We start from the raw sequence: 57671 nt of genomic DNA on the forward strand, positions 1-57671 counted from the left end.
CTATCACCCTCTATAGCCAAGCTTCCCAACTTGTTCTGCTATAAAACACTTTTGTAACTCTTATATATCAGTCCTACAACCCCAACATGCAAGCACGTTGGTTTGGGCTCTTCCCCGTTCGCTCGCCGCTACTTAGGGAATCGATTTTTCTTTCTGCTCCTGCTGCTAATGAGATGTTTCAGTTCACAGCGTATTCCGTCAAATATCCTATGTATTCAGATACAGACAACTCTTACGAGTTAGGTTTCCCCATTCGGAAATCTCTGGGTCATAGCGTACTTACCGCTCACCAAAGCTTATCGTAGTTAGTCACGTCCTTCATCGGCTCCTAGTGCCAAGGCATTCACCACGCGCCCTTATTAACTTAACCTATACAACCGAAGTTGTGGTTTAAGTTTATGAGTTGGTCATTTTTCAGACCTGCGATTAAACCGTTCTTTTTAAAGAACTTTTTGTGTTGTTTCTCGGTTCATTTTAGTGCAATCTTTCGATTGCTTTTAAAAGAATTTGTTACTATTCAGTTTTCAATGTACAACATGCTAGCCTTTCGACTAGCTATGGAGAATAGCGGGATCGAACCGCTGACCCCCTGCTTGCAAAGCAGGTGCTCTCCCAGCTGAGCTAATTCCCCATAGGATCACTTTGAGACAATGATACCTATTAAAGTATCACACTCAAAACTAAACAAAACTTTGAAACAAACAAATTGACACTTAAGTCGCTGTCGCTTTCCGATTATCCTTAGAAAGGAGGTGATCCAGCCGCAGGTTCTCCTACGGCTACCTTGTTACGACTTCACCCCAGTCATCTGTCCTGCCTTAGACGGCTCCTTCCCGAAGGTTAGGCCACCGGCTTTGGGCATTACAAACTCCCATGGTGTGACGGGCGGTGTGTACAAGACCCGGGAACGTATTCACCGCGGCGTGCTGATCCGCGATTACTAGCGATTCCGACTTCATGTAGTCGAGTTGCAGACTACAATCCGAACTGAGACGTACTTTAAGAGATTAGCTCACCCTCGCGGGCTGGCAACTCGTTGTATACGCCATTGTAGCACGTGTGTAGCCCAGGTCATAAGGGGCATGATGATCTGACGTCGTCCCCGCCTTCCTCCGGTTTGTCACCGGCAGTCTCGCTAGAGTGCCCATCTGAATGCTGGCAACTAACAATAAGGGTTGCGCTCGTTGCGGGACTTAACCCAACATCTCACGACACGAGCTGACGACGACCATGCACCACCTGTCACTTTGTCTCCGAAGAGAACACTTTTATCTCTAAAAGCTTCAAAGGATGTCAAGACCTGGTAAGGTTCTTCGCGTTGCTTCGAATTAAACCACATGCTCCACCGCTTGTGCGGGTCCCCGTCAATTCCTTTGAGTTTCAACCTTGCGGTCGTACTCCCCAGGCGGAACACTTAATGCGTTAGCTTCGGCACTAAGAGGCGGAAACCTCCTAACACCTAGTGTTCATCGTTTACGGTGTGGACTACCAGGGTATCTAATCCTGTTTGCTACCCACACTTTCGAGCCTCAACGTCAGTTGCAGTCCAGTAAGCCGCCTTCGCCACTGGTGTTCTTCCATATATCTACGCATTCCACCGCTACACATGGAGTTCCACTTACCTCTACTGCACTCAAGTTAACCAGTTTCCAATGCAATTCCGGAGTTGAGCTCCGGGCTTTCACATCAGACTTAATAAACCGTCTGCGCTCGCTTTACGCCCAATAAATCCGGATAACGCTCGGGACATACGTATTACCGCGGCTGCTGGCACGTATTTAGCCGTCCCTTTCTGGTATGGTACCGTCAAACTAAAATCATTTCCTATTCTAGCTGTTCTTCCCATACAACAGTGCTTTACGACCCGAAAGCCTTCATCACACACGCGGCGTTGCTCCATCAGGCTTTCGCCCATTGTGGAAGATTCCCTACTGCAGCCTCCCGTAGGAGTTTGGGCCGTGTCTCAGTCCCAATGTGGCCGATCAGTCTCTCAACTCGGCTATGCATCATCGTCTTGGTAGGCCTTTACCCCACCAACTAACTAATGCACCGCGGATCCATCTCTAGGTGACGCCGAAGCGCCTTTTAACTTTGTATCATGCGACACTAAGTTTTATTCGGTATTAGCATCTGTTTCCAAATGTTATCCCCAGCCTTGAGGCAGGTTGTCCACGTGTTACTCACCCGTTCGCCACTCACTTGAAAGGTGCAAGCACCTTTCGCTGTGCGTTCGACTTGCATGTATTAGGCACGCCGCCAGCGTTCATCCTGAGCCAGGATCAAACTCTCAATTTGAAAATTTGAAGATTGCTCTTCGATTAAACTGACTATTTTTCGCTATATCTCTATAACGTAATCCGTTTATTGTTTGTTACGAATTGACTTCGCAAATTTGTTTTTGTTACTTTACGTAACAGCTACAGATTCGTTTGTTCAAAGTTTTGTTCAGTTTTCAATGTGCTACTTGTTGTCGCTGAGACAACTATATTATCTTATCACGCTCTTTTCGATTTGTCAACTACTTCTTTTCGTTGCTTCCTCTCTCTTTTCGCGCTCGTTCCTTCGTAAGAAAGAACTATTATAAATATACTCTCTTTATTAAAAAAGTCAACCCTTCTATCAGTTTTCTTCAAAACTAACAAACAATGTCGTTTTTAAGGTTTTTAAGAGATCATGAATTTTATTGGCAGGCATAAATTCCAGTTTAGAATTTAATTCTTGTTCAATCTTCTCGGTATCTCTCACTTCAAACGAATAGATTGATAACAACTCACCGTCAATTTCCACACTAGTCAATTCACCAAGACGCCAATCATTAAAATTCACCGGACCTAATTCTTTTAAACCACGTAGTGCTGCTCCTAAAGACGTATCATTATTATGTTTATGCATTTTTGTTGTGAAGAACTGGTAGCCATTTTCTTTTTTTTGTACTAAAAAATAAGGTAGATTATCTTCCACCGCAATTGCTGTTACTGCTATCAACGACATATTCACTCACTTCCCGAGACGCCTAAGCGCCTCTTCAATCCATTCACCCTGTTTATCAGCAATAGATGCAAAACCATATTCTAAATGATAGTTTGTCCAAAAACGTTTTTTTAAAGTATAATTTTTACCAATCATTTTTTGGTTAGCACTTATCATTTCATCTTGACGCAAGGATAAACTTATTTTGCCATTATACTGTTCGATATCCATAACTACGACGCTAACTTCTTTACCTACTTTTAATTCACCGTTCAAATCACGAACAATACCTGATTTGCATTCCGAAATATGGATAAGACCTTGTGTATGATCGTCTAATGATACGAATGCTCCATATGGTTGAATCCCCGTTATACGTCCTTTTAATTTTTGACCTACAGAATACTTCATTTTTTTGCCTCTGCATTTTATTATATCATGGTCTGTTAGTTGTTCGTCCGTTTGAACAATAAAAAAGCAGGTTATACACCTGCTATCTCAATCGTATGGATAATTACATCTTCACGTGGCTTATCCGACATATCAACTTTTACTTTTGCTATTTCATCGACAATATTGAATCCTTCAATCACTTGGCCAAACACAGTGTGTTTACCATCCAACCATGGTGTACCGCCTTTTTGTCGATAAAAATCGGCTACTTCTGCCGGCAAACTACGTAATGCCGAAACCATTTGTGTTGGAAAATTAGATGCCTGTACAATGAAAAACTGTGATCCATTCGTATTAGGTCCAGCGTTAGCCATCGAAAGAGCGCCATAAGTATTAAACAAATGATCGCTAAACTCATCTTCAAAGCTACCGCCCCAAATGCTTTCACCACCCATACCAGTTCCTTCAGGATCGCCACCTTGAATCATAAAATCACTGATAACACGGTGAAAAATACCATCGTTGTAATAACCATTTTTTGCATGTGTAATAAAATTTTCGACAGTTTTCGGCGCAATATCAGAAAACAATTTAACTCTAATATCACCTTTATTTGTTTTAAAAGTTGCAACAGGGCCACTATAATTAGCAGCATCTAATTGTGGATACTCTACCATGAATTTTCTCCTAAAATTATAAAAAACGCCTGTTGGCGTTTATACTTCGTCTTCAAATTTGGGGTCAATAATGACAGCACCATTTTCAATTTCTTCTAACGCTTGCCCAACAGACTTATTCGATTCGAATGTTTCTTGAGTTGCTGGCAAACCAGCATCTAACTCACGAGCACGCTTTGCGCCTAAAGCAATTAGCTTATAACGTGAATCAACCTTTTCTAATAGCTTATCAACTGATGGATATAGTAACATGTCTTTCTCCTTATTGTATCTTATCAAATACACGAGTTACGCGTAAGCGTTCTGCTGTAATGATTGATTTGATTCGTTCAACTGCATTTGAAACTACATCGTTTTCAACAGCATAATCGTAATTAATCATCATTTTAAGTTCATCACGTGCCGCTGCAACTCTTTTTTCAATCACATCAGCAGAATCTGTACCACGACCGACCAAACGATCGCGTAGATTTGTTAAATCTGGCGGTGTTAAAAATATGTAAATACCTTCTGGCATTTTTGATTTAACTTGCAAAGCACCTTGAACGTCTATTTCCAAAAAAACATCACGCCCGCTTGCTAGCGTCTCATCTATAAAGCTTTTAGGTGTTCCGTAATAGTTACTGACATATTTTGCATACTCTAACATGTCACCATTATTAATTTTTTCTTCAAACTGTTCACGGGTTACAAAAAAATAATCTTCACCGTCTACTTCTCCAGCACGGGGCTGACGTGTTGTAGCGGAAATCGAATATTGAAAATCAATGCTTTCTTCTTCAAAAATTGCTTTACGTACAGTGCCTTTTCCGACACCTGAGGGCCCTGAAAGTACGATTAATAAACCACGCTGAGTCATAATATTCCTCTTTATAAACTAATAAGAACATTATAGCAATTTACCTTTACAATATCAATATTAACATAAACACAGCCATTATAGTGAATATTTGTTCCCATAGACAAATATAGACTTTATAAACAAAAAATGCCTATTTATCAGCATAATAGTATTCAAGAAACGTTTAAGAAACTTTCCTTCAATTTGCTTATTTGAACGTTTGTTCGTATAATGAATTTATATAACAACGAGTGGAGAAGACTGGTATGCAAAATTATATTATCCAACATCAATTTCAAGCACCATTACATCATTTACTTCAAAAACTTATTCAATACGTTGCCTCAAAAAAATCAGTATCTTTGAAGCGCCAATTAAATGCACAGGAAATTATAATACGCTTAGAACTAGCGCTCAATACCACTGATCCTGTAACCATTCAACTTAATGACTCTTTGTTCAGTGAGCATGTTACGCAGTTGTATGGATACATGTACCAAAATAACCATGGTCAGCTTTTCATACAGTCACATAAGACTCATAAGTTTTCTAATATAGCACCTGGAATGATTCGGCACATATCATTTAGTTGACTGCAAGCCATATGTGTACATAAAAAAGCACAATCATAGTTGTGCTTTAACTAAGTTTTTCTATTTCTGTCATGTCTAGCTTTTCAAGTAAAGAATTAATCGCAACTATATCAATATACCGATCAATATCAAGAGTCCCTGCTACAAGGTCACCTAGCCCTGTGAGGGCTTTTTTACTACTCAAAAAGGTTAAATAGGATTTAACCTCACCACCGATACCATCTAAATCAAGCCACTGTGGTGTCCAATAATCTAACAGGTATTTTTCAGCAAATGCATTTAATAAATTCGCTCGCCATAATTTGTGTGTTGCGTTAAACTCATGTGCCATGCCTTCATGAAAAGCATAAAGCATATTAATGACATTATCACTGACAACATCTTTAACAGAAGCTTCTTGGAACTTTTTTAGGCTTTTTTCAGCAAATTCAAGCTCTGTTTGCACTTCATCAGGTGACAACGATGGTTGTAATTTTTGCACATCATTAGTATTCTTTAAAGGCTTCATTTTAGGTGATAATCCGCGGAATGTCTCGTTGATGATTTCCAAGTTAAAATCATCATCTTCTTCATTTTCCGACAAAAACTTAAATTGTAGTTCATCAATAGCATTTGACGTCTTCATCATTTCCGCAACATCTTTACCTTGCCACTTGAAAAAATTAATTGCGATTACTGTGCGCATAATCATTCGCCAAAAATTAACATCAAACTTCGGTGCGTGGGCAATAAATCTTTGATTAACGCTGCTTTCTTTGACCAAAAATTGTTGCATATCGTACAAGACAGGTACTAAGAGTACAAAATAACGCCAATCACGATCATCGCTATTTACTAATGCTGCTTGCATAACTTCATTCAAATTGACTGTAGCACGTTCATTGCTAGTAAATTTCGTAAAATTTTGCTGCACAATGGTCGCAATCACGTCATCTAGGAAAAAAGAAGCTACTTCAAATGTTTCTGTAGAATATTTGGTATTGTACGTCAAATAATACCGTGCACGTAAAAAGCCCGCAAAATCATTATAATTAAATTCTGGTAGTATATTTTTTGAAGTGAATTTCTGCTTTGACTTTGTATGACGCATTTTTTTTAGTTGCGCTGATTTTCCTTGTTTCATATCATAAAAGTATCAAATTAGACCACCTATATTTCGTGATCCACACTCAACACATCCTCCTTTTAAATACTTAAATCTAGATTGTATTTTCCATTACCAAACTCGCGTAATTTGAACTGAAATACTTGCTCGTTACGTTCTAAATTAGGTGTGATAACGGTTGCCTGTTGGCTGCCTTCTAATTCAGCAATTTCAATTGCACTATTAATGGCTGACATTACTGGGGCAAATTCTTTAGGATCCGCAGACACATAAAACATTTCTGCATTACCATATGTTGCTGACCTGCGCATCAAACTAACTGAGACCCTATATCTGTTGGCATCAAAAATAATATGATTAAAGTTAAATCCGTGCGCATAATGAAATAATGATGATAAAAATTCTTGAGAATTAAATTTTTCTTTTGCCATGTGTTTTCCTTAAAATAGTTTCAATATAAGTATACTATAAAAAAACAATCAATTTCTGCCACATCAACCCCACTTTATTATCCACCCTAACAAAATAAGAAGGCTTTCTCGTCGAAAGTCTTCTTATTGATCAATCGTTAAGTTACTTTAATTCCACAATTGTTGCACCATCGCCACCTGCATTTGCACTAGCAAAATGATACGACTTCACGCGTCGATCAGATCTCAAAAACTCGGTAACACCTTGACGTAGCGCGCCTGTGCCTTTCCCATGTATAATTTCAACAGGACTAATATTAGCTAGTACTGCTGTATCTAAGTACCGATCTAGTTCAGTTAGAGCAGCTTCATAACGTACACCACGCAAATCCAATGTCGATTTTACAGAAGCTCTCGCTGACCCACTGCTTGTTGTTTTTCGAATAATTTTTTGTTGCTTTTTCTTAGCTTTACTTTTTTGAGCCTTCACAGTTGCTTCAGTTTTAACAATGTCGTCTTCATCAACAAGCATTTTTAAAATGCCCATTTCGACTTCCCATTGACCATTCTTATGTTTTTTGACTAAAGTACCTTGCTGGCTGTAGGAACGGATAGTAATTTCATCCCCAGGAGTTAATTCTTTTACTTTTTTGGCTTTTTGTAAAATTTTATTTTTCTCCAAGGAGTCATTTTGCCGCAACTGATCAAGCTTTCCTTTTCTGGCTTGCAGTTCTTGCTCAGTTAACTCACCACGCTGTCCTGCTCTTAAACGCTCTTTACGAATTTCACTAATTAATTGTTCTGCTTTCTTTTTGGTTGCTGCGACAATATGATTAGCTTCATTTTTAGCGTCTAAAATAACATGCGCACGCTCTTTTTCCAACTTGTTTTGTGCTTCTTTTAGGGCATCTGATTTTTTTTCTGTCGCCTTGATTTGTGATTTAAGTTCTTCATTATTTTTTTTGACTTCATCTCGCTGTGCAACTAAATCAGCAATCATATTATTCAAGTCTTGATCTGATTCGTCAGTTAAAGACATTGCAGCGCCAATGACATCTTCACCAAATCCCAAGCGCTTCGCGATTGCTAAAGCGTTAGATTGTCCTGGAACACCCATCAAAAATTGATAAGTTGGTTGTAACGTTTCCACATCAAACACCATTGAAGCGTTTTTAGTTTCTGGTCGATTATAACCGTATAATTTCAACTCAGGGTAGTGTGTTGTAGCTATCGTATACGCCCCTAGGCTAGCAACTTTATCTAATATAGCAATTGCCAGTGCTGCCCCTTCTGCGGGGTCAGTTCCAGCGCCCAGTTCATCGAAAATAACTAATGTTTTATCATCAATGTGGTCAAGCATTGACACAATGTTGGCCATGTGGGAACTGAAAGTAGATAAGTTTTGCTCAATTGATTGTTCATCACCAATGTCCGCAAACACTTCTTCAAAAATACCTACTGTTGAAGGTTGCCTTGTCGTTATAAATAATCCAGATTGAGCCATTAATTGTAATAGCCCAAGCGTCTTAATCGTGATCGTTTTACCACCAGTATTAGGACCTGTAATAATGATGGTTTTATAGCTATCCCCAAGACTGATATCATTAGCTACTGCTATTTTTTTATCCAACAGTGGATGCCAAGCCTGTCGCAAATTAATATGATTCTCTAAGCTGACAGTTGGTTGCATAGCATCTAAGCGAACTGCTAACCGCGCTTTGGCATTCACAAAATCAAAATGCCCTAAAATTTGAACATTTTGTTGAATTTCAATTGTATGTGGCTCTAATGCTGCTGATAGTTCTCGTAACACTCGCTGCTCTTCTGCATTTTCTTTCACACGAAGTTCGCTTAGTTTGTTACTCAATTCAACAACAGCTTGCGGTTCGACATAAAGTGTCAATCCTGTTTGACTTTGATCATGAACAACACCGCCAAACTGATTTCTATACTCTGCTTTTACTGGTAAAACATACCGATCACCCCGAATAGTAACAATCGGGTCACTCAAGTATTGCGCAGTTTTGCCTTTAGTAAATTCCTGCATCTTATTTTTAATGGCATTTTCGTGACCGACTATTTTTCCTCGAACCGATTTTAATTCATATGATGCTTCATCATTAATACGGCCAGTTAAGTCAATAGCAGTTTGAATTGATTTAGTAACCTCAGGCAACGTTTCAAGTTGTTCAGCTTGTTCAACAAGCACTTCTAGAGATTCACCAATCGACTCATCTTTCATTTGTATGAAAAAATTAGAAATAGCACTTGTATTACGTAGAACATTGCCTATTTCTGCTAATTCAGTAGCACTTAAACTTGCTTGAATATTTAGTCTTTTCAAATGTGGTGTGATATCGGCTAATTTAGCTAGTGGAATGCCACCTTTTAAACGGTCAATCATCATCGCATCTGCTGTTTCTTGCAGCCAATAATTGATTACATCTACATCATTAATGGGTTGCAGCGCGTCTGCCTCTTGTCGTCCAATAGGCGTTGATAGAAAATCACTTAGTTGTAACTTAATTTTGTCATATTCTAATGTTTGTAGTACTTTTTGATTCATTTTATTTTCCCAAATATCTAGAACAAAAAATGTTCCTAGATTCTATTTTATAGCCACCAATTATAGATTTGATTAGCAAAAAATGGCATATTGTCTAATATATCGTTCAAAAGCGGTGTTTTTAAGAATTGATCTTGGATCCAGATGTTCGGCATTACAGACAATAGCTCTAGGGCAAAAAATGCTATGACAGCGCCCATAATACCATACAGAAGGCCACCAAGGACCGCATCAAACCACCCCAATAATGGGATGTGGCGGATAACACTGAAAGATTTTAATATCCAGTGACTAACAATACTACCCAAAATGAATATTATTGTAAATATTACTCCTGATGCTAAAAATTGTGACCCGTCACCAACAACATTCTGTGGTATTGTCGTTCGTACAAATTGTCCTGAGACGAAATCGGTTAATAGTTGCCCAAATGGTTTAGCAAATTTAATCGCAATATACCAAACAATTACCCATAAAATAAAACGAAGTACCGCATTAACTAATCCCATACGGTATCCCATTCTAATAGTAATTAAAATAAAAATGACTGACAATCCTAATAAAATCATTTGTCGGTTTCCTTAAATATTTTGTTTGATGCGCGCGTGCGGCTCTCTTGCTTAGCTGTAGCTATAATACTTGAAACAGCACTTTTTTTAGGTTTCAACCTTTCTTTTTGCGATTGTAACAAATTAATTTCTGCTTGCATTTCAGCTATTTTTTCATGTAATTCATCAATTTCTGCCTGTTTATATAACTGATCTGATATTGAATTAAATGTCAAGAGAATGGCCTGATCCAATTGTGACAATTTTGGAGCAACCACTTTAATTTGCTTAATCTGCTTATTCAGTAATTCTTCGGTTGATTTAAAATGGGGCAGACTCGCTTCCCCAGAAATAATATATGTTTTTCCGGCAATAGTTGCCTTATATTGTCTTCTTTGCTGTTTTGTCATACATCAATTATACAATAAATCCCATTATTGCGCGGAAAAACTAACAATTCTGTTAGTTTAATTAATACGTACTAGGAAACTGAAGCCATTTTTTTATTCCACGACTTATTCAATGTCAGCACTTACAACATAGAAGCTATCACTAATTTTTACACTACGATTAAGTTTTACCGTAACTATATCTCCAATTTTAAATATCCTATCAATATGATTATTATCAACTAAAATACTAACCTTTTTATTATTTTTTTCCGGTAAATTCAAAAGTATTGAATCTCCTTTAATGATTTTATCATTAATTTTAAATTGAAGAATTTTATCAGACACATCATTTTCATGAAGAACTTGATAAAATTTCCTTTCGTCATCTTTATTCACTACCTTATAATCTGCCCCCATCGTAAACTCCCACAACAAAATATTTACCCCACCAAAAACTACTACTATTACGATAGTTACTAATAGTGACTTAGTTTTTAACATACCTTATTTTCTCCCCATGTGACTGTACTTCAACAGCAATAACCCATACTGTGATTATATAATGTTAACATATCTCAAACTGATTTTGAGAATGTTATCACTAACGAACGGAACCTCGATAATTAAGAAGTTTTTTTATTTAAACACGCAGGGATAAAAAACTGATATACTGCTAATATGCAAACAGTTATTCAAGTCAATAAACAAAAATTAAAACAAATAGCCCATTATTATGGTCAATTCACCAGTAAGAAAGTGCCTACTGGTGCTTTGTTTTCAGTTAGTACTGGTTCTGTTACTGTAACAGGTTACTACTCTGGAAAAGTTGTCTTTCAAGGCAAAACTACTAGTGCTGAGGCTGCTAAATGGGAAACGAATTCAATTCATACTCTTGGCTCACCTGAAAAGATAGATAAAGTTCTTCCGGATAATTTTGCTAATTGGTCAGTTCTAGGTTCTGATGAGGTAGGTGCTGGTGCCTATTTTGGTCCACTAACAACAGCCGCTGTTTACGTATCTCAAGAAAACCTAGCGTGGGTAAAAGCACTAGGTATTGCTGATTCGAAAACTTTAACAGATGATAATATGAAAAAAATCGTTCCGCAAATTATTGCCAAGCTACCTCATCATGTTGTTAATTTAATGCCTGAAAAATATAATCAATTACAACCTTTGCATAATGTAAACCAAATGAAAGCAATCTCTCATAATTTTGCCTTAGGTAAAGTATTGGATAAAATTTCCCCAATCACACCACAAGCCATTTTAATTGATCAGTTTGCACAACAAAGCACATACTTTAAGTATCTTAAAAATGCTAAGCAACAACGAATAATTCATGAAAATGTATACTTCACTACTAAAGGCGAACAGTATCATTTAAGTGTCGCTGCTGCTTCTATCTTAGCTCGTGTAGTAGAATTAGATGCTATTTCTAAATTAGGTGCCGAAGTTGGTATCAAGCTGCCCATTGGTGCAGGACGTGAAGTTGACCGTGTTGCTGCAACATTATTGCGACGTAATATTGATTTGAGACACTACGCTAAACTACATTTTGCCAACACTAAAAAAGCAGAACGGCTATTATAGCCGTTCTGCTTTTTATTTATTCTTCTGTTTTTGCTTGTGCATCTGAAGTGTTATCATCTTTAATTGATGGTACTTCATCGTTTTTTACATTTTCATTGTCGGCTAAATCAGCCAAAACTTCTTCCAAATCCACATCATCTTGTGTTAATTCGATATCCTCACTGGCAAACTTTTCTCGTAAATCAGTAAGTGCATCTTGTGTTTTTTCAATATAAGGAGTTACAAAATCCTTAGCTTTATCAACATATGGTGCTGCTTGATCTGTTAAATCCTTAATTTTTTCAGTTGCAGCATCAATTTGGTCGGCATATTTTTCTTGACTATCCGTCTTCAAGGCAACCGTTTTTTCTTTAGCCTTTTCTGTCACATCAGCTGCTACATCTGCTGCATTGTAACTAATATCATAAGCCTTATCACGCAGTAATGCACCCGTTTTGTGTGCTTTGGCTGACAATTCGTCTTGCTTATCTTTAGGCAATGCTTTATAAGCAATATAAGCTGCCGTAGTTGCTAAAACACCTGCAATAAATACTTTTGTCTTTGACATCATTAAACCTCCGTTTTCTTTTTGTTTCTAAACCTACCCATAGCAGCCTTTGTTGCATTTTTAGTCATAGCAGCTGCCACACCAGTTGCTCCGGCCTTGACACCTGAAAACTTGTGAGTAACATTTTGTGCTGAATTATTAAGTTTTGACACCGTAACTGACAAGTCAGCCATTGCCTGTACTGTTGGATCAAGGGTTTTCACTTTGCCATTGATATCATTTAGCAATACATTAGCGTTTCCTAAAATTTCATTACTTGAACGTGCGATTGTATCGACATCCATTGTTATAATACTCAATGAACGTGTTAAACGTAACAAGAATATGCCGATAAACATCACCAAAAGTAGAAAGGCTACGGCAAATATAATTAATGCTAATTGTCCTGGTTCCATAAAATCCTCCGCTAAATATCATAGTTATGATTATACTTCGTTTAACTTTTTATGAAAAATTTAAAACATTCTCACTAACATCAATTATAACAAAAAAAGACGTTCTACGAACGACTTTTTAAAAAACGTATTATTTATCGTAGTTTAATGTGCATAATCAATCGCACGTGTTTCTCGAATAACCGTAACCTTAATATGTCCTGGATATTCCAGTTTTTCTTCAACATCCGACTTAATGTCGTGTGCCAATACCTTAGCTTGCAAGTCTGTAACCTTTGTAGGTTCAACAATCACACGTACTTCTCGACCTGCTTGAATAGCATATGCTGTGTGAACCTCCTCATAATTATTTGCAATCGTCTCAAGCTCCTTTAAACGTTGCACATAATTTTCTAGTGACTCGCTACGAGCCCCTGGACGGGCAGCACTAATAGCATCAGCCGCAACTACTAATTCAGCAATTGGCGAAATTGCTGCAACGTCACCATGATGAGCAGCAATTGCATTGATTACAATTGGCTTTTCATTAAACTTCTCAGCTAACCTGACACCTAATTCCACATGGGAACCTTCGACCTCAGCATCAACTGCTTTTCCAATATCGTGTATTAATCCAGCGCGTTTCGCAAGCGCGACATCCATTTTAAGCTCAGCTGCCATCATTCCCGCAAGTTTTGCGACCTCGATTGAATGTTGGAGCACATTTTGACCGTATGAAGTTCGATAATTCATACGACCTATCATCTTAATTAAGTCTGGGTGCATACCCCGTAATCCTAGTTCAAAGACAGCTTGTTCACCCTTTTCACGAATCGTTTCATCCATTTGACGTCGTGATTTTTCAACCATTTCTTCAATACGAGACGGATTAATTCGACCATCTGCAACTAAGGCCTCTAATGCCATTTTTGCAATTTCACGTCGGACAGGATCAAATCCACTTAAAACGACCGATTCTGGTGTGTCATCAATAATTAAATCAATACCAGTTAGAGATTCTAAAGTACGAATATTACGACCTTCGCGACCGATAATTCTTCCCTTCATATCTTCACTTGGCAAATTCACAACAGAAACTGTCACATCAGCAACAGAATCAGCTGAGGAACGTTGGATAGCTTGCACGATAATATTACGAGCACGCTTCTCAGCTTCGCTGGTTGCTTCTTCTTCAGCTTCTTTAATCAAGGCTACTCGTTGACGAGTCAAACTTGCCTTAGTTTCACTTAAAATTTGTTTCTTAGCATCTTCAGGAGATAGTTGAGCAATTTCTTCCAACTTTTCTTGTTGTGTAGTCAACAACTTCTGTGCTAATACTTCTTTTTTTGCTGCGTCATCAAGGCGTGTCTGTACTTGATTTTCTTTTTGAATCAATGATGCATCGCGTTGATTCAAGGCCGCATCTTTTTTATCGAGGTTATTGATGCGGTCTTCTAGCCTGTGTTCTTGTTGCTGCAAATGCTTTTGACGGTCGTTATACGAATCATTAACTTGATTCCGATAAGTTTGCGCCAAATCTTTAGCATCAACTTCTGCTGCACGTTTCAAGCTCTTAGCTTCATTATTTGCTTGTTCAAGAATGTTAGTTGCCATCTGCTCGGCAGAAATAACTTTACGCGCGTCTTGAGATCTGCGCATATAGTATCCTATACCAAGACCAATCACAATTGCGAAAAACACTGAAATGATTGTAACTACCATGTTAATATATCCTTTCAGCTTGTGAATATTAGATTTCACATATATTAAGTATATATGTTAATTCATGACGGGTCAATAGAGTATTCCATAGACCTGTGCGTTACTTTACAAAAATAAAAAGGAGCATTTGAGCTCCTAATTTTTAAATCGGCGGCTTAATTCTCGCTCTTGATCACGTTTCTTAATATCTTCTCGTTTATCATATTTTTTCTTTCCGCGACCTATACCAATTAAAACTTTCGCAAAGCCGTGTTTTAAATAAACCTTCAAAGGAACAATTGTTACACCTTGTTCCTGCGCTGCTTTTTCAAGAACTCGAATCTCTCGTTTATGCAACAGTAATTGTCTGGTCCGCAATGGATCAACATTAAATTGATTTCCCTGCATATAAGCAGAAATATGCACATTTGTTAGCAAGGCATTGCCATTGTGTATCGTTACAAATCCATCACCTATGGTAATTTGACCGGCCCGAACTGACTTAATTTCCGTTCCTGTTAAAGATATACCAGCTTCAAAAGTTTCCGCAATGGCATAGTTAAATCGCGCTTTACGATTCTGAGCAAGATAATTTTCAGTATTTTGTTTCTTCTTTGCCATGACAAACCACCTTAAAAGTTACGTTTGCTATCCTGTTTATGCCCCTGTTTACTATCTAAGGGCCCTCTCTTTGGACGTGGTCCTTCTGATTTGCCACGACGTTCATTTTTACGCCGCTCATCGCGATTACGACCTTTACCAAACTTACCATGTGCCTTTGAAGCTACACGAATATCCGTTGTTGGTGCATCTTCTGGATTAACCAATACAAAGTCAACCACACGTTCATCTTTATTAACACGTAAAACCTTGACGCGTACTTTTTGCCCAATTTGAAAAATACGGTGCTTCGAACGGCCAATTAATGCCGCATGTGACTCATCATACTCATAATGATCATCAGTCAGGTTAGAAATATGAACCAATCCTTCAACTGTGTTCTCAAGGCTAATGAACAAGCCAAACTTCAATGCTGAATTGACGACCCCATCAAATTCAAGATTAACCTTATCCATCATGTATTCAGCCTTTTTCAAAGCATCCACATCTCGTTCAGTATCAATGGCTCGGCGCTCACGTGAGCTTGTATCTTCACCAATTTTACCAAGATGACTAGCATACTTTTCTTGTGCTTGAATACCATGACCGTGTTTCTCATACCATTTAATCAATCGGTGAACTGTCAAATCAGGATAACGTCGAATTGGTGAAGTAAAGTGAGTATAGTACTCAGCACCCAAACCAAAATGTCCAACTGGATCCGGTGAATATTTTGCTTGCTTCATTGCGCGCAACATCATCGTAGAAATCATTTGTTCAGCAGGGTCACCAGCAACATCTTCCATTAACTTTTGTAGCATGATTGGTGTTACTTTACTTGGATCACCAACAACTGTGTGCCCCAAAGCCTTTGAAAATTCAAAGAACGACTTAGCACGATCAGCATCAGGCGTCTCGTGAATACGATACAAGAACGGCACTTTAAGTTTATCAAAATGCTCGGCAACGGTTTCATTCGCCGCTAACATGAAGGATTCAATCATTCGTTCGGCGGTACCACGTTCTCGCAACTTAATATCAGTAGCTTTCCCATCCTCATCCACAATAATTTGTGCCTCAGGTGCATCAAATTCTATGGCGCCACGCCTTTTACGCATATTGTAAAGAATTTCATGTAGTTCACCCATCACTTTAAACATAGGCACTAATTTTGCGTACTCATCTTGAACGAAAACATCACCCGCCAAAATTTTATTGACAGCATCGTAAGTCATACGAGCATGGGACTTCATAACTGAGGTATGCAATCTATGATTCACTACATTTCCTTGTGGATCAATTTCCATCTCTGCAGACATCGCTAAACGTACAACGTTTGGATTTAACGAAGCAATACCGTTAGAAATATTTCTAGGCAGCATTGGAATAACACGGTCAGTCAGATAGACAGATGTACCGCGATTATAAGCCTCGATATCAATACTAGACCCTTCCGTCACATAGTGTGAAACATCTGCAATATGCACACCCAGATGATAGTTGCCATTATCTAACTTCCAAGCAACTACGGCATCGTCAATATCTTTCGTGTCAGCGCCATCGATTGTAACTAGGGTTTGCTCTGTAATGTCTTCTCGACCATCCCATTCAGATTCAGAAACTTCACTTGGAATGTTAAGTGCGTCATCTAACACCTCTTGTGGGAATTCACTTGGAACCTTCTTACTGTAAACAATTTGTAAAATGTCCATCCCTGGTTCATCTTTGTATCCAAGTGTTTCGGTTACCGTAGCAATTATTTCTCGTGGATGGATTTTATCAGGAAAACGAGTAACTTCCGCTACGACTACTTGACCATCATTAGGTGTTAATCCGTCATCGCTAACTAACACTTTAAAATTCATTGTTTTCTTGTCGCTGAGGTGTAGTTCACCAATCATGTTGCGCGCTTCTGTCCCTAATGAAAAAGTCCCTACTATGCGCTCGTAAGCATGTTCCAGAATTTCTTCCACTTTACCTTCTGGTCCACGGTCTGGTGTGGGTGACGGCTTTAATGTTGAAACACGCACCGTGTCACCTTGCATTGCTTGTAGTGTATTTTCTGGATTAATAAAAAAGTCAGGTAATTCGTCATCGTATTTAACAAACCCAAAGCCCTTATCATTAGCACGATATTCACCAATTGTATAACCGGCATTTTTGTTATATTGATACCCATTTTTAATGTCGATAACATCCCCGTCACGTACACTAGCATTCAACGCATTAACCACCTGCTTGTAACCTCGGCTATCTGTCATTCTTAATCCGTCGGCTAAGTTTTGTGCGGTAAATATTTGCTCACGATTAGCTTTTAAAAAGCCAGTAAGCTGTGATTTTAATTGTTCTAATTCCATATTTTTTCCTTGTTAGCTTAATTTGCTACTATTTAGTATATCTTGTTTACTATAAATTGAGATAAAAAAAACCAGTTTACGAAAAAGCGTAAACTGATTTTTTTAATGTGCTGAAATGTACATTAAAGCAAATCCAATGATAAACCATAATGCTCCAAGCACTGCTGTTGTACGACGCATAACAGCTTCAAATCCACGCGACTTACGCTCTGCGAACAAATCTCCTGCGCCACCTGATAATGCTGATAATGCATCTTGTTGTTTACTTGGTTGCATCATAACTGTCATAATAAGCAAAAATCCTACAACAATTAGAGCAATAATAAGTAGTTTTTCCACAGTTATATCCTCTACTAAATCGTTAACATTTATTATAGCAAATTTTACGCTAAATCGCCAATTTCAGCAAAATGTTATTAGTTTCCCAATGCCAAGCCAAACATTAGAATTCCACCAGCAATAGCTACGTTCAAACTTTCAGCCTGCCCTTGAATAGGGATGTATAAGTTGGCTGTTGTTTTTTCTGCTAATTCAGCTGACATACCTTGTCCCTCATTACCAACAATTAAACCAAATTGTGTGCTTGGTTCAACATCACGATATGATTTTGCTTTTTCATTTAATTGTGAACCATAAACTGGTAGATTATTTGCTGTTAAGGCATCAACCCATTCATTTAAGTCTCCATTCAAGACCTCTAAATGGAACTGAGAACCTTGCATAGCACGTACCACTTTTGGAGCAAATGCATCAGCTGTACCAGCACCTAAAACAACACCCTTAAATCCTGCTGCATCTGCTGTTCGCACTAATGTACCAACATTTCCTGGGTCTTGAATCTTGTCTAATAATAACCATGCCCCATCATGAACATAACTGGGATCAAATGTCTTTTCAGGTAGACTAATCTCTGCAAAAATACCTTGTGGTGTATTCGTACCAGCAATATGCTTGGCAACTTCGTCACTAATTTCAAAAGCCGGAACACCATGAGGGACATTTGGAAGATAATCAGCCATTTGTTTTTCTGTAGCCATTATGGCGTGGAATTTTGCACCAGCTTTAACGGCTTCTTCAACTAAATGCAAACCATCGAGCAAATAAGTATGATTCTCTTGACGGCCTTTCTTTGTTGCAAGTTTTGCCCATGCTTTCACACGTGCATTTTGATTTGAAATAATTCTTTCCATGTGTATTTCTTTCTGTTCTTTCTGAGAACTGACAAAAGTACGTCAAAAAATTGACGTACTTACTTCGACCGCTGTTGCTTTCCAGCATTGCGATTTTTTTTGTTTTGATTTTTTAGAACGCTTGGTTCATCAGTAACTTTTGTATTTCCTGGATTGGCATTTGGTATTTTAATATCCTCTGCCATTAAATCATCAGCTGTTTTTTGAATTTTAAATTCAGCTGTAACGCGTTTTTCTAACCCAGGACGTTGATAGTGTTGAATTAATGTCTGGATTAAAGCGAATACACCACCGATAACAAAGTATAAGCCAATAGCACCACTTGCAATCATAGCAAACACAAAAATCATTACAGGACTAACAAACATCATTGCGGCTGATGTCTTACGTTGTTCCTCAGGCATATGTTGCATCATTAGCCAAGCCTGAATCAGATATACAATACCGGCAACAATGGCAAAAACTAATTGCGGTTTTCCAAGATCAAATCCTAAGAAAGAGGCCCCTTGCAAAGCTGGCGCATGCAGAATAGCAGAATATAGTCCTGAAAAAACAGGTAATTGCATTGCCATTGTTAAAAATGAAATGCCACCAATAACGCTGACATTATTTTCTCGATATAACGACATCATAGCCATGCTGGCTTTTTGCTGTTCTTCTGTCGTCGCTGCCTTACGAGATAAAGTTTGTAGTTTATCAATCTCGGGCTTTAATTTCTGCATTTTAATTTGATTGACAGTCGTATTAACTTGTTGATTCAAGAAAAATGGCAATAAAATTAATCGGAAAATTGCAGTTATAACAATAATTGCCCAGCCAATACCGTTAACACCACCAATAAAATGAGCGATACTAGTCATTAATTCAGCCAATGGCTGACCAATCCAACGATACATCCTACTGTCTTGATTATAACCACCAGTAAGCAAAATAATATCAAAAATAACAAACGCAAACGTCAGAACGCGTTTTAATTGTTTCATAATCAGGGTTTCTCCTTGAAAATCGTGTTAAAAAAGTTGTGCACAATTACAAAATACTATTATAGCAAGAATCACCCACGAATAGCAAAGTCATTTGTCTCAAATAATGGGATATTTGTCGTGATAACCTTATCAACATGACTATAAAAACCAGGGCCTTTCTCAAGTACTGACAAAAAATCTGTTAAATCACTTGGTAATCCTTGAGCTTGTATTTTAACAGAACCGTCTTTTTGGTTACTTACCCAGCCAACAATATTGTGCTGCTGTGCTGTTCGCTGTGCAAACCATCGAAACCCAACACCTTGTACTAAACCAAAAACATCAATTTCAATTGCTTTCATTTTTTTCCTCAACATACAAAGGTAAATAGACTGTGAAAATTGACCCTGATCCTTCTGCACTTTCTAATGCAATTGTACCACCATAAGCCTCTACCAAACGTTGCGCAATGCTTAGTCCCAGACCAGTTCCCCCCTTGGCTCGTGACCTCGCCTTATCAACACGATAAAAGCGGTCGAAGACACGTTTTGCATCTTCCGGTTTTAATCCTTCACCAAAGTCTTGTACGCCGATTTCAACGCGATTTGCCGTTTGTGACAAAGCAAAATGTATTTCATGACGATCTAGAGAATACTTTACAGCATTATCGGCTAAAATGATTAGAATTTGCTCCATATGATCTTGACGAATCTTAACTTTTGCTTTGGTTGATAAATCATCATCCAAGGTAAAAGAAAAGTCAGGATGTATCATTTTAAAATTATCATAAACACGATGCATTGTACCGCCAACGTCAGTAATTTCTTTCACGTTATCAACTGGAATTTGCTCTGCACGTGTTAAATTGAGCATTTCGTTAATTAGTGTTTCCATTCGATGCACTTCTGCCAGCGAGGATTTGATTGAATCTTCCAAAACTTCTGGATCATCTTTACCCCAACGATTCAAAAGTTCCATGTGACCTTTCACGATTGTTACCGGCGTTCGGAGTTCATGGGAAACATCTGAAACAAATTGCTGCTGTGCACCGATTAATGCTTGTAAACGATCAATTGTGCGATTTAGAATACGAGTTAAATCAGAGAATTCATCATTTGCACCAATTTCACTGGCACGTACTTCCGTCATCGGATCATCTTCAAACGCTTCAATGGTAGCTTCAATTAACCGAACCGGCCGCAAAATGACTTTAGTTAAGATTAGTGCAAATATAAATATTGCCAAGCCACCAAAAGCAATAGTAAGCCACAACCAAAAAATAACTTCATTTGGTAACACACCGTAGTGATTCTTTATCAATCCAGAAAGTAATAAGGCAAATACGATAAATATAACAAAAAAGCCGGACGCCATTCCAAGTGCTAACTGCCAGCGCAGTGAGAATCGGCGTACAGCTTTTTTAGTTGTTTCTTTTTCATTATTATCCATAATTAATTAAAATTAGCTGCGCATCACGTAGCCAGTGCCACGTACTGTTTGGATATATGACGCTTTACTTTCAGGATCATCAATCTTATTACGCAAATAACGAATATACACATCAACAACATTCGTTTCTACTTCAGAATCAAAACCCCAAACTTCTTTTAATAGTTGCTCACGAGATTGAACCACATTAATATTTTCTACCAATGTTAATAACAAGTCGTACTCACGCTTTGTCAAATTAATAATTTGATCATCACGACGTGCAATACGATTTTCCTTTTCAATACGAAGGTCTTTGAAGTTAATAATTGAACGATGCTTGTCATTTGTTTCAGTTTCAATTGCAATACGGCGCAAAAGTGAACGAATACGAGCTAACAATTCTTCAATCGCAAATGGCTTTACCAAATAATCATCAGCACCATAATCCAATCCAGAAACACGATCAATCACTGAATCACGGGCAGTCATCATGATGATTGGTGTTTTTTTAACTTCACGCAATCGGCGCGCAACTTCTAAACCGTTTAGTTCAGGCAACATCAAATCAAGCAAAATAACATCATAATCATTTTCTAATGCCAAGTCTAGTCCAGAACGACCATCATTCACCGTTTCGGCTTCATATCCTTCATGTTTAAGTTCAAGACCAACAAACTTTGCCAAGTTTTCTTCATCTTCAACAATCAATACTTTACTCATTTTTTGTCCTCAGTGTTTTAAATCGGCAGAAGCCGAGTCTATTTATATTACTTCCCTTTATTTTAGAGCATTTGTTTAACTCTTGCAAGTGTTTTCTCATTCTTTGAAAAAATCGTCTAATTTTGATAAACGAGGGTCAATTTTCGGCTCGTCTTCTATCATTTTCTCATTTTCATAAGCTTCTTGACTGATAACATGCCAATCTTTTCCAGAGGGTAACCGATCGTCGGTTTCTTCCTCAGGCGTTAAAATTTGTAAAGGCAAAGTTGCTATAATATTATCCAAAATAGCATCGTCCACATTTAAAGAATCATTTTCTAATACAAAAACTGCCTCAGTTTCTTCGAAATCCTTGAGACGATTCTCATCCTCAATATATAATTCAGAAAATGCTAAATGAATTGGCACAACCACAGGGTCTAATGATCGTGAAGATGGTACTGTGATATTCCCTAGAACATTAACGTCTAGCGTGATATCATCATTATCTAAGTAGCTAATGCTTCCGGTAACTTCAAGTGGTGATAACTCTAAGACTACTTCTGAGAAGCGACTTTTAGCTTGTTCCTCTAAATTTAAAGTTTCTTTGATAACTAACGGATTTTGACGATACTTTAATAATTGATTTTTTGCATATTTCATACTATTTCTCCCAATATAATGGCATTCGTGTCACATCTTGTGTTGCCGCATTTTCATTTGCCAGCAATTGCCACACTTTACCAGCTTTATAATCTAAGCGCAGATTGCTTTTAGTCAAACTTGAATCAACTTTACTGATAAGGGGCAGGGTCACTTGTTTTTTAATTTCATTTAGGTATTGCTGCCCAGCTGAAGTAAATCCTAGAATACGCAAGTATGGATTCTGCATAGCTGTCTGCATCTGGTCTACCTTAATATTCATCAAAGTATACAATAACGTGCGCTGTATTCGTGTGAACGTATACCGCTTAGATTTGGTTGATTTAATAAAACTTTGATAACTTTGTGGACCAGAATCATTTAGAGCTGTTTTAGCAAAACGGTGCTCTAATCCCTCGGCCATTTGATAAATTTGGCCTAGTTGACCAACTGTATCTGTTGTTAGCCGATACTTCAACATTGACCAGAATTTACTTTCGAAATCCATTGTATTGGCAGCGCTAGCTAGCGCTACTTTGGTCGCCTTAGGAATAACATTTTGGATCTTTTCAGTTTTCCCTTTACGTAAAGCTAAACGAATAGATGACGCTGAGGCAATCGATTGTTCATCCGTAAAGTTGGTGTCATGATAATTTGCTTCAGCGCGTTGAATAGGTATAATGCCAATGTTAGCCTGTTGATTTAGAATAGCACTAGCGTAACCAAGCGCCAGAATATCATTAGGCTCTTCCAGTTTAAAGCTAGTTTCCGCCTCTAATTGTTTAGCATAGGCACTGGCAAAGGTTTGCGTATGATTCTTAAATTCTTGTCCTTCTGCGATAGTTGGTGCTTGTTTCGCTAAAGATAGGAAATCAACCTCTGGATGCTCACTACCAAATACAATATTATCAACACCAAGAGCGGATAATAATTGAATCGCCCCGTCAGCAAAAATATGACTTGGTTGTACTGCAAAAAAAGTAGGTAGTTCAATGACTAAATCCACACCATTTTCCAGAGCCATTTGCGTCCTTTGCCATTTATCAAATAAGGCTGGTTCACCACGTTGCACAAAGTTACCAGACATAACGGCTACAACCACATCCGCACCTGTTAATTTTTTGGCCTGTTGAATATGATAAATATGCCCATTATGAAATGGATTATATTCCGTTATTATTCCGACTGCTTGCATTATTTCACCGCCCTAAAAAACCAACGTTCTGTTTTTTCATCAATATCATTTTGTCCAAAGTTCGAAAAAACTTCAATATCATGAAAACCAGCACTTCTTAAAGTTTCTTGATATGTCTTTAAATCATAGGTTTGCTCATGATGAATTTCGCGCATGATCTTAAAAGCGTCAATTGCCTCATCATACACAAAAAACTTTAAGTCATGGTCAACACTATTCTCTTGCTCACCAGGATAGCTAGTCCACATAAAAATATTTTCATCATCGTCATCATTATTATAGTAATAATTATCGTAAAGCACGTTAACCTGGTAAGGTGTGATCACATCAAATAAAAATTGTCCGCCAAGTGCTAAATGATCATACACTTGTTGAATAGCTAATCTAAAATCAGATAAATTTGGTAAATAATTTAAAGCATCTGCGAAACTAACGATGATGGGGTATTCTTTTTTCCAATCTGAAAAGTCACGCATATCAGCTTGTAACAAAGCTAAGTCGACGTTTGCATTATTGGCATGCCTTTGTGCCAGTGATAACATTTCTGGTGACAAATCTAGTACATCAACAGTGTAATCAAGCTGTGCTAATAAAACTGCTAATCGTCCAGCTCCTCCACCTAAATCCATAATGTCTGTCGGCTTACTATTTTTTCTCACAAAATTAACCCACTCTTGATATAATTCTGAATCAAATAGTTGGTCATATTTTGCCGCAAATGTAGAGTAATTGTTATTTATTTCATTATTCATAATTTTAATTTTAACATGGTGACGGTCTTAACGGTTATATTATTGTTCTTACAAACTAAAAAACCGAGACAGTAGTCTCGATTCCGCTTAATTCTCTGTTAATAAATTATCAAGATTAACATAAGGAGCATCATTCCACAAACGTTCTAGGTTGTAAAAATCACGGCCTTCTGTTGAGAATATGTGGACGATAACATCCCCTAAATCCATAAGGACCCATTCACCTGCTTGAAATCCTTCCATAAAGCGAACCGATCCACCCGCTTCTTGTATTTTATCTTTAACTTCCGTAGCAATAGCTTGTACCTGTCGTGTAGACGTAGCGTCTGCAATAACGAAATAATCGGCCATCAAGCTCACTTCGCGCATATCAAGTGCAACAATATTATTTGCTTTCTTGTTATCAACTGCCTGCACGGCAGTATTTAAAGTATCTTGTACATTTAATGCTGTTATTGTCATATTTTATTTTTCTTTCTTAATCCAATAATTATATGTTTCAAGTGATTTAGGATAAATTGGTGTTTCTTTATGAATTAAACGTGCTAAGGTATGAACAATTTGATATTTAATACCTTGCGCTAAACTTTGGTCAGTAATCGTACGAGCTTCTTCGACTCCTGGAAAATCACGACCTAGTTCTAAATAATCTGCCATAAATATAACTTGTGACAATTTATCCATACTAGCACCGGCGCCTGTTGTATGCTGACGAACAGCATTTAGTATATCTGTATCAACAATTCCTAGCTCGTTACGAATCATCTCCGCGCCAACAATACCATGCCAAACATAATTTCCCCAATGAATCAAATCTGGATCCATATGTTTAGCCTGAATAACTTTTATAAAATCATTATCTGATCGCTCTTTGGCATAATCATGTACCAAAGCAGCAACTTCTGCTTTGTTAACATCAACATCATTGGCTTTAGCCAACTTCACTGCATAGTCACGCACACGCAAAACATGCTGGTAACGGTAATCAGATAATTTTTCGGAAATTTTTGCTTCCAAATCAGTAATTGTACCATCAAAATACTTAGTCATATAAGCCTCTGTACAAATCATACTCTCGAATAAACAGTGCTTCTCGTTCTGGCACCAAGTAATTAATACTTTGATTCATACGAATTCTTGTCCGTACCTCTGAAGCGCTGACGCTAATGTTTGGCACATCAAACCATAACACGGGATAATCGGACGTTGTCTCTTGTCCAGAATGGACACCAGCAGCAAACGTAACAATTTGACTTAACTCGTCAATGTGATCCCAAGTGGGTAACTTTCTAACTGTATTTGCACCCATAATAAAATAATATTCGTTTTCTGGATGCTTATCTACAAGTTCTCTCATTGATTGGTAAGTATGAGATTCGCCGCCATTACGGATTTCCAATAACTCAAGTTCAAAAAAAGGATTATCCAAAATCGCCATATGAACCAATTGCATGCGATAAGACGGTTCAATTGCGCTAGCATGAGTAGCATCAACAGGTTGCGCATTAGGCATCCAATAAACTTTTTCAAGTCCAAGTTGTTTCCCAACACATTCTGCTAAAACCAACTGCCCAATGTGCGGTGGATTAAAGGTACCACCAAAAATTCCAATACGATGTTTGGTCTCACTTGGTTCCAGTTCTAGCTGATGTTGTAGTGCAGTTGTTGATGTTCCAATCATAGCTATCTCCTCAGATTTTTGCTAGATTTAATGAAATCTTCTTATATTTGTCTTCTTTTGCTGGTAAATACAAGACAACCGTACGACCGATTGTCTGTGCAACCGTGATATCTGAATGTGCTTCAATAAAATCAGCAACTTCTTTTGCTGTTTCATCAGCACTTTGCTGCAAACTAATTTTGACCAATTCTCTTTTGGCCAAGGCCAAAACAATTTCATCAACCCAATTCTGAGTCAAACCATTTTTTCCGACTGAAAAAATTGGTGATAATGTGTTTGCTTGTGAACGTAAATAACGTTTTTGTTTTCCTGTTAATTGCATTAAATCATTGCCTTTCGAATGAGGACACTGACGTCCTTTGGTGCCCAACCGGCTACTTTTATGCCAGCCGGTACGCTAATCCAACCTAAACCTGAAAAAACAATGTCACTGTCTTCAGTAATACTGAACTCATGTCTGATTAGATTTTGATGCTGGATTGGTGCTGGTGCTAGTAGTTCACCTGCATGTTGTTCATAAAAATCATCCGCACCAATAAGCTTCGTGCGGTGTAAATTCAAGTTATTTTCAAAATAAGCCGTTATGGCACTACGCGCACCACTGATAAAATCAAATCGCGCCAGACCGCCGATAAAAATTGTTTGTTCTGGGTTTAATTGATACGTTCGTGGTTTAATTTCATTTTTGGGTAGTGCAAACTTTAAGTCTTTATCGGTTAGCACATGAGCCATCTGATCACGCTTAATAATTCCTGGCGTGTCGATTAGTTGCTGACCATCTTCCAATGGAATTTCAATTCGATCAAGTGTGGTTCCTGGAAATCTCGATGTCGTAATCAAATTTTGAATACCCGTACGAGACTTGATAATTTGATTGATTAACGTTGATTTACCCACGTTGGTAACCCCAACGACAAAGACATCACGTCCATCACGCAAATTATCGATGGTATCTAATAGCTCATCTAAATTTTTAGGACGGGTTGCGGACGTTAAAAAGACATCCACGGGTTGAATACCTTGTGTTTTCAATTCAGCGCGCAACCAGTTCTTCAGGCGATTCTTGTTTAATAGCTTAGGCAATAAGTCAACCTTATTAGCTACTACTAGAATTGGATTATCTTTTCCTACGAAGCGAGGTAATCCAGAAATTGCAGAACCAGTTACATCAAACACATCAATAACATAAACAATCAATGCCTTGGTATCTGATATTTGATGAAGCAGGTTGGCAAAGTCATCATCCGTAAGTTCTACCGGCTGAATTTCGTTGTAGTGACGTAGACGAAAACAACGTTGACAAAATAATTTTTCACTGCTAATGGATTTTTTGAGGGCGCTCATTGGCAAATAACCTATTTTGTCTTTATCTTCAACTTGCATCAAAGCACCACAGCCAATGCAGCGTAATCCTTCATTTAATTGTTCTTGAACATATTCATCAGTAATTTCAGTTGTCACGTAACGTTTTCTCCCATTTTAAGTGCGGATGTGCTTGAAACACAATTTTTTTGACATATTTCTCAATGCGACGATTTAACCATGTTTGCCACATATCTGACTCAATTAAGCGTTGTACAAGTACACTACGTACACCAGCACTATGCGCTGCCCAGACATCAGTTAACAGTTGATCTCCCACCATAATGACTTCTTGTCGTTTCAAATGATGCGTGCGTAATACATGCAAGATACCTCGTGGCAGCGGCTTTAACGACCATGAAACAAATTTGACATCAAGCGGTTTAACTGCTTTTTCGACGCGTTTCGTAGTATTATTAGAAACCACAATTAGTTCAATACCACCATCTCGTAAATCTTGTAACCACTTCTTTAGTTCAGGCGTTCCATCTGGGTTGTTCCACGCTAACAATGTATTGTCTAAATCCGCGAGTACAGTTTTGATACCACGCGCTTTTAAATCTTCAACAGTCAAATCATAAATTCGTTCAACCATATATGTTGGTGTAAAGTGTTCTAAGCGCATTATATCCCATCGTCCGTTTATTTTATTCTTTTCTATTATAACAAAAAAACACGTATGCCGTGTTACGTGTTTGACTAATACCAATTATTAGCTTGCCAATGCGCAATAGCATTAGCCACAGTCCCATAGCGAGCAGAGATATACTTCTGCATTGCTTCTAGTTGGACTGCGTAATTGCCATGGTAATCTTTTCCTGGCACATATTGCGCATAATAATTTTCAGATAACTGACCAATGCCGTAGTATGCACCGTTTTGAGCGTTGACATTTCCACCACTTTCATGTTGGATTAACCATTGTATGTCTGATGATGCAACCGGCATTTCTGGTGCAGTTGAACTCTGTGTTGACTGATTACTTGCTGTAACAGCCTGCATTGATTGCGTCTCATTTACAGTAGCGATTGCCTTTGGCGTGTCGGTTGTCACCACTTCAGAAGATACACCAGTTACTTGCGGCGCATCTACAACTTTTTCTTGTGATTCACTTGATTGTGAATTCGCTTTAACTTCATTGTTCTCACTTGGAGCTACTACTTTTTTAGGTGTCGCTTTACTCGTAGTAAGTTGAACATCCGTAAATGATGAAATGGCAGAACTAACTGCCTTGACATTTACGGTTTTATTCATGCTGGCAGCTTCAGCAGGCTGATTTTCTGTTTCAAGTTGTGTTCCCAAAACAACTAAAGACAAACCAGTTAATAGGGCACTTATTATCATTATTCTCTTCATCATGTAATCCATTGTGCCGTCAAAATATTACATTAATATTACAAACGATGATAAAAATGTGGTCTAAAAATACTTAATATACAAAAAAATGATAAACGTTTAACTAAATGTGTGATATTTAGTAATTTGGTAACCAATTAGTTACCACAAGTAGTGCAATCATGATTAAGTACATTGACCACCCCCATACAATATGACCCAAAAACTCAGATAAATGTTCTGAAAATGGTTGCTTTAAAGCAGACGGAATAGTTTTCGTAGCTGGTAAAATAATAATATGGAAAGCAATCCAAATCACAATACCATACACACTACCTTGTCCAAGCATAGCCATGGGGAAAAATTGATCAAACAAAACCAATAATATACCGAAAGCAATCGAGAAAGAAAAATGCATGATTAACGCTACATAGTGTACTTTTTGATCAGTAGCATAATAAAAATAGGCGTGTGTCCATTTTCGTGGTACACCCATTTGTTGCAGCAACCGCTGTGGCGGATTCGTTTCATCACGTGCTTGTGTTCTTGGCGGCAAAATAGCTTCCCAGCCAATCTTAACCATTCCGGAAATAATCCCTGCTACCGTCCCAATTACAACGACAGCCAACATAAATTCCAACATAAATTTCTCCCTTAATAACTAAAATATTTCACTTTCTATACTACACATTATTTTTATATTACAAAAGAGCAACGCTCATTAAGAATGTTGCTCTTTTTCCAAACTATTAAGCATTAACTACCGTGAAGCGCTTTTTTTCTGCACTTGGTTTATTAATTTCTGACATAATTGCTTTAGCCATTGTACCACTATTTGTAATAGATTCGTTATTCTCACCAAAGAGCAAATGGTCTGTTCCTAACTTATATTGAGTTGCTTCACCTGCTTGGAAAGTACTACCCGGTGATACACCAGTCCAATTGACATTATCAATATTCCGTAAAAAGTCTAGTTCTTTTTTCTGATTATCCGGTATTGATACCCAAGAAGCAGCATCTGGTAATTTTTTCAAATCTTCCAATAATAGATGATTATCTTCCCCAGTCATCAAACTACCTGCACCTAAAATAAAGATTAAACGTGGCGCAGTTGTTTCTCGAAGCAGTCCAATCAGATGGGCTGCTAAATCAATATGTTGATATGCCAGCGTTGGGGCTGTAGCAAATGCATTGATAACCACATCAAACTGCAACAAATCTGCTTTAGTCAATGCAAACGCATCTTTTTCCAAGACTTTTGCATTCTGACCAAGCGTTTGATGTGCTTTGTCAGTCGATCTTACAATCGCAGTAACATCAAATTCTTGATTGAAAGCTTCTTGATAGACTGCAGAACCGGCCATACCTGTTGCACCAATAATACCAATTTTAATTGTCATACTGTCCTTCTTTCTTAATACTACTTACTTGAAAATCTTAAAACGTACATCATCTGTCATATATTCTTTAGTACTTGCTGGTGCTTCAATTGATCCAAATGGCATCTGACTACGTAAGTTCCATGATTCAGGTATATCAAATATCGTGTGTACGTCAGCATCTATCAAAGGATTATAGTGCTGCAAGCTTGCACCAATGCCATTTGTTGCCAAGGCTTGCCAAACATTAATTTGTGCCATACCATTGGCCTGATCAGCCCAAATTGGAAAGTTTTCCGCATATAAAGGAAGTTGTTCTTGATATTGCTCAACGATACTATCGTCCGTGAAGAATAAAATTGTTCCAACGCCAGCCTTGAAACTATCAATTTTTTGACGAGTTGCTTTGTAACTTTCTTCATCAGGAACTTCCGACTTTAATCTTTCAGCAACTATTTCCCATAATTTATCAGATGATTCACCAAATAAAATAGCAGCCCTAACCGTTTGGTTATTGAAAGAACTTGGTGATTCCTTAATTGCTGACTGAATTAACGCAGCAATGTCCTCATTATGATCAGTTACATTCTTACCTAATGCATAAATTGATCGCCTTTTCTTAATCGTTTCGATATAATCTTGATTAACCATGTGTGACACCTTTTTCGTTTTGTAGTACACTTTTAATGATATACTGTAACAGTATTTGTTACAGGTAAATCATACTACGATTAATGAAAATTTGTCAAGAAAAAGATATCGAAAAGATACTAGAAAGTGAACATGCTTATGAAATACTCTACTAAGTTAAGCGATGCTATACATATTCTAACCTATATCGTCGTTAATCAAGGAACCGACCTATCAAGCACACAAATTGCTAAAAGTGTTAACTCTAACCCTGTGGTTATTAGACGAATTATGTCACAACTCAAAAACAACGGTTGTTTATTATCAAGTAATGGACGTGCAAATCCAAAACTAGCTCGTCCAGCCGACACAATTAGTTTATTAGATATTTATCACGCTGTGGAAGAAGACACTTCATTTCTCAAGATTGACACCAAAACAAATCAAAATTGTAATGTTGGTAGTCAAATTCAAATAACTTTAAATAAATACTATAACCAAGTACAAGAAGCCGCTGAAAAAGAAATGAATAAAATTAAATTAGCAGATATTATCAATGAATTTCAAACAGACCATTAAATCAAAAAACCAAAAGTCACAATGACCTTTGGTTTTTCACTATATGCACAGAAGACTTATACTGACACAGCATTTCCATTATTATCAAATTGGTAAACTTTACCTTGATCACTTACGAAAGCACTGTCTTTTGTTTGTACACCAGTAACTTCATCAAAATGTTGCAAACTGTCATCAACTACCTTAAAACCTTTAATACGTTGATAATTAGCGTCTGTTAAATACCAATTATCTTGATACCTGAAATAATCATTTTTTACAGCCACACCTTGTGTAGCATTAAAATAGTAACTCAAGTTGGTGTCTGGATCCACCACGATAGCATCTTTCACTTGCTCACCATTTTGGTCGAAGTACCTTAATGCATCATCTTGCAATACAAATCCTGTTTTTGCACGACCATTATCATCTAACAACATATATTTCCCATTTGTTAACTGATAATATCGGTTTTTGACCAAATTTCCCGTATTGTCAAAAACATAGGTACTCCCGTTAATTTTTTGAACACCTGTCACTAAGCGACCATCAGTGGCACTCGTGTAGAAAGTATCCCCGTCTGCATCAATGAATTCACCCTTACTTTGATGACCATCATTATAGAAATATTGTTTTTTACCATTAATTGTTTGGATACCAGTGACCGCATGACCACTACCATCAAAATAGAACCATTGACCTTTATTATTTTGCACATAACGTAGAATAGCTAAGTTACCACTACCTGGTTCAAAGTAGTACTTATAACCATCATTGCCAACCACAAACTTATCCTTAACTTGCACACCATTTTGATCAAAATACTGTTGGTGTCCATCAATTGCTGTAAATCCTGATTTAAGCATTACACCAGTATTATCAAAATAATAAGCATTTCCATTTTGATCCGTTATATATTGATCAAAGACTTGATGGCCTTTCTTATCAAAATAAACAATTGTGCCATCTTCATTTTGTAAGAAGCTCTTAACTAATTCAATACCATTAGGTAAGAAGAAATAAGTATGATTATTAATCTTTTGCAAGCCTGTTACTAGATGACCTGTCTTATCAAAATAGTAATAATTATCATCATCATCTTGAATAAATGCATTTTGAGCACGATAACCACTTAATGTATAATAGATGATTCCTTTGTCATCGTGTGTAAAGCCAGTTTCTGACAGATCGTTAGTTAACTGTTTTGGTAAGTAGTCACCATCCTCAGTGTTTGAAACGACCTTAAAGTACTTATTAGAACCCATATCTTTCAATACATAGCCAGCACCCTTACCTTGGATGTTAGACCCGTTGAAGTACTTAGCAGCCCATTCAGTAATCTTCACGCTACCATCAATTGGAACACCCGTTGAGATTTGGTTTACTTTAAACAAAGATGGATAGAGTGCCTGCAACTTTTCTAGGAAAGCACCGCCGTACATCTCTTGATATTGACCACCACCACGACTTTGTACAACATATAAGGCGTTGTCAATATCAGAATCTGGATCATCATCTCCATATGAATTTGTTCTTGTGACTGTAGCTAATTCTTGTTCTGGCAAATTATAAATTTGATCCGGAACCCAATCGGCAATTGCTTGGATGCCACTAGCATGTAAGGCTTTGATAGCATCACGCAATTGATCAGCAGTTCCATATTTTGTCGGTGTGCCATAACCTAAGTCATATCGATCAGTGAATGCATACCCATTTTGAATAATTGAATCCAAGAAACTTGTATCTGTACTTGAACGATATTGTGGTGCCAATTGGAAGCTTGTAACACCCCATTGCTTGAATTGGTCCGCATTCTGAGCAATGACTACGTTTGTATATTCACTGTTGTCCGTAGCAAATGCTTGGAAGTTTGAGAAACCTTCGTATATAACCTGAGAATCAAGGGCAGCGTTTGAACGGAATACTTTACCACTTGTGTTCGTTGTTGTGTCAGATGCCGTTCGTGCATCTTGATCTTGTTGCGCACCTACCGGAACCCAAACCGCCAAATAACCAGAAACTTGTGGATTTTGCACACCATAAATTGATTGGTTCGTAAAGACCAAATCACCATTTTCATCTGTATACGACACAGGAGCATTATCATCAGTATCATAATAAGCTAAGCCATCCGCGGTTGTTGATAACAAAGCACGATAAGCTTGATTCTTATGAGCCGCTCCCATGTGCAATGTGACTGTATTTCCATCCTCTAATTGTAGTTTGGCGTTATTGCTGACAATCACGCCAATACCTTCCGTACGCGTCTCAGCTGTTCCAGCATCAGAAGCTGTCATAGCATCTTTACCATAGCGAACGCTTGTTAATATATCATTATTATCAACGGACATCGATTGACCGCCAGCAACATATTGAATTCTAGCCTTCAGCAAAGTATTAATTGCATCATAATATGGAGACTTCGTTGCCATATATTGACCATCATCCGTATATAAATCACCGTAGTAAACACGAGGAACGGTATCTTTATTAGTTAGCAACATTGCATAGGCACTAGCCATATTATATTGTGTATATTTTTTATCTGCTAACTTTTCATCTTCATTATATACTTTGAAAGCTGCTGCCAATTGTTCGGTTGTTGGTGCCAAACTATTTTCAACATCAGGATACAAGTCGGAAACGATTTGGGCAATAACCGTTTGCACCTCACTGTCATGTGCACGCACAAAACTATAGTTAGGAATTGCTTCGTTTTCCGTACTATCATTAGATCTATCAACCAAATAATAATCCATGAAACGTTGCATTGTACCGCGGATGTCAGATGATTTTGTTAACGACCAGATTAATTGTGTATGCGCATAATCATCCATGGTTAATTGATTGCTGCCTTGATCGGTTACATACAAAGGATCATTGTGGCTCCAATCTTCCAAAATGGACAGATGCTTATTAGCAGTATCATCATTTTGGTCAACGCCATAAGCCAACTTAAAATAATCGGCCGCAATTTGTAATAAGTCAGCATCCACATTATCAACTGCATCTACACGAATACCGTCAAAGTTAGCATCCGCATCGTTGGCCGTAATTGTGCCAAAATTCATTAAATAATATAGCCAATTTAATTGTTCAGCCTGGACTACAGGATTTGAATTATCAACGTCATTGGCTAACAATAATTCAAAACCTCCTTTTGAATTATCTAAATTATACGCCTGTTCACCAGTCTGGTTTGTTGGTGTCCGATTTAGTAGTCTAAAGTTGGAATTAGCATCAGGTGTCAGTGGGCTGTTGACATAAGTTAAGGCACCATTTTGCAAATGATCATTGCTCATATCTTCACTATTTTCATTCCACTGTGGTTGCGTAACGATGAAAGCCGCCATAGCGTCCTTTAGCCACTCTGTACTTTGTTGCGCACTAATCTTCATTTCAATTGATTTCTGAACATAGTTACTTGCTTCATTTAATAAGCTTTGGCTATCATCGGTTTTAAAACTATCATCATTACTGATGAACCCTAAATCAGCCATATAGTTTAAATAATTGACCTGTGTTTTCTTATCAGGCCACCACACTGACAATATTGGCCTGAAATCTTTATCTGTAGAAGGCTCCCAATCTGTGCCGTTACGTAAAATATCTGTTGGGCGATACCATGAACTAGCTGTTAAATAGCCATTGATATTTTTAAAATCCTCAGAATCTGTACCATGGGCTGCATTATGTTCGCTGTAATCCGTATTTTGTGTCGTCAAACCTTCTTTTATTTCAGAAGTGGTATTCGAAATTTCTTGCCCTGTATCCTGATCAAATGTCATTATTTGACCATCAATTACACCAGAGAAACCTTTTTTTAATTGTCCAAGATTATCAAAATAGTAATTTTTTCCCGCAATATTTTTAATACCGGTAGCAGCTTGTCCTTTATCATCAAAGTAATATGTTGTACCATTTTCAGATTGGTAGTATTGATTAAAAATTTGTTGACCTGCATCATTAAAAGCAACTATATTCCCATCGATACTTTGCAGTCCCGTTAACTCATCACCTGAATCTTTATCAAAATAATATATCTGATTGTCGATTGTGACGTACTGGCCTTTGACTTGTTTACCACTCTCGTCAAAATATTGAATATTGTTATCTATTGTTGATAAACCTTTAGCATTTTTGCCATCATCAAAATAATAGTACCAACTGCCATCTTTTTCAACGTATTTTCCGCTTACTTGTTGTGTCTCATCCGTCGTTTTCTTATCGGAATAATGGTCAGTTGCAGAAGCTTTTGATTCCTTATTTTCATTAACTTGAGCCACTTCTTCCTTGTTACCGACTTTTTCATGATCAAGTGCATGAGTATCTGCCTGTTTTTCTGTCACATTACTATCAGCAGATTGTGTCGTGTCGTTTACAACAGCCGTTGTTACATTGTCATCAGCAGTTGCTGGCTGAACTTGAGAATCTTTTTCAGTACCTGTAGTGTTGTGCTGTGTGTCTGTCGTTTGATCTGAAAAAGATTGAACGTTATTTCCACTCACATCAGGTACACTATTGTCTCCCAAAACACTTGGTGTTGCTAAAGCAAATGAAGCGGTTAATGCAAAGGCACAAACTCCACCAACTACCCAACTTTTCCCAACTTTATAAAGCTTTTTTCGCATTACTTTTTCTGTAAACGGCATAAATTTTCTCCTCATAATATTCTCTTCTATTACATTGAAAAATTATAGCTTAATTTATTTGTAAAAACAGTAAAAATTTCAATACATTATCGACATATTTTTAAAAACATTGTAAAAACAGTCAATTGGAGAATTATATTAATATCACAAAAATTAATTTTTTTATAAAAAAAGCATTGTCAACTTATCTATTGATTAGTCACTAATTTTATTGATTATAAAGTAACAAAAAGTAACATACAATCTCATAATATAAATGAGATATACAAAGGTATTTAATGCGTCCAATAAATTTAGTAATATATATAAACTAATTATTCCAGTTGTTTATTTCATCATATTCGAACTCTTTTGTGTAACTTAACAAATATAAGCAACATTCCTAGTGTAATTACTTCTAATACGGATACAGGATATTGCTTTGTAGCCGTTTTAGGCAATTGCAAACTATTTTGGGATTGTTTCATTTTTTGTTTTTCAATATCTTTGTAAGTTTTTAAAGTATCGCCTGTTTGGTTAATGTTAGAAGTATCATTAAAGTGAGTTTTTGTTACTAAAGCATCCGTCTGCTGATTTTTTTCTGTATTCTGCTTTGGCTCATTTTTATGGTAGCTAATCCTTTCTTCAACGGCAGCAGTTAGATTATTTTCCTTCAACTGACTGGATGAAAAAGTACTTTCACCAGAATTATGATAATAATTCTCCAACTTTTGATTAATTACACTAGATACATCTTTAGCTAAAACTTGTTTTTCTTGGGCTTGATTGTCGTTTCCAATAGGAGCGTACTCATCTTTAACTGTTACTTGCCCCATAACATTACTGTTTGTTTTTACTGTGCTCAGAATGTTTTTTTCAAAATTTCTCGTACTGTCTCGCATGTTTTCATGATCAACACGATTTGTAATATCTTCACTTTCAATACTATTTGACACAACTTGATTATCTAAGCTGTTTTGGCCAACGAGACCATTTCGGCCGTCACGACCATTCACACTATCTTTACCGTCGATACCGTTCCGGCCATCAACACCATCCTTACCGTTTCGGCCGTCAACACCATTTTTACCGTCTTTACCATCGTTACCGTTCCGGCCATCAACACCATTTTTACCATCTTTGCCATCGTTACCGTTCCGGCCGTTAATACCATTTTTACCGTCTTTACCATCGTTACCGTTCTGGCCATCAACACCATTTTTACCGTCTTTGCCATCGATACCATTTTGGCCGTCAACACCATTTTTACCATCTTTGCCATCGTTACCGTTCCGGCCGTCAACACCATTTTTACCATCTTTGCCATCGTTACCGTTCCGGCCGTTAATACCATTTTTACCGTCTTTGCCATCGTTACCGTTCTGGCCGTCAACACCATTTTTACCGTCTTTGCCATCGATACCATTTTGGCCGTCAACACCATTTTTACCATCTTTGCCATCGTTACCGTTCCGGCCGTCAACACCATTTTTACCATCTTTGCCATCGTTACCGTTCTGGCCATCAACACCATCCTTACCATCTCTGCCATCGTTACCGTTCCGGCCGTCAACACCATTTTTACCGTCTTTGCCATCGTTACCATTTTGGCCGTCAATACCATTTTCACCGTCTTTGCCATCGTTACCGTTCCGGCCATCAACACCATTTTTACCGTCTTTACCATCGTTACCGTTCCGGCCATCAACACCATTTTTACCGTCTTTACCATCGTTACCGTTTCGGCCGTTAATACCATTTATACCGTCTTTGCCATCGTTACCGTTCTGGCCATCAACACCATTTTTACCACCTTTGCCATCGTTACCGTTCTGGCCGTCAACACCATTTTTACCGTCTTTACCATCGTTACCGTTCTGGCCATCAACACCATTTTTACCGTCTTTGCCATCGTTACCGTTCCGGCCGTCAACACCATTTTTACCATCTTTGCCATCGTTACCGTTCCGGCCGTTAATACCATTTATACCGTCTTTACCATCGTTACCGTTCTGGCCATCAACACCATTTTTACCGTCTTTGCCATCGTTACCGTTCCGGCCGTCAATACCATTTTCACCGTCTTTGCCATCGTTACCGTTCTGGCCATCACGACCATCCTTACCATCAGTACCGTTGTGGCCATCACGACCATCCTTACCATCAGTACCGTTGTGGCCATCAACACCATCCTTACCATCTCTGCCATCGTTACCATTTTGGCCATCACGACCATCCTTACCATCAGTACCATTGTGGCCATCAACACCATCCTTACCATCTCTGCCATCGATACCGTTCTGGCCATCAACACCTTTTTCACCATCTTTGCCGTCCAGGCCATTCTTACCATCGACTGAATAAGTATAAATCACCCAGACATTAGTTTTTGGATTAGCAATATCTTTTTTTTCACCAAATACACCACCATTGCCATCTGCAATATAAGTATAATGTAATAATCCATCATTAGAATCGGTGATGCCTGCTAATTCTTGATGTAATGTTTCTGGAACCTCATATGTGGTTACATCCCCGTCTGGATTATTGCTAATGAAATTACCCACTTTGTCGTAATAAGATTCGCCACTAGTTCCTTTAATGGTTTGTGTTGCCTGCAATTCTTTACCATTTATCTGCTTAAGGACATAGTGAACTATGACTTCAGATTGATTTTTTACGCTTGCGTCCTTAGTAGTTGGAGATGTCGCTGCCCCATACCCCTTCTGCTCATTTTCAGGGGCTATTGTTTCATTTGATTCTTCATTTTCCTGATGGCCTTCGTCAACTAAATCAGGAATTTCTGCTACTGTTGGTTGAATACTATTATTTTTTTCGTACATTATAGTATTCAAATGATAAGCAGCCGTAACTGGATCCAACTTTGTTGGCTTTTTTAAAAATGCTAGTTCATGAGAATTCATATTATGATTTTCATGCCACCAGCGAGCATTTTTATTCATCGGAACCGCACCAATATATAATGTCGGTTTATCTGTTGTAAAATCTGTAAAAGATACGCCTTCTTCAATAGCATAGTGTTGAGGGTTGGTATCCTCATCATAATTCGGGGATTGAAAATCAGCACTTGTATTTACATAAGCAAACCCACCAGGGGCATTGTCTACAATACCTTCAGCACTGATATAATCTAAGCCAATTGTTGATTCCTCATTGATGATCGCTGTTTTGGCATCATTTGTTTGAACATACTCTTTGCGATTACCATTCCAGTTATCCCACTCTGGGCCTGCAAAATTTGTCGAGCTTAAGGATCCAGACAAAAAATATACTTTGGCTTCTTCATTTGAACCAGGAACTTTAGAAATTGGTACGACTTCATGATTATCACTATAAGTAAACCAGAAAGTTGTTTGCCAATTTAAGTTTGTTGCCCATACGTTATCAACAGCGTTACTACTGATAGCTATATGCGGAATGCCGGATTCCTTGTAATTGTTACTGTCATTCCAATTACCATTTTGTAATTGGAAATCATGGAAAATTTCGTGAAAATCGACGCTTCGTTTATTGCCATCAGAATCTTCGATACTTCCTGAACCAGACCATGTTTTTTCGATTGTGGCATTCAATACCTGTGGTCCTTCATATTCCCATACTTTTGTACTATCGCTCAGATTGGCATGTGAACCAATACCTGTGTATATTTTACTAGGTTCTATATTCGATGTTGGGCTACTCTCATCTGCCGGTTTTGAGGTATCAAACGTCAATGCTTGTTTGGCAGCTGATGTCGCAACCTGTGTCTTGCCATCCTTATTTTGTTGTGCCCCTTTGTATAAAGCGGTTTCGTAGTCTTCAGTACATTGATCAAATATTTGATTATTTTGCTGTTGCGTTTTTGTAGCATGCTGTAGTTCAGCAATTTGTTGTGCATAATCACTTTCAATGTCATTTTTGACCTTAGTAATATCCTCAGAGTCACTCACTATTTTACTTTGAGAAGGTTCTTGTGTAACAGTAACTCCCACACTTTCAGCCGATTTAACGGCATTAAGAATTTCCGTGTCATCTACTAGAGGTGTCTGATTGTCTGATACGTCAACGACATCTCTACTATTTTGGACTAAACTGCTCTGCTCAATATTCTTCCCATCATCAGCACTGACAATATTTATAGATGCATTAAACAATGCGACAGCAACAGTTGCTGTTATCCATAATTTTCCTGACCTATATACTTTATATTGATCTTTTCTATTTTCCATATGCTCCCCCCAAGTAATTATTGTAAGTGTTTATTATATCATTTTGATAAACGTTAAACAATATTTGTATAGTTTTAGCAAACAGTTAAATAAAAAAAATATCCTTGATTTCTTTATCAAGTCCTTTAGCAATTTTTTTAGCCGTTGGTGGTGATGGATGTTTCTTATTATTTAAATATTCTGTCATTAATGAATAATTGACCCCGATTCTTTTGGAAAAAATCGCAATACTTTCCCCACGTATTGCGATTTCCTTTCTAACCGAAGTAGCATCTCGAAACTGTAATGTTAGTGACATTTATCTTCCCCATTCTTTATCATAGTGTCATTATATAGACGTTGTATCACATTGTCAAACGTTGTATATGCTGTTTTGCAACTTATCATGTTTGTGTTTGTTTTTCATTTGTATATAATAAAAAGTAAACATCTAACAAGAGGTTTACATATATGGTAACAAAAGAACAGTTTGGTCAAAGAATTAAACATATTAGAGAAAAAAAGCATTATACTGTTCGTCAAACTGCCTTACAAGGTAATTTTTCATCTGCCTATTTATCTCAGATTGAAAATGGTAATAAAAACATTCCTAAAGTTGACACACTTTATCGCATTGCCAAAGGATTGAGAATATCAAAAGATGAAATATTACATATTGCCGGAATTACTGCTCACACGTCACCTAAACATTCAAATAGTGTGGATCTTGGCAAACAATTTACCGATGATGAGTTACTCTTGTCTTTTGAAGGGAAACCCTTATCACCAGAATATCGCGAAGCAATTTTATCTATTCTGCGCACCTTACCAGATGCCGATACGAAGACGAAAAAGGATTAATTTTTAGTGTACATAGATGACAGCATTTCAAACTATCTTGACCAAATCGTGCAAAAAAATGGTTTGATATTAATACATATTGATGGTAAAGAACTTGACCCAGATGTGGCCAATGGTCGTAAAAGAGCTATCATCATCAACAATAATTACAAAACAAACTTCAGTCGCTATTTTAGAATTGCGCATGAAATAGCTCATTTAATTTATACAAGAAGTAATAATACTTACACATTTTCTCCGCTTTCAAAATTATCAGATGAAACCGAAGCTAATTTACATGCTATCCAAATTTTAATAGATTTTTACTTCTCAGAAATCCCTTTAAAGCAAGACCGTTGGGAACGGCGATTTCACTTTATTGAAGCCTTTGGCCTTGGTCAAATAACACATCTGGTTGAAAAAAAATTAGCATAAAAAAGTGCCACCAATAAATTGATGACACTTTTTTTATGTTATGATTTCAATTCAGTTAGCTTTGGATCAGCTCTCCAGAATCTGCATCGTAATATTTTTGGCTACCGTCAGCTTGTGTTACTGCGGCACCTTTAATTTGACGACCACTGGCATCAAAATAAAGTTGTTGACCATTAATCTTTTGTTCACCAGTTACGGCAACACCATTAGTACTAAAGTATGCCCATGCTCCATCTGATATTCGTTCAAAGCGGTCCGTAATCATTTCGCCAGAATCTGCATCGTAATAACGCATCTTACCATCAGGAGTCGTATATTCACGACCCTTAACTTGGCTACCATTGCTTTCAAAGAACAAATGTTGACCTTTTATGACTTGCGAACCAGTTACGACGTTACCCTTCTTATTAAAGTACACCCATGATCCATCTGATAACTTTTCAAAACGATTTGTAATCATTGCACCAGAATTCGCATCATAATAATGTACGTTTCCTTTTTTATCAGTTGCTTCCTTCCCCTTAACCTGTTGTCCGTTAGCATCAAAGAACAATTTTTGTCCATTGATTGTCTGTCCACCAGTTACAGCGATACCATCAGCATTAAAGTATGACCATGTACCATCTGTGTTTTCACCAAAGCGGTTTGTCACCATATCACCAGAATCAGTGTCAAAATAACGTAGCTTTCCGTCTGCACCCTTCACGGAAGTACCTTTCACCTGAATACCATTCTTATCAAAATATTGAATATGGTCTTGCCCGTCAACAGTTACAGTTGTTAATCCACCATTAGCCATAGCACCGTTTTTGTCAAAGTAACGCCAAGTTTTATTAGCTAACATGTAATATCCATCAATAGCTTGTTTACCATGTTGATTGAAATAATACACATTTCCTTTACTATCTTCTAAGATTGCATCTTGTAATTCAATCCCATTAGGCAAGAAATAATAATTATTATCACTGACTTTTTGGAAACCATAGGTCATATAACCATTCTCGTCAAAGTAATACCAATTAGATTTATCATCTTGAATGAATGTATTTTTTGCTTGATATCCACTTGTAGAATAATATGTCATCCCACCGTCAGTTGAAATAAATCCAGTATTTGCTTCTTGATTAGTCAGCTGCTTTGGCAAAAATACACTGCTATTACTTGATGTGCTTACCTTGAAATACTCATTTGTAGCCCAGTCTTTCAGGACATAATAAGCACCACGACCTTGAATATTAGTACCGTTAAAGTACTTAGCGGACCATTCTTTTATCTTTTCACTAGGATCCATTGGTACGCCTGTTGAAATTTGATTTTTTTCAAATAGAGAGGGGTATAATTCCTTGATTTCATCAAGGAATTCTCCACCGTAACGTGCCTGATATTCTCCGCCACCAACAGTTTGTGAAGCATACAATGTTTTATTCATGACAGAATCTTGATTGTAAATCCCTGAGTTATTGACACGTTGTACGGCAACAACCTCTTTACCTGTCAAATTATAAATCTGGTCTGGTACCCAATCTGCCATTGCCTGGATACCTGTCGCATGCAAAGCCTTAATAGCTGTGCGGAGTTGATCTACAGTACCATACTTCGTTGGTGTATTGAATCCAAGGTCATAACGATCAGTAAATGCATAACCATTTTGAATAATTGAGTCTAAGAAACTACTATCCGTACTTGAACGATATTGTGGTGGGAACTCAAAATTGGTCACCCCCCAACTCTTGTACAAATCAGTATTGTTTGCAATTTGCACATTAGCATATTCTGCTTCTGTAGTTGGTGTAGATTGAAAATTAGAGAAACTTTCATAAATCACTTGAGAGTCCAGTGCGGCGTTTGAATGCAATGTTTGTCCATCAGTAGTTACTTCTGTACTACTTTCAGTTCTTGCATCTTGCGTATCTGAAGCACCAACAGGTACCCAAACTGCCAAATATCCAGAAACTTGTGGATTGGCTGTACCTTCAATATCTGAACTATTGAAAATCAGTTGGCCATTGCTATCTGTATATCTTATTAAGCTTTGTAAAACATCACTATCAGATACATAAGTAGCTATACCTTCTTTAGTTGTTAACAAAGCAGGACGATACGCTTGGTTTTTGTGCGCTATGCCCATATCTACAACAATTTGATCTGTACTGCTCAACTTCAAGTCTGGGTTATTACTTTCAATTACTGCAATACCTTGTGTACGCGTTTCATCTGTCCCTGCATCGGTAGCAGTCATTGCACCTTTACCGTAGCGTACTGATGTCAAAATACCTCTATAGCTATCTGCAGCCATACTATCGTCACCTTGCATATATTTCATAGACATTGTCTGTCCACCAGAAACATACTTGATACGAGACTTCAGCAATGTATCAATGGCATCGTAATAAAGTGACTTTGTGGACATGTATTGACCATCATCAGTATACATATCACCATAGTAAACACGTGGCACAGTATCTTTATTCGTTAATATTGTAGCGTAGGTACTTGGAATATTGTACTGTGTAAATTCCTTAGTTGTTTTTAGCTGATCAGCATTGTAAATTTTAAATGCTTCTGTTAATTGTTCCATTGTTGGTGACAAACCATCAGCATCAGGATCAATACGTTGCTTAATAATTTCTGCAATGACTGTTTGTACTTCACTATCATGTGCACGAACAAAAGAGTAATTTGGTTGTGCGATATTATATGTTGAATCATTTGTACGATTAACTAAACTATTTGTCAAAAATGGTTCTAATCCACTTCTTTTATTACCATATTGGTCGACTGGTGGCATAGTGAGTGAATACTTTAATGACAACCGTAATTTATTATCCATTGATAATTGGTTATTACCATTATCTTTCACATATTCAGCATCGTTGTCACTCCAGTCTTCAAGAATGGAAACATGTTGATTCGAAATAGCATCACTCTTATCTACGCCATATGCGGCCTTGAAATAGTCTGCTGAAATTTGCAATAGGTCAGCATCAACGTTATCAACTGCATCCACTCGAATGCTATCAAAGTTAGCATCTGCATCGTTATTAGTGATTGATCCAAAGTTTAACAAGTAATACATCCAGTTTAGTTGTTCTGCTTGAACAACTGGGTTTGAATTATCTACATCATTGGCCAAGAGAAAGTCATAACCACCTTGAGTTGGATCTGTCGTATACAAAGGTGTGCCTGTTTGATTGGTTGGTGTGCGATTAAGTATCCGATAATCAGAATTTGCATTTGGCGTTTTATCACTATTTACATACAATAATGCACCACCCTGCAAATGATCAGTTCCTTTTGATTCACTAGCAATATTCCAATTTGGTTGGCTATCAACAAATTTTGAAATATCATTTTTTAGCCATTGTGTTTGACCTTCTTGGCTAATTTTTTCTTCAATCTTCACTTGAATGTTTTGTGCTGCTGCATTCAAATCATCTTGACTGTCATCTACAGTATAAACAGTTTCAGTACTGTCTAAATACTTCATCGCATTCAAATAATTTACTTGTGTTGCCTTATCTGGCCACCAAGTCATTAACAATGGTCGTAAATCGTTATCCTTTGATGATTCCCAGTTCTGACCGTTGACAAGTATATCCTTTGGCCTATACCAACTATCAGCTGTTAGATACCCATCAACGTTTGTATAATTATCAGAAGATGTACCAACTGAGGCATTATGCTCCGTATAATTATTATTTTCACTAGTTAAGCCTTCTAAAAATTGATAGTCATTTGTATCAGCTAATGCGCCAGTATCTTTATCAAAATAAAGTACCTTTCCATCGATTACAGTAGCAAAATTCTTTTTTACTTGACCATCATCATCGTAATAATATGTTTTATCATCAATTGTTTTTAGGTTTTTTGAACGGGCTGTTAATGTTGCAGTAGTATCATTCGTCTTCGAATTATTATCAACCGTTTGACTTTTTTGTGCCGATGAATTCACATTTTCATCACTCACCGAAGTTGAATTATTATCAGATGTGTCAACTTGGGCCTTTGCCGTCTTTTCATCTGTTGTTGCGGCTGTTGTCGCATTTTTTTCATCTGTTGATGGAATTGCTGTTGTCACAGGTTTTTCATCTGTTGGTGTGTTTGCCGCTGTTGCAACCTTTTCATCTGTTGATGTGTCTACTGTTGTTGATTTTTTTTCATCTGTTGATGTAGTTGCTGTTACTACAGCCTTTCCATCTGTTGATGTGTCTACTGCTGTTGCGGCTTTTTCATCTGTCGTGAGCGATTTGTCAACCGTAGTCGCATCTGAATTTGATTGATTGACTGTCGTGGCTACGACTACCCCATTGTGTTGTGAAACATCAGCTTGTGCTTGTTGAATAAAACTGGTAACACCAATTATTGAAACACTTCCTGCAATGACTAGCATTTTTCCAGATTTATACATCTTTTTCCGGAAAACACTTGTTACATTTTTATTTCTCATTTGCCTCTTCCCTTCATTCTTTCCCTTTTTGACACAAATGACTATTTTCTAGATAAAACAGTTATTTGTGTTTGTGAGATTTTGAACATTTGTGGCTAAGAATGTTTTGCCAACAAATATTTTTTTACAAACGTTAATCATTAAAACTAACTATTTTAATATATAATGAAACAAATATTTAAAAAAAAATATGCATAATTGAATAATTAGAAAATATTAACTCTAGTTTAATATATAATTAATCACTTTTTTTAAATAAAATATAAAAATTTATAGGTTACTAAGGACATGAACAATAAAAAAGGATCGGTTATTAAGGAAATTAGAAAGATACGAGGAATATCTCAACAACGATTAGGTGTTTTAATCGGCTCACAATCAATGGTATCTAGAATAGAGAATAACAAGACAGAACCAACTGACCACACAGTACTTTTGCTGTGTAACGCTCTCAATATTTCATTTGAAGAATATTTCTCGGCTATTTTTGGCAAAAAAAAAACAACCTAAAAAAACTGATAACTGTTTTAAATCAACATTATCAAGATAATAATCGTCACAAATTGACGCAGTTAACACAATTATTACAAAATGATGCCGTCAGCAATCCTAGTGATCCATTCAGGCGCCATTATTATTTAATGTCATTGTCTACTTTGTACCACTTAGATTTCCTGGTCGCATCAAACGATGATCAGAATGAATTGATTAATTACTTTTTTAATATTAGTTACTGGCAGTTCTATGATCTTTGTTTACTCGCAAATGTAGTGAATATGATACACGTTGAAAGAAGCGCACCTTACATATCTGACATACTTAAACAGTACGCCACAAATAATATGCCAATGGCATCCGTTGAAACTGTCAGCAAAATACTGGTTAATGCTTTGGAAACAAGTATTATACAAAAAAAAGATGACTTCACTAGATATCTATTAGATAAAATTAAAAAATATAAATTTAACACCGATGACTTTAAGTTTCAAACGTGGCTACTATTTTGGACTGGGGTGTTTGAGAATAATAATAACAAAATTAGGCACGCCTACAATATTGCTACGTACCTACATCAAAATATTACTTTAAAAAATTTTGATAAGTTTTTAACAATTACTCAAACATCAAGTCCTTTTTTTGAAGGCAAAAAAAAAGACGCACCTAAAATTTAAACTTTTAGATGTATCTTTTATCAGCTAATAATTACAAATCTTGTTGGAAATCCATTGGGGTATAAAGTTTCAACAATTTACTAAATACAAATTGTGCAATGAATCCTGCAATGATAGGGATAACCAACCATGCTAGAATTGCAATCGCTGGATTAATAAAATGATTCATAACTGTTGAAGGTACCGTAGGGTCTTTGACCATTGATTGGATTGGTGATACCAGTCCAATATAACCAAATCCAGCTGTTGTTGGTGTTCCCTGGATATTAAACAAGGCAACTGGAATACCAGAAATCGCTGCTGCTAACAAGAATGATAACATTGTCACCGGCTTTGCAAAGACTGATGGCATCATACCTTTCATGGCACCCAATGCAATAGCAACTGTTACACCTGGCTTATTGACTTTCCATGAATTAATCAATAACACAATGGTTGTAGCAACAACACCCATGGCGGCCGCACCAGATCCAATTCCTGATAGACTAATTGCCAAAGCAATTCCGACAGTTGAAACTGGTGTAATAATAATAATAGCAAAAGCCATCGCAATTAGCATCGCCATAGGTATAGGTGCTAATTTAGTAAATGTTTCAACCAATTGACCAATCCAAGTCGTAACATCTCCGACATAAGGCGCAATCATTTTACCAATCAGACCAACACCACCACCAACAAGAATAGGACTTAAAATAATAGCAACTGATCCAAATCCTTTTAGGTAACGAGCAACAAGCCAAGTAACGAAAACAGCAATGGCGGAAACAATCATTGCATTGATCACATCACCAGCGCCAGATGCTATATAAACGTTAGCAGGTGCTACAGAATTGAGACCCGTCACTGGATTGAGCCACCCCTTGGGTGCAACGGCCCACTTGATTGACCCAGAAGCTACGGCTGTCGCTATCGCAACAACGCCGACATCTAAGCTCTTCATTTTGAACTGTAAAGCAACCGCCATACCAATCAAAAATGGAATCAATGACGTGAATAACGTTAAAATAGCGCTTAAATTAGCTCCAAATGCCGTAGTACCCAGACCTGAATACTGAATGATGTACTTCATAACAGCTGATGGTAAAACACCAATTAAAATACCCTGTGCTGAACCAGATAACACCTTAAAAAAGAAATCCTTCAAGTGTAAATCAGTTTGGCCACTAAATTCAACAGGGGCATTTTCTTTCGCTTTACGTGCATACTCTTCATTACGTAAATCTTGTGATTCTTTGGCAGACCACTTTTCGCCTTCTGCTTTGATAGACATACTATCCCTTCCTCTTTTCAATTCATATTTATGACACATCTCTCATTGCGCCACACACACTCTTAAATGTATAATACTATAATCAAAAACGCTTGATTATTTTTTCACAAACATATCGGATAAAAAATTCCCAAACATTGAATCTGGGAATTCCATTATATTAATATTCAACAGCAATAGCTGGCTTCTCACCCTTAGCGAAAGCAACTGCCGCATCAAATGATTGGTGAACCATTTCTAGTACAGCTTTAGTTGTATAGAAAGCTGTGTGTGGTGTAACCAATACATTTTCACGTGCGATCAAATCGGCAATCTTAGCATCTGGGAATTCTTTACCAGACCAATCTTCATTAAACAAGCCCACTTCATTTTCATAAACGTCCATACCGAAGTCTGAAATCTTACCAGAATTCAAACCATCAATAATAGCGTCGATGTCCATCAAATTACCACGAGCTGCGTTCATGATAACCACACCATCCTTCATCTTTGCAATAGCTTCTGCATTGATTAGATGATGATTTTCAGGTACACCAGGAACATACAACGAAATGGCATCAGCTTGTGCATATAATTCGTCTAATGTGTCAACGTACAAACCTTCTGCTTGTAATTCAGCATTTGGGTACTTGTCATAAGCGATAACTTTTGCCCCAAATCCCTTCAAAATGTTAATAGCCACACGGCCAATATGACCTGTACCAATAACACCTACTGTTTGCATGCGCATTTCACGGCCAATTGTTGGTGCCCAACGCAAGTCGTGCTTAGCAATTTTGGTATCTAATGCTTTCGTACGACGTAGCAAACGAGATAATTGAATCATTGAATGTTCTGCAATGGCATTTGGTGAATAAACAGGAACATTTGAGATGTTAAAGTTAAATTCACGTGCTGCATCAAAATCAATGTTATCTGTACCAACGTTACGCAATGACAAGTTAGTAACACCAACGTTAGCTAATGCTGTCAATGTTTCACGTGTGTAATCCAATTGTTGATAAACAACAGCTGAATCTGATCCCTCAGCCAACTTAGCTGTTTCGGGTGTCAACAACTCTTGTGTGTAATCCACTTCAATATCTGGGTTAGCCGCTTTCCATTCTTCAAGTGATGGCTTCTCATCATCACGAATGCCGTAAGCAAAAATCTTCATAAGATCCTCCAAAATTTTATTTCATCTATAATTGTACCCTATTTCACGAGCTAACGCACGTGATTAACCCCATATAATGAATAGATTTCAGAAAAAACTTGATGCCTTACAATGATATTCGTTAAACAAATGTAATCATTTCATTTTCTCTATTTTAACTACTAACTAAAGTACTTTTCATCAACTATAACCATAGGCCAACTAATAAAGTAACAAGCATCCCCATAAAAACGACAACTAAATTTTTAATGGCTAAAATAAATGTCTCTTTTTTGACAGGATGATTTACGAACATCCGAGCGTTATTGATAATAATTGGTAGTAACATTAACAAAGCATAAGAAGTTGCTGGCAGCCAGCCAATTAGTGTCACGAGTAAAATTTCAACAAAAGCTAAAATTGCCCAAAACACGTATATTTTTTTTGCGTTTTTAATACCTATATAGTGAACTAGCGTGTGACGATTATTTACTTGGTCCTCATCATAATCAGCAATATTATTAGCAAACATTATCTCTGCAATAAAAATAGTCAATGGTAAACTGACAATAAACCATTGAAACAGTACATTACCTGTCGGTACCATTCGTGTATTTACATATACTTGAGCTACGAAAATAAAGTAGCCCATTGTTATACCAGACACTATTTCACCAAATGGTGTATTTGTAATTGGTTTTGGTCCAGCAGAATAAAAATAACCAATTAAAAAACTAACAATACCAATAAGCCAAGTGATATAATCCGTTCGCAAAGCCACAATAACGCCTGCAACCATTGCAATCAATGCTAAAACCGCTGCAACATGCAATACTTGTTTATCAGTAATTACTTCAATATCATCAGATTCTCGCAAAAAAGAATTCTCTTTTTGACGTTTATTATCCTCATAACGATTGAAAGTATTGACAGCTAAATGTACCGTAACCGTTGCAATCATTAATAATAATGTATTCAACCAGTTCACACGTCCATATTGCCACTGGCTATATGCTAAGCCAACCAATAGCGGTGCAATACTCGGTACAACAACTCGAATTTCCACTAAGTCTAAAAACTGCTTATATGTCATCATTTTATAAATCCTCTGACACTTATTGTATCAGAAAACAAAAAACGACACTTCACTGTGTCGTTACAATACATGTTAAATTTTGAATGAGTGTGTTCAATCACTTAATTTCATACGGTGTTAAGCGAACTTTACTGTCAATATACTCACCAACGAATATATCATTAATACTTCCATAACCTTGTTTTTTCACAATATCAGTTAACCATGCTTCATCATGATCGATGACATCCAGTACATCCGTGTTGATCTGTCCATCAAAAATAATCGGATATTTCATATTCTCTTCACCAGCTAAAATCACTGTTAGTTGTCCATTGATTTCAAGCACAGCTCTTTTAACTTGAGACAAATCATAAACACTTTGTGATCGTAGTTTAAACATTAAATCACTCGCTGATAGTCCAGAAGACAGGACATTCTTAATGTTTACTTTCCCTTGTTCAATAACAACCTTAGGCTCACCATCAATTAATAGTTTAACGTAACGATTATGCTCTTTCAAAAACTTGAATGTCATGACTAACATTGTCCAAATAATCAATACAATCGTAAATTGAAAAACTGTGATGGTATCTGAGTAAATAACTGCGCCAATAATACCACCCAAAACATAATTTTGAACTTGATCTAATGCGTTTGTCGGTGCTAAATTACCCTTCCCCATAATATTAATTTGAATTATTAACGCCACCAACCCAATTGCCAGCTTAATTAATATGGGTAGATAAATACTCATTTGACCACCTTCACTTTCGAGTTAATTAGGTATGCACGTGTCAGGCTATAAGACTGTTGATCAGCACTAATTGTAAGCCGATAGAATTTTTTGTCCATTTTTACTAACATACCATCACTCACTGTTGTCGAATTAAAATACAGTTTATCTTTAGAAACACCTTGCGTTTGAGCAAACTTATTTACAAAGGCAGCCATTTGCGTCTTCTGATCGTCCTGCGATTTAGCTTGTTGATAATCTGTATATCGCGCACCAGCTAGGAATAAAAAAAGCAACAATGCTATAATGCTCAATTCACGATAACGCGTTTGCAAACGATTTCTAACTGAAGCCACCGCACCGACTGCCATCAAAACAAAAACAACAACCATTAAATATTTACCAATAGTGTCGTTTATATTTGTTTGTTTTATTAAATAATCAACGGAATAAAAGTTCATCTCAAAATACCTCGTTAATTATCATATCATATCTCTAAAAATCATTGAATTATTTTTGCATTGCTTGAAGCAACCATTAAAAAGCGATATATTGTTTATATTATAGTCATATAAATAAAAGGAGCCGCTATCTTGTCAACACAAATTACAAATCAACAAATTAAAGATTTTCGTACAGCAATAAACGATAAACACAACCATATTATTCGTCGCGCTGTTACTAAAAATGGTATTCACCGTGCAAGTTTTGACCAAGAGATTGTAAATAGTAACACACCAATATTCTCAATTGATTTAGACACTGGAAAAGTTGCTAACCAAAAGCAATCGGGACGTTGCTGGATGTTTGCTGCCTTAAACACAATGCGCCACGATATCAAAGATAGGTTTCACATTAGTGACGAATTTCAACTTTCCCAAAGCTACACACTATTCTGGGACAAGTTTGAAAAGGCCAATTATTTTTATGAAAATGTTCTTAAAACGGCGACTGAACCACTTGATTCACGTCGTGTTGCCTTCTTATTGAGCACGCCTCAACAAGATGGCGGACAGTGGGATATGATTGTCTCTATCATTGAAAAATACGGTTTGGTACCACAAAGTGTTTATCCTGAATCAAACGCTTCTTCTGCCACTGCAGAACTCAACAGGACACTCAATACGCTTCTAAGACACGATGCAACTGTACTGCGTGGATTAGTGGCCCAGCAAGCGTCAGAAGACAATATTTTTAATGTACGTAATGAAATGTTAGCTAACGTGTACCGCTTGTTATCACTAACTTTGGGTGAACCTCCTGTTCAATTTGACTTTGAATACCGAGATAAGTCGAATAATTTCCACGTTGAACGTCAATTAACACCTCAAGACTATTACCAAAAATTTGTTAATTGGGACTTAGATGAGTATATTTCTATCATCAACGCACCAACTGATGACAAACCATTTGATGCTACTTATAATGTCGACATGCTGGGTAATGTTATTGGTGGTCGTGACGTCAAGCACCTTAATGTGGATATCAATAAAATGAAGGCATTCGCCATCTCACAACTTAAAAATGGTCAAAGTGTTTGGTTTGGGGTAGATATGAGTCCTCAAGTTGATCGAGAGAATGGCCTTATGGCTAGCGGTATTTTTGCTTCTGATGACTTATTTCACGTTGACTCAACGATGACCAAAGCCCAACGCCTAGACTATGGCGAAAGCCTAATGACACACGCAATGGTCTTAACAGGTGTCGATTTAGATGAAAATGATCAACCAACAAAGTGGAAAGTTGAGAACTCTTGGGGTGAGAAAGTTGGCAAGAAAGGCTACTTTACAATGTCTGACGATTGGATGAGTGAATATGCTTATCAAATCGTTATTAAGAAGGAGTATCTCAGCTCAGAACTAGTTAATATTTATGATCATTCAAAGCCAATATTGTTAGCTCCATGGGATCCAATGGGTGCCTTAGCTTAGAAAAATACGATACTTTAATTTCAATATAATGCTAAAAATAGCCTAAAGTATATAGCCAAATTCTTTAAAAAAATACGAACAAAAAAGACCGATTTTGTAATAAATCGGTCTTTTAATTTTGATTACGATATTACATCATACCTGGCATACCACCTTGTGGCATAGCGGCTGGTGCGTCATCTTTTGGTTCTTCAGCAACGACAGCTTCTGTTGTCAATAGCAATGCTGAAACAGAGGCAGCATTTTGCAATGCTGAACGCGTTACCTTAGTAGGGTCCACAATACCAGCGGCAATCATGTCTACCCACTCATCAGTAGCAGCGTTATAACCAAATCCTTCTTTTTGTTCTTTCAACTTGTTAACAATCACTGATCCTTCTAAGCCAGCATTTTCAACAATTTGACGAACCGGTGCTTCCAATGCCTTAATAACAGTATTGATACCAGTTTGAACATCACCTTCTTCTGACAAAGCTGAAACAGCAGCAATAACATTAACCAAGGCTGTACCACCACCTGCAACGAAGCCTTCTTCGACCGCAGCACGCGTTGCATTCAATGCATCTTCAATGCGATACTTACGTTCTTTCAATTCAGTTTCTGTAGCTGCACCAACGTTAATAACAGCGACACCACCAGCTAACTTTGCAAGACGTTCTTGCAACTTTTCACGATCAAAATCAGAAGTTGTTTCAGCAATTTGTTGCTTAATTGTATCAACACGTGTTGCAACAGCAGCCTTATCACCAGAACCTTCAACAATAGTTGTATTGTCTTTAGTAATATTAACCTTTGAAGCCTGACCTAGTTGTTCAATCGTAACATCCTTCAAGTTCAAACCAAGATCTTCAGTAATTACTGTACCGCCAGTTAAGATAGCGATGTCTTCCAATTGTGCCTTACGACGGTCACCAAATCCAGGTGCTTTAACTGCAACAACGTTGAATGTACCACGCATCTTGTTCAAAACTAATGTTGGCAAAGCCTCGCCGGTAATATCATCAGCAATGATCAACAAGGCACGTCCTTGTTCAACAACACTTTGCAATACTGGCAAAATATCTTGAATATTACCAATTTTCTTATCAGTAATCAAAATATATGGATTATCTAGGTTAGCTTCCATTTTGTCGTTATCAGTCACCATGTATTGTGACATGTAACCACGATCAAATTGCATACCCTCAACAACATCCAGTGTCGTTTCGATACCCTTTGACTCTTCAATGGTAATCACACCATCATTACCAACTTTATCCATTGCTTCAGCAATCAATGCACCAACTTCTTCGTTGGCAGCTGAAATTGATGCGATTTGAGCAATTTCATCTTTCGTATTAACTGTGTGTGACATTTCATGCAGCTTGGCAACAGCTGCTGCAGTGGCCTTTTCAATACCTGTTCGGATGCCAACCGGATTAGCACCAGCCGTCACATTTTTCAAACCTTCACCAACAATAGCTTGCGTTAAAACAGTAGCAGTAGTTGTACCATCACCCGCAATATCATTCGTCTTTGAAGCAACTTCAGCAACAAGCTTGGCACCCATATTTTCAAAGTGGTCTTCTAATTCAATTGCTTTAGCAATTGTTACACCATCATTTGTAATGGTTGGTGCACCGTATGATTGTTCCAAAACAACATTACGACCTTTGGGTCCAATAGTTGTTTTAACTGTATCAGCTAACTTATCAACGCCAGCCTTCATTTTTGCGCGTGCGTCTTCTGAAAACTTTAATTCTTTAGCCATGATTTAAATATCTCCTTTGATTTGATAATTATTCGACAACTGCAACGATGTCTTTTTCGTGCAATGCTAAGTAATCTTGCCCTTCAAATGACACTTCTTGTCCTGCATACTTATCAAACAGGACTTCATCACCGACTTTAACTGTCAAATCACGGATTGCGCCATCATTCAAGACATAACCCGTTCCCGCAGCTACAACTTTACCAGTAACAGGCTTGTCTTTGGCATTACTTGCCAAAACAATCCCACCGACAGTTTCTTCTGCAGCTTCCGTTACTTCAATAATCACACGATCACCCAATGGCTTCAACATGGATTCATACCTCCGAGATTTTCTTTTTAGCACTCTTTAAACTCGAGTGCTAATTACAATTTTAAGTATATCACTATCATCGAAAATGTCAACAAAAAAGACGTGATCTAATCGTCACGTCTTCAAAGAAAAGTACCTCCATGTGCCTCAGAAATATCATAAGCAATAGTAAAGGCCTCTGGATCAACTTGGTGAATACCACGCAAAAAATGATTGTACTCGTGATTATCAAGTACGACCATCAGCATTTCACGACCATCTCCCATATAACCACCACGAACATCCATGATTGTAAAACCTTTTTCGCCATCAAGCAGATACTTTTTCAAATCATCAATGCTATCATTTGTCGTAATATAGACCATCTTACGACGATCTAAACCAGTTTCAATATAATTCATGACAACTGCAGTAATAACTAATGAAAAAAGAGCCAGAATGAGTGCTTCTAATCCTTGCGTTACCAAATTTCCTAATGAAACAACTGTATCTATTGCCAATAGGGATATAGCCGGCGGAATGCGAAAATATTTCTTAAAAATCATCGGTGGTACCGCTGTTCCACCACTAGAAGCATCAATACGATAAAGTAGTGCTACGCCAACAGCAAAAATACTACCACCAACAAGCACTGCAAAGGTTCGATCTTGTAAAATTTGAAAACTGGGAGTCACCTTCAATAAGATTGGCAAAACAATACTACCAAAAGCAATTCGCGCTGTGGTACCGCGATCCAAAAAAACAGCTGCCAAAATAATCATAATCAAATTAACAATCAACACAGTAGCTGCTCGATCAAAACCCACCAATTCGTTAATTAAAATAGCCAATCCAGTTGCGCCACCAGCAGCAACCTTAGCGGGTGCATAAAAAAAGTTAATGCTAACCGCTACGATTTCAAGGGCCATGACAATAACAATATAATGTAGTGCTCGATAATTTTTAAGTATTTTCATCTAATATCCTCATTTTGTGGCATTCATCTATTTATGCTTGAACCGTGATCGAATAGTATCCCATAAGGATGCAGTTCGTAATATCTTTTCGTTTCCTAGATGCCCACGCATCACTTTAAGTAAGGCACCCGACGATTTAGCAGAAAAATCTAAATCAATTTTATCTGTTTTAATTTTAAATCGGCGGCTGACTCGATTCCCTGTAACATGTACATAAACAGCGCTTATGTTTGTCCATGGAATTTGAATATAATCTTCAACGTTATTATCATTAAAGAACTCGAATGCCTGATCACCTACTAAAATCTTACCATATTTCGCCCCAATTCCTAGATAAGAAATACCTTGCGTTGTATATTCTGCTTTCGTGTTTAAAGATTGTACCATAAATATGTTCCCCTGTTTTTTCTATGTACCATTAAAAGTGCTTGCCAAGTTGACAAGCACTTTTAACAAGAATGCTATTACATTATCTTCAAAGCGTGCATTACAATACCAAAGATAAAGATACCAATAATCATAGTGATAGGTGACACCTTCTTTTTCAAAAGCCACATTGCTAAGAACGTTAGCAAGAGTCCCATTAATCCTGGAATCAAGCTATCCAAATTACTTTGCAGTGTATTTGGTGCTACCTTTGTTAATGATAAGCCAGAAGCTTGCTCACTTAAGATTCTTTGTAGTTCTGTACCATTGACGTTACCATTGGGAAACTTAATATAAGCACCCTCAGATAACTTTTTAGCAGGCAACTCAAGAATAAACTTAATAGATACCCAACGTTCAACCAAAACGGCTAAGATAAACATACCCAGAATAGAAGCACCTTTGGTGATATCTTTTAGCAATCCACCCGATAAATCTTGCGTAATTGCACTACCTGCCTTGTATCCGAATTCTTGTGTATACCAGATAAACGCCATACGGATAATGTTCCAAAGAACGAAGAACAAAATAGGTCCAAGAATATTACCACTCATTGCTAACGATGCACCAAGTGCACCAAGGATTGGACGAACAGTGAACCAGAAGACCGGATCACCAATTCCAGCCAACGGCCCCATCATTCCAATTTTAACTCCTTGAATAGCGGTATCATCAATAGCTGCACCATTGGCACGCTCTTCTTCTAAGGCCAAAGTAACACCCAGAATTGGTGAGGCAACATAGGGATGTGTATTAAAGAATTCCAAATGCCTCTGTAGCGCCGCTGAACGATCTTCTTTTGATTTATACAACTTTTTTATCGCTGGAATCATAGCATAAGCCCATCCAACGTTTTGCATACG

General features: G+C 37.3%; 57 protein-coding genes, 1 tRNA gene and 2 rRNA genes (2 of these 60 running past the window's edge). 8 read left to right on the top strand and 52 right to left on the bottom strand.

Translation table 11 applies throughout. The annotated features are described in order from the left end of the window. The 8 genes from GJV51_00985 to GJV51_01020 form a co-directional block, all read right to left on the bottom strand. Positions 1 to 371 (bottom strand): 23S ribosomal RNA (locus tag GJV51_00985) (it extends 2546 nt beyond the left edge of the window). Between the two features lie 187 nt (positions 372 to 558). Next, positions 559 to 631 (bottom strand) — tRNA-Ala (locus GJV51_00990). A gap of 107 nt (positions 632 to 738) precedes the next feature. Continuing rightward, a 16S ribosomal RNA gene (locus GJV51_00995) occupies positions 739 to 2295 on the bottom strand. Together the 16S and 23S rRNA genes with 1 tRNA gene alongside form the textbook arrangement of a ribosomal RNA operon. Positions 2296 to 2619: 324 nt before the next feature. Beyond that, positions 2620 to 2991: a hypothetical protein gene (locus GJV51_01000; GenBank protein ID QGM24647.1), complete on the bottom strand. Its 372-nt coding sequence runs from the start codon at positions 2989 to 2991 to the stop codon at positions 2620 to 2622. Between the two features lie 6 nt (positions 2992 to 2997). Then, positions 2998 to 3381 (bottom strand): S1 RNA-binding domain-containing protein, encoded by a 384-nt coding sequence (locus GJV51_01005; protein ID QGM24648.1) that lies wholly within the window; start codon positions 3379 to 3381, stop codon positions 2998 to 3000. 71 nt (positions 3382 to 3452) lie between these two features. After that, on the bottom strand, positions 3453 to 4040 hold the full coding sequence (locus GJV51_01010; GenBank protein ID QGM24649.1) for a peptidylprolyl isomerase: 588 nt from the start codon (positions 4038 to 4040) through the stop codon (positions 3453 to 3455). A 39-nt stretch (positions 4041 to 4079) separates the two neighbouring features. After that, positions 4080 to 4292 carry a DNA-directed RNA polymerase subunit omega gene (locus GJV51_01015; GenBank protein ID QGM24650.1) on the bottom strand — a complete coding sequence of 71 codons (213 nt, stop codon included), beginning with the start codon at positions 4290 to 4292 and terminating at the stop codon, positions 4080 to 4082. Positions 4293 to 4302: 10 nt separating this feature from the next. Further along, positions 4303 to 4899 carry a guanylate kinase gene (locus GJV51_01020; protein QGM24651.1) on the bottom strand — a complete coding sequence of 199 codons (597 nt, stop codon included), beginning with the start codon at positions 4897 to 4899 and terminating at the stop codon, positions 4303 to 4305. Between the two features lie 248 nt (positions 4900 to 5147). Here GJV51_01020 and GJV51_01025 point away from each other — a divergent pair, with 248 nt between their 5' ends. Beyond that, a complete protein-coding gene (locus tag GJV51_01025; GenBank protein QGM24652.1) occupies positions 5148 to 5474 on the top strand; it encodes a hypothetical protein in 327 nt (108 codons plus the stop codon). A gap of 46 nt (positions 5475 to 5520) precedes the next feature. On the opposite strand, the gene GJV51_01030 is transcribed toward GJV51_01025, so the two are convergent. The 6 genes from GJV51_01030 to GJV51_01055 all read right to left on the bottom strand — a co-directional run bounded on the left by GJV51_01030 (position 5521) and on the right by GJV51_01055 (position 10996). Next, a complete protein-coding gene (locus GJV51_01030) occupies positions 5521 to 6597 on the bottom strand; it encodes a metaphase chromosome protein 1 (GenBank protein QGM24653.1) in 1077 nt (358 codons plus the stop codon). A 62-nt stretch (positions 6598 to 6659) separates the two neighbouring features. After that, positions 6660 to 7010, bottom strand: a complete 351-nt coding sequence (locus GJV51_01035; protein ID QGM24654.1) for a hypothetical protein — start codon at positions 7008 to 7010, stop codon at positions 6660 to 6662. A 142-nt stretch (positions 7011 to 7152) separates the two neighbouring features. Next, positions 7153 to 9555, bottom strand: a complete 2403-nt coding sequence (locus GJV51_01040; protein ID QGM24655.1) for an endonuclease MutS2 — start codon at positions 9553 to 9555, stop codon at positions 7153 to 7155. A 47-nt stretch (positions 9556 to 9602) separates the two neighbouring features. Then, complete coding sequence (locus GJV51_01045; GenBank protein ID QGM24656.1) at positions 9603 to 10124, bottom strand: CvpA family protein; 522 nt, start codon at positions 10122 to 10124, stop codon at positions 9603 to 9605. Beyond that, positions 10121 to 10513, bottom strand: coding sequence for a cell division protein ZapA (gene zapA / locus GJV51_01050; protein ID QGM24657.1), 393 nt, complete (start codon positions 10511 to 10513; stop codon positions 10121 to 10123). Before zapA ends, GJV51_01045 begins: the two co-directional genes overlap by 4 nt. Before the next feature lie 105 nt (positions 10514 to 10618). After that, positions 10619 to 10996 (bottom strand): hypothetical protein, encoded by a 378-nt coding sequence (locus GJV51_01055; GenBank protein ID QGM24658.1) that lies wholly within the window; start codon positions 10994 to 10996, stop codon positions 10619 to 10621. 177 nt (positions 10997 to 11173) lie between these two features. On the opposite strand from GJV51_01055, the gene GJV51_01060 reads away from it, so the two are divergent. After that, a complete protein-coding gene (locus GJV51_01060) occupies positions 11174 to 12085 on the top strand; it encodes a ribonuclease HIII (protein ID QGM24659.1) in 912 nt (303 codons plus the stop codon). A gap of 16 nt (positions 12086 to 12101) precedes the next feature. On the opposite strand, the gene GJV51_01065 is transcribed toward GJV51_01060, so the two are convergent. From GJV51_01065 to GJV51_01180, 24 genes are all read right to left on the bottom strand, one after another. Continuing rightward, positions 12102 to 12632, bottom strand: a complete 531-nt coding sequence (locus tag GJV51_01065; protein ID QGM24660.1) for a hypothetical protein — start codon at positions 12630 to 12632, stop codon at positions 12102 to 12104. Between the two features lie 2 nt (positions 12633 to 12634). Beyond that, positions 12635 to 13027, bottom strand: a complete 393-nt coding sequence (locus GJV51_01070; GenBank protein QGM24661.1) for a DUF948 domain-containing protein — start codon at positions 13025 to 13027, stop codon at positions 12635 to 12637. Positions 13028 to 13171: 144 nt separating this feature from the next. Further along, entirely contained in the window at positions 13172 to 14728 is a 1557-nt protein-coding gene (gene rny / locus GJV51_01075) for a ribonuclease Y (protein ID QGM24662.1), read from the bottom strand. 135 nt (positions 14729 to 14863) lie between these two features. After that, a complete protein-coding gene (gene smpB / locus GJV51_01080) occupies positions 14864 to 15328 on the bottom strand; it encodes an SsrA-binding protein SmpB (protein ID QGM24663.1) in 465 nt (154 codons plus the stop codon). Between the two features lie 11 nt (positions 15329 to 15339). Further along, positions 15340 to 17664 (bottom strand): ribonuclease R, encoded by a 2325-nt coding sequence (rnr, locus tag GJV51_01085; protein QGM24664.1) that lies wholly within the window; start codon positions 17662 to 17664, stop codon positions 15340 to 15342. Between the two features lie 102 nt (positions 17665 to 17766). Further along, complete coding sequence (gene secG / locus GJV51_01090) at positions 17767 to 18009, bottom strand: preprotein translocase subunit SecG (GenBank protein ID QGM24665.1); 243 nt, start codon at positions 18007 to 18009, stop codon at positions 17767 to 17769. 71 nt (positions 18010 to 18080) lie between these two features. Beyond that, positions 18081 to 18854 (bottom strand): RNA methyltransferase, encoded by a 774-nt coding sequence (locus GJV51_01095; GenBank protein ID QGM24666.1) that lies wholly within the window; start codon positions 18852 to 18854, stop codon positions 18081 to 18083. Positions 18855 to 18913: 59 nt separating this feature from the next. After that, positions 18914 to 19837, bottom strand: coding sequence for a membrane protein insertase YidC (gene yidC / locus GJV51_01100; GenBank protein ID QGM24667.1), 924 nt, complete (start codon positions 19835 to 19837; stop codon positions 18914 to 18916). 71 nt (positions 19838 to 19908) lie between these two features. Beyond that, positions 19909 to 20181, bottom strand: coding sequence for an acylphosphatase (locus GJV51_01105; GenBank protein QGM24668.1), 273 nt, complete (start codon positions 20179 to 20181; stop codon positions 19909 to 19911). Then, entirely contained in the window at positions 20168 to 21268 is a 1101-nt protein-coding gene (locus GJV51_01110) for a HAMP domain-containing protein (protein ID QGM24669.1), read from the bottom strand. The genes GJV51_01105 and GJV51_01110 overlap by 14 nt, the downstream gene beginning before the upstream one ends. A gap of 12 nt (positions 21269 to 21280) precedes the next feature. Further along, positions 21281 to 21970 carry a response regulator gene (locus tag GJV51_01115; protein ID QGM24670.1) on the bottom strand — a complete coding sequence of 230 codons (690 nt, stop codon included), beginning with the start codon at positions 21968 to 21970 and terminating at the stop codon, positions 21281 to 21283. A gap of 96 nt (positions 21971 to 22066) precedes the next feature. Continuing rightward, positions 22067 to 22612 carry a DUF177 domain-containing protein gene (locus GJV51_01120; GenBank protein QGM24671.1) on the bottom strand — a complete coding sequence of 182 codons (546 nt, stop codon included), beginning with the start codon at positions 22610 to 22612 and terminating at the stop codon, positions 22067 to 22069. Between the two features lies 1 nt (position 22613). Then, positions 22614 to 23786, bottom strand: a complete 1173-nt coding sequence (locus tag GJV51_01125) for a nucleotidyltransferase (GenBank protein ID QGM24672.1) — start codon at positions 23784 to 23786, stop codon at positions 22614 to 22616. Next, positions 23786 to 24538: a methyltransferase domain-containing protein gene (locus GJV51_01130; GenBank protein ID QGM24673.1), complete on the bottom strand. Its 753-nt coding sequence runs from the start codon at positions 24536 to 24538 to the stop codon at positions 23786 to 23788. Before GJV51_01130 ends, GJV51_01125 begins: the two co-directional genes overlap by 1 nt. Before the next feature lie 87 nt (positions 24539 to 24625). Further along, complete coding sequence (gene rsfS, locus GJV51_01135; GenBank protein ID QGM24674.1) at positions 24626 to 25000, bottom strand: ribosome silencing factor; 375 nt, start codon at positions 24998 to 25000, stop codon at positions 24626 to 24628. 3 nt (positions 25001 to 25003) lie between these two features. Then, on the bottom strand, positions 25004 to 25588 hold the full coding sequence (locus GJV51_01140) for an HD domain-containing protein (GenBank protein QGM24675.1): 585 nt from the start codon (positions 25586 to 25588) through the stop codon (positions 25004 to 25006). After that, positions 25581 to 26219 (bottom strand): nicotinate-nucleotide adenylyltransferase, encoded by a 639-nt coding sequence (locus GJV51_01145; GenBank protein QGM24676.1) that lies wholly within the window; start codon positions 26217 to 26219, stop codon positions 25581 to 25583. The genes GJV51_01140 and GJV51_01145 overlap by 8 nt, the downstream gene beginning before the upstream one ends. A 10-nt stretch (positions 26220 to 26229) precedes the next feature. Continuing rightward, on the bottom strand, positions 26230 to 26541 hold the full coding sequence (yhbY, locus tag GJV51_01150; protein QGM24677.1) for a ribosome assembly RNA-binding protein YhbY: 312 nt from the start codon (positions 26539 to 26541) through the stop codon (positions 26230 to 26232). Next, entirely contained in the window at positions 26541 to 27680 is a 1140-nt protein-coding gene (gene yqeH / locus GJV51_01155; protein ID QGM24678.1) for a ribosome biogenesis GTPase YqeH, read from the bottom strand. The genes yhbY and yqeH overlap by 1 nt, the downstream gene beginning before the upstream one ends. After that, positions 27670 to 28206 (bottom strand): YqeG family HAD IIIA-type phosphatase, encoded by a 537-nt coding sequence (locus GJV51_01160; protein ID QGM24679.1) that lies wholly within the window; start codon positions 28204 to 28206, stop codon positions 27670 to 27672. Before GJV51_01160 ends, yqeH begins: the two co-directional genes overlap by 11 nt. A 74-nt stretch (positions 28207 to 28280) precedes the next feature. After that, positions 28281 to 28949: a peptidoglycan-binding protein gene (locus tag GJV51_01165; protein QGM24680.1), complete on the bottom strand. Its 669-nt coding sequence runs from the start codon at positions 28947 to 28949 to the stop codon at positions 28281 to 28283. A gap of 106 nt (positions 28950 to 29055) precedes the next feature. Beyond that, positions 29056 to 29559 carry a DUF1440 domain-containing protein gene (locus GJV51_01170; GenBank protein QGM24681.1) on the bottom strand — a complete coding sequence of 168 codons (504 nt, stop codon included), beginning with the start codon at positions 29557 to 29559 and terminating at the stop codon, positions 29056 to 29058. Positions 29560 to 29665: 106 nt separating this feature from the next. Next, entirely contained in the window at positions 29666 to 30316 is a 651-nt protein-coding gene (locus GJV51_01175; protein ID QGM24682.1) for an NAD(P)H-binding protein, read from the bottom strand. A gap of 24 nt (positions 30317 to 30340) precedes the next feature. Continuing rightward, positions 30341 to 30946 (bottom strand): nitroreductase, encoded by a 606-nt coding sequence (locus tag GJV51_01180; GenBank protein ID QGM24683.1) that lies wholly within the window; start codon positions 30944 to 30946, stop codon positions 30341 to 30343. Between the two features lie 138 nt (positions 30947 to 31084). Between GJV51_01180 and GJV51_01185 the strand changes: the two genes are divergently transcribed. After that, positions 31085 to 31504 (top strand): transcriptional regulator, encoded by a 420-nt coding sequence (locus GJV51_01185; protein QGM24684.1) that lies wholly within the window; start codon positions 31085 to 31087, stop codon positions 31502 to 31504. A gap of 56 nt (positions 31505 to 31560) precedes the next feature. On the opposite strand, the gene GJV51_01190 is transcribed toward GJV51_01185, so the two are convergent. The 3 genes from GJV51_01190 to GJV51_01200 all read right to left on the bottom strand — a co-directional run bounded on the left by GJV51_01190 (position 31561) and on the right by GJV51_01200 (position 40641). Further along, positions 31561 to 36135 carry a hydrolase gene (locus GJV51_01190; protein QGM24685.1) on the bottom strand — a complete coding sequence of 1525 codons (4575 nt, stop codon included), beginning with the start codon at positions 36133 to 36135 and terminating at the stop codon, positions 31561 to 31563. A gap of 335 nt (positions 36136 to 36470) precedes the next feature. Beyond that, on the bottom strand, positions 36471 to 40343 hold the full coding sequence (locus GJV51_01195) for a hypothetical protein (protein ID QGM24686.1): 3873 nt from the start codon (positions 40341 to 40343) through the stop codon (positions 36471 to 36473). An 85-nt stretch (positions 40344 to 40428) separates the two neighbouring features. Beyond that, positions 40429 to 40641, bottom strand: a complete 213-nt coding sequence (locus GJV51_01200; protein QGM24687.1) for an XRE family transcriptional regulator — start codon at positions 40639 to 40641, stop codon at positions 40429 to 40431. A 152-nt stretch (positions 40642 to 40793) separates the two neighbouring features. Here GJV51_01200 and GJV51_01205 point away from each other — a divergent pair, with 152 nt between their 5' ends. Both GJV51_01205 and GJV51_01210 read left to right on the top strand, forming a co-directional pair. Next, the gene (locus GJV51_01205; GenBank protein QGM24688.1) at positions 40794 to 41183 is read left to right on the top strand and encodes a helix-turn-helix domain-containing protein; all 390 of its coding nucleotides are present in this window, start codon (positions 40794 to 40796) and stop codon (positions 41181 to 41183) included. A 6-nt stretch (positions 41184 to 41189) separates the two neighbouring features. Continuing rightward, positions 41190 to 41597: an ImmA/IrrE family metallo-endopeptidase gene (locus GJV51_01210; protein ID QGM24689.1), complete on the top strand. Its 408-nt coding sequence runs from the start codon at positions 41190 to 41192 to the stop codon at positions 41595 to 41597. Positions 41598 to 41652: 55 nt separating this feature from the next. Here the strand turns inward: GJV51_01210 and GJV51_01215 are convergent, their stop codons facing one another. Then, a complete protein-coding gene (locus GJV51_01215) occupies positions 41653 to 46044 on the bottom strand; it encodes a glucosyltransferase (GenBank protein QGM24690.1) in 4392 nt (1463 codons plus the stop codon). Positions 46045 to 46332: 288 nt separating this feature from the next. Here GJV51_01215 and GJV51_01220 point away from each other — a divergent pair, with 288 nt between their 5' ends. Both GJV51_01220 and GJV51_01225 read left to right on the top strand, forming a co-directional pair. Beyond that, positions 46333 to 46554, top strand: coding sequence for a helix-turn-helix domain-containing protein (locus tag GJV51_01220; protein QGM24691.1), 222 nt, complete (start codon positions 46333 to 46335; stop codon positions 46552 to 46554). Beyond that, positions 46515 to 47216: an XRE family transcriptional regulator gene (locus GJV51_01225; protein QGM24692.1), complete on the top strand. Its 702-nt coding sequence runs from the start codon at positions 46515 to 46517 to the stop codon at positions 47214 to 47216. The genes GJV51_01220 and GJV51_01225 overlap by 40 nt, the downstream gene beginning before the upstream one ends. A gap of 31 nt (positions 47217 to 47247) precedes the next feature. Here GJV51_01225 and GJV51_01230 read toward each other — a convergent pair whose 3' ends face one another. The 5 genes from GJV51_01230 to GJV51_01250 all read right to left on the bottom strand — a co-directional run bounded on the left by GJV51_01230 (position 47248) and on the right by GJV51_01250 (position 51893). Then, positions 47248 to 48486 carry a hypothetical protein gene (locus GJV51_01230; GenBank protein ID QGM24693.1) on the bottom strand — a complete coding sequence of 413 codons (1239 nt, stop codon included), beginning with the start codon at positions 48484 to 48486 and terminating at the stop codon, positions 47248 to 47250. A gap of 160 nt (positions 48487 to 48646) precedes the next feature. After that, a complete protein-coding gene (locus GJV51_01235) occupies positions 48647 to 49642 on the bottom strand; it encodes a lactate dehydrogenase (protein ID QGM24694.1) in 996 nt (331 codons plus the stop codon). 184 nt (positions 49643 to 49826) lie between these two features. Further along, the gene (locus GJV51_01240) at positions 49827 to 50717 is read right to left on the bottom strand and encodes a prenyltransferase (protein QGM24695.1); all 891 of its coding nucleotides are present in this window, start codon (positions 50715 to 50717) and stop codon (positions 49827 to 49829) included. Positions 50718 to 50814: 97 nt separating this feature from the next. After that, entirely contained in the window at positions 50815 to 51453 is a 639-nt protein-coding gene (locus GJV51_01245; protein ID QGM24696.1) for a DUF421 domain-containing protein, read from the bottom strand. After that, positions 51450 to 51893 carry a DUF3290 family protein gene (locus GJV51_01250; GenBank protein QGM24697.1) on the bottom strand — a complete coding sequence of 148 codons (444 nt, stop codon included), beginning with the start codon at positions 51891 to 51893 and terminating at the stop codon, positions 51450 to 51452. Before GJV51_01250 ends, GJV51_01245 begins: the two co-directional genes overlap by 4 nt. Before the next feature lie 132 nt (positions 51894 to 52025). Between GJV51_01250 and GJV51_01255 the strand changes: the two genes are divergently transcribed. Continuing rightward, positions 52026 to 53363 (top strand): aminopeptidase, encoded by a 1338-nt coding sequence (locus tag GJV51_01255; protein ID QGM24698.1) that lies wholly within the window; start codon positions 52026 to 52028, stop codon positions 53361 to 53363. 130 nt (positions 53364 to 53493) lie between these two features. On the opposite strand, the gene groL is transcribed toward GJV51_01255, so the two are convergent. From groL to GJV51_01280, 5 genes are all read right to left on the bottom strand, one after another. Continuing rightward, a complete protein-coding gene (groL, locus tag GJV51_01260) occupies positions 53494 to 55113 on the bottom strand; it encodes a chaperonin GroEL (protein ID QGM24699.1) in 1620 nt (539 codons plus the stop codon). Between the two features lie 28 nt (positions 55114 to 55141). After that, complete coding sequence (locus tag GJV51_01265; GenBank protein ID QGM24700.1) at positions 55142 to 55426, bottom strand: co-chaperone GroES; 285 nt, start codon at positions 55424 to 55426, stop codon at positions 55142 to 55144. A gap of 122 nt (positions 55427 to 55548) precedes the next feature. Further along, complete coding sequence (locus tag GJV51_01270) at positions 55549 to 56382, bottom strand: DUF2179 domain-containing protein (GenBank protein ID QGM24701.1); 834 nt, start codon at positions 56380 to 56382, stop codon at positions 55549 to 55551. A gap of 27 nt (positions 56383 to 56409) precedes the next feature. Continuing rightward, complete coding sequence (locus GJV51_01275; GenBank protein ID QGM24702.1) at positions 56410 to 56769, bottom strand: DUF956 family protein; 360 nt, start codon at positions 56767 to 56769, stop codon at positions 56410 to 56412. 77 nt (positions 56770 to 56846) lie between these two features. Next, positions 56847 to 57671 carry the 3' portion of a PTS mannose family transporter subunit IID gene (locus GJV51_01280; protein QGM24703.1) on the bottom strand. It continues 90 nt past the right edge of the window, so only the last 825 of its 915 coding nucleotides appear in the window; its start codon lies off the right edge, out of view — the gene reads right to left on this strand; the stop codon is at positions 56847 to 56849.

This window comes from Leuconostoc mesenteroides subsp. mesenteroides (assembly GCA_009676745.1).
Classification (GTDB): Bacteria; Bacillota; Bacilli; order Lactobacillales; family Lactobacillaceae; genus Leuconostoc; species Leuconostoc koreense.

What these genes read in the sequence shown, in the direction of transcription:
- GJV51_01000 (QGM24647.1), bottom strand. Translation starts at nt 2,991, where the DNA reads ATGTCGTTGATAGCAGTAACAGCAATTGCGGTGGAAGATAATCTACCT.
- GJV51_01005 (QGM24648.1), bottom strand. Translation starts at nt 3,381, where the DNA reads ATGAAGTATTCTGTAGGTCAAAAATTAAAAGGACGTATAACGGGGATT.
- GJV51_01010 (QGM24649.1), bottom strand. Translation starts at nt 4,040, where the DNA reads ATGGTAGAGTATCCACAATTAGATGCTGCTAATTATAGTGGCCCTGTT.
- GJV51_01015 (QGM24650.1), bottom strand. Translation starts at nt 4,292, where the DNA reads ATGTTACTATATCCATCAGTTGATAAGCTATTAGAAAAGGTTGATTCA.
- GJV51_01020 (QGM24651.1), bottom strand. Translation starts at nt 4,899, where the DNA reads ATGACTCAGCGTGGTTTATTAATCGTACTTTCAGGGCCCTCAGGTGTC.
- GJV51_01025 (QGM24652.1), top strand. Translation starts at nt 5,148, where the DNA reads ATGCAAAATTATATTATCCAACATCAATTTCAAGCACCATTACATCAT.
- GJV51_01030 (QGM24653.1), bottom strand. Translation starts at nt 6,597, where the DNA reads ATGAAACAAGGAAAATCAGCGCAACTAAAAAAAATGCGTCATACAAAG.
- GJV51_01035 (QGM24654.1), bottom strand. Translation starts at nt 7,010, where the DNA reads ATGGCAAAAGAAAAATTTAATTCTCAAGAATTTTTATCATCATTATTT.
- GJV51_01040 (QGM24655.1), bottom strand. Translation starts at nt 9,555, where the DNA reads ATGAATCAAAAAGTACTACAAACATTAGAATATGACAAAATTAAGTTA.
- GJV51_01045 (QGM24656.1), bottom strand. Translation starts at nt 10,124, where the DNA reads ATGATTTTATTAGGATTGTCAGTCATTTTTATTTTAATTACTATTAGA.
- zapA (QGM24657.1), bottom strand. Translation starts at nt 10,513, where the DNA reads ATGACAAAACAGCAAAGAAGACAATATAAGGCAACTATTGCCGGAAAA.
- GJV51_01055 (QGM24658.1), bottom strand. Translation starts at nt 10,996, where the DNA reads ATGTTAAAAACTAAGTCACTATTAGTAACTATCGTAATAGTAGTAGTT.
- GJV51_01060 (QGM24659.1), top strand. Translation starts at nt 11,174, where the DNA reads ATGCAAACAGTTATTCAAGTCAATAAACAAAAATTAAAACAAATAGCC.
- GJV51_01065 (QGM24660.1), bottom strand. Translation starts at nt 12,632, where the DNA reads ATGTCAAAGACAAAAGTATTTATTGCAGGTGTTTTAGCAACTACGGCA.
- GJV51_01070 (QGM24661.1), bottom strand. Translation starts at nt 13,027, where the DNA reads ATGGAACCAGGACAATTAGCATTAATTATATTTGCCGTAGCCTTTCTA.
- rny (QGM24662.1), bottom strand. Translation starts at nt 14,728, where the DNA reads ATGGTAGTTACAATCATTTCAGTGTTTTTCGCAATTGTGATTGGTCTT.
- smpB (QGM24663.1), bottom strand. Translation starts at nt 15,328, where the DNA reads ATGGCAAAGAAGAAACAAAATACTGAAAATTATCTTGCTCAGAATCGT.
- rnr (QGM24664.1), bottom strand. Translation starts at nt 17,664, where the DNA reads ATGGAATTAGAACAATTAAAATCACAGCTTACTGGCTTTTTAAAAGCT.
- GJV51_01095 (QGM24666.1), bottom strand. Translation starts at nt 18,854, where the DNA reads ATGGAAAGAATTATTTCAAATCAAAATGCACGTGTGAAAGCATGGGCA.
- yidC (QGM24667.1), bottom strand. Translation starts at nt 19,837, where the DNA reads ATGAAACAATTAAAACGCGTTCTGACGTTTGCGTTTGTTATTTTTGAT.
- GJV51_01105 (QGM24668.1), bottom strand. Translation starts at nt 20,181, where the DNA reads ATGAAAGCAATTGAAATTGATGTTTTTGGTTTAGTACAAGGTGTTGGG.
- GJV51_01110 (QGM24669.1), bottom strand. Translation starts at nt 21,268, where the DNA reads ATGGATAATAATGAAAAAGAAACAACTAAAAAAGCTGTACGCCGATTC.
- GJV51_01115 (QGM24670.1), bottom strand. Translation starts at nt 21,970, where the DNA reads ATGAGTAAAGTATTGATTGTTGAAGATGAAGAAAACTTGGCAAAGTTT.
- GJV51_01120 (QGM24671.1), bottom strand. Translation starts at nt 22,612, where the DNA reads ATGAAATATGCAAAAAATCAATTATTAAAGTATCGTCAAAATCCGTTA.
- GJV51_01125 (QGM24672.1), bottom strand. Translation starts at nt 23,786, where the DNA reads ATGCAAGCAGTCGGAATAATAACGGAATATAATCCATTTCATAATGGG.
- GJV51_01130 (QGM24673.1), bottom strand. Translation starts at nt 24,538, where the DNA reads ATGAATAATGAAATAAATAACAATTACTCTACATTTGCGGCAAAATAT.
- rsfS (QGM24674.1), bottom strand. Translation starts at nt 25,000, where the DNA reads ATGACAATAACAGCATTAAATGTACAAGATACTTTAAATACTGCCGTG.
- GJV51_01140 (QGM24675.1), bottom strand. Translation starts at nt 25,588, where the DNA reads ATGACTAAGTATTTTGATGGTACAATTACTGATTTGGAAGCAAAAATT.
- GJV51_01145 (QGM24676.1), bottom strand. Translation starts at nt 26,219, where the DNA reads ATGATTGGAACATCAACAACTGCACTACAACATCAGCTAGAACTGGAA.
- yhbY (QGM24677.1), bottom strand. Translation starts at nt 26,541, where the DNA reads ATGCAATTAACAGGAAAACAAAAACGTTATTTACGTTCACAAGCAAAC.
- GJV51_01160 (QGM24679.1), bottom strand. Translation starts at nt 28,206, where the DNA reads ATGCGCTTAGAACACTTTACACCAACATATATGGTTGAACGAATTTAT.
- GJV51_01165 (QGM24680.1), bottom strand. Translation starts at nt 28,949, where the DNA reads ATGGATTACATGATGAAGAGAATAATGATAATAAGTGCCCTATTAACT.
- GJV51_01170 (QGM24681.1), bottom strand. Translation starts at nt 29,559, where the DNA reads ATGTTGGAATTTATGTTGGCTGTCGTTGTAATTGGGACGGTAGCAGGG.
- GJV51_01175 (QGM24682.1), bottom strand. Translation starts at nt 30,316, where the DNA reads ATGACAATTAAAATTGGTATTATTGGTGCAACAGGTATGGCCGGTTCT.
- GJV51_01180 (QGM24683.1), bottom strand. Translation starts at nt 30,946, where the DNA reads ATGGTTAATCAAGATTATATCGAAACGATTAAGAAAAGGCGATCAATT.
- GJV51_01185 (QGM24684.1), top strand. Translation starts at nt 31,085, where the DNA reads ATGAAATACTCTACTAAGTTAAGCGATGCTATACATATTCTAACCTAT.
- GJV51_01190 (QGM24685.1), bottom strand. Translation starts at nt 36,135, where the DNA reads ATGCCGTTTACAGAAAAAGTAATGCGAAAAAAGCTTTATAAAGTTGGG.
- GJV51_01195 (QGM24686.1), bottom strand. Translation starts at nt 40,343, where the DNA reads ATGGAAAATAGAAAAGATCAATATAAAGTATATAGGTCAGGAAAATTA.
- GJV51_01200 (QGM24687.1), bottom strand. Translation starts at nt 40,641, where the DNA reads ATGTCACTAACATTACAGTTTCGAGATGCTACTTCGGTTAGAAAGGAA.
- GJV51_01205 (QGM24688.1), top strand. Translation starts at nt 40,794, where the DNA reads ATGGTAACAAAAGAACAGTTTGGTCAAAGAATTAAACATATTAGAGAA.
- GJV51_01215 (QGM24690.1), bottom strand. Translation starts at nt 46,044, where the DNA reads ATGAGAAATAAAAATGTAACAAGTGTTTTCCGGAAAAAGATGTATAAA.
- GJV51_01220 (QGM24691.1), top strand. Translation starts at nt 46,333, where the DNA reads ATGAACAATAAAAAAGGATCGGTTATTAAGGAAATTAGAAAGATACGA.
- GJV51_01230 (QGM24693.1), bottom strand. Translation starts at nt 48,486, where the DNA reads ATGTCTATCAAAGCAGAAGGCGAAAAGTGGTCTGCCAAAGAATCACAA.
- GJV51_01235 (QGM24694.1), bottom strand. Translation starts at nt 49,642, where the DNA reads ATGAAGATTTTTGCTTACGGCATTCGTGATGATGAGAAGCCATCACTT.
- GJV51_01240 (QGM24695.1), bottom strand. Translation starts at nt 50,717, where the DNA reads ATGATGACATATAAGCAGTTTTTAGACTTAGTGGAAATTCGAGTTGTT.
- GJV51_01245 (QGM24696.1), bottom strand. Translation starts at nt 51,453, where the DNA reads ATGAGTATTTATCTACCCATATTAATTAAGCTGGCAATTGGGTTGGTG.
- GJV51_01250 (QGM24697.1), bottom strand. Translation starts at nt 51,893, where the DNA reads ATGAACTTTTATTCCGTTGATTATTTAATAAAACAAACAAATATAAAC.
- groL (QGM24699.1), bottom strand. Translation starts at nt 55,113, where the DNA reads ATGGCTAAAGAATTAAAGTTTTCAGAAGACGCACGCGCAAAAATGAAG.
- GJV51_01265 (QGM24700.1), bottom strand. Translation starts at nt 55,426, where the DNA reads ATGTTGAAGCCATTGGGTGATCGTGTGATTATTGAAGTAACGGAAGCT.
- GJV51_01270 (QGM24701.1), bottom strand. Translation starts at nt 56,382, where the DNA reads ATGAAAATACTTAAAAATTATCGAGCACTACATTATATTGTTATTGTC.
- GJV51_01275 (QGM24702.1), bottom strand. Translation starts at nt 56,769, where the DNA reads ATGGTACAATCTTTAAACACGAAAGCAGAATATACAACGCAAGGTATT.